This is a genomic window from Dyella sp., from assembly GCF_036746095.1.
Classification (GTDB): domain Bacteria; phylum Pseudomonadota; class Gammaproteobacteria; order Xanthomonadales; family Rhodanobacteraceae; genus Dyella_B.
In genome coordinates this window covers 1-57,671 of the sequence record NZ_DAIOEU010000024.1, presented here as the reverse complement: position 1 = coordinate 57,671, position 57,671 = coordinate 1, and the positions used below count along the sequence as shown (strand labels likewise).

Below are 57,671 nucleotides of genomic sequence, written 5' to 3'. Positions count from 1 at the left end.
GGGCGATTACTGGGTCGACGAAAAGCAAAAGCAGGTGCATCTCTCGGAAGAGGGTATGCAGCACGCCGAAGAACTGCTGCAACAGGCGAAGGTAATCGATCCGGAAAGCAGCCTGTATGACGCACGCAACCTCGCCGTCGTGCACCACCTCAATGCCGCGCTGCGCGCCAATGCGATCTACCAGCGCGACGTGGACTACATCGTGCGCGATGGCGAGGTGATCATCGTCGACGAATTCACCGGCCGCACGCTGGCTGGCCGCCGCTGGTCCGATGGCCTGCACCAGGCGGTGGAAGCGAAGGAAGGCGTGCCGATCCAGCGCGAGAACCAGACGCTGGCCACGGTCACCTTCCAGAACCTGTTTCGCATGTACAAGAAGCTGGCCGGCATGACCGGTACGGCCGACACCGAAGCGTACGAGTTCCAGACGATCTACGGCCTGGAAGTGGTGGTGATCCCCACCCACAAGCCGATGATCCGCAAAGACAACCCGGACATGGTGTTCCTCGGCCAGGACGTGAAATACAAGGCGGTGATCGAGGACATTCGCGATTGCCACCGCCGCGGCCAGCCGGTACTGGTCGGCACCGCCTCGATCGACGTGTCCGAGTTACTGGCCGACCTGCTGCGCAAGGAAAAGATTCCGCACGAAGTGCTCAACGCCAAGCAGCATGAACGCGAAGCGCACATCGTGGCGCAGGCCGGCATGCCCGGCGCCGTGACCATCGCCACCAACATGGCCGGCCGCGGTACCGACATCGTGCTTGGCGGCAGCCTGGAAGCGGCGTTGCAGGCGCTGGGCGAGGACGCCACCGACGCGGACCGCGCACGCGTCAAGTCGGAATGGCAAAAACGCCACGAACAAGTCATCAACGCCGGGGGGTTGCACATCGTCGGCACCGAGCGTCACGAATCCCGCCGTATCGACAACCAGCTGCGTGGCCGTTCCGGTCGCCAGGGTGACCCGGGTTCCTCGCGCTTCTATCTGTCGTTGCAGGACAACCTGCTGCGCATCTTCGGCGGCGAAGGTCTTGTCCGCTGGATGAAGCGCTTCGGCATGAAGGAAGACGAGGCGCTGGAAGATCGCATGATCAGCCGGCAGATCGAGAAGGCGCAACGCAAAGTCGAACAGCACAACTTCGACATCCGCAAAAACCTGCTCGAATACGATGACGTTGCCAACGACCAGCGCAAGGTGATCTACCGCCAGCGCGACGAACTGCTGGAAGAAGAAGACGTTTCCGCCACCATTGCCGATATCCGCGAAGACGTGGTCACCGATCTGGTGCGCCGATATGTACCGGCTGAAAGTATCGACGAGCAGTGGGATATCGCAGGCCTGGAGCGCGAACTGGAAAGCGACTTCGGCATCTCGGCCCAACTCAAGGCGTGGCTGGAGCAGCAGTCGGAAGCCGATTCCGATACGGTGCTGGAGCATGTGCGCGACCTGATCAATATGATGTTCCAGGTGAAGGAACAGCAGATCGGTTCGGAAACCATGCGGCAGCTCGAAAAGCACATCATGCTGAGCGTGCTGGATAACGCCTGGAAAGAACATCTTGCCAGCATGGATTACATGCGCCAGGGCATCTATCTGCGCGGTTATGCGCAGCAGGATCCCAAGCAGGCGTTCAAGAGCGAGTCCTTCCAACTGTTCTCGCAGATGCTGGCGCGTATCAAGACCGAGGTCACCCAGATGCTCGCGCGCATCCGCATCCGCAGCGAGGAAGAAGTCGCTGCCATGGAAGCCGAGCAGCAGCGCCTTGCCGAACGCATGGCGCGCCAGATGCAGGCCAGCGGCGGCGGCGCGCCAGCGGGCGGCGCGTTGGGCATGGACGCACCGGCGTCCCAGCAGGATGCCGCGACGCTGGAGCCGGTCGTCACGGGCCCGAAAGTGGGCCGCAACGATCCATGCCCGTGCGGGTCGGGCAAGAAGTACAAGCACTGCCACGGGCAGTTGAGCTGATTCGCGGGGGCGGGGTGCAAACCCCACCTTCAGGACCTCGAAAACATGGTGGCGGCGGGGTTGGCACCCCAACCGAGGCTGGTCGTCAGTCCTCGCCCGGCGTCCGCTTCCGATGCGGCTCGGCGTCCACCGTGATGTACTGCGGCTCCTCGCCATCCAGCTGCAGCGCAGTGAGCTTGCCTCCCCACACGCAGCCGGTATCGATGCCGTAAACGCCCATGCCGGCGAAGCGGCCAAGTGCTGACCAATGTCCGCACACGATACGCGTTTCGCGCCTGCGTATGCCGGGCACTTCAAACCACGGATACATGCCCGGTTTTTGCGTGCCCGGGGCGCCTTTGCCTTCGAAGTCGATACGGCCGTTCACATCGCAGAAACGCATGCGGGTCAGCGTATTGATCGAGGCGCGCATGCGCTCGATTCCCTGCAGGCGGCTTGCCCACGCAGCCGGTCGATTGCCGAACAGGTTCTTGAGCAATCGCGGATGTCGCGGGCTGGCCAGTTCGCGTTCGATTTCCAATGCGCAGCGTTGCGCCTGCTTCAGCGTCCAGCTCGGTGCAAGCCCTGCATGCACCATCGTCCAGCCGATGGTTTCGTCGTGATGCAGCAGTTTTTGGATGCGCAGCCAATCGAGCAGGATGGGTGCATCTTCGGCGAACAGCACTTCGCGCAGCTCGGGATTCACGCGCGCCTGCGCATCTTGCTTGCGTTGTGCGATGGCCAGCAGGCTGAGATCGTGATTGCCGAGCGTCACCACCGCGTTGTCACGCAGCGAATGCACCAGGCGCAGCGTATCGAGTGATTGCCCGCCGCGATTGACCAGATCGCCACAGAACCACAGCTGGTCCGCCGCGGGATCGAAGCGCAACTTTTCCAGCAAGCGCTGCAATTCCGGATAGCAGCCCTGGACGTCGCCGATTGCGTAGATAGCCATCAGCGATTCACCTTTGAAATCTGCCGCGCGCGTGTCATGGACGTATCCTTGCAATCAATGCAGCGTGCGGGGAATGGACAGGGTGAAGGTCGGAATCGGTGCCTCGAAACGCGTGCCGTCGTCAGCCATCATCTGATAGCTGCCTTGCATCGTGCCAACGGCAGTTTCCAACACGGCGCCCGAGGTGTATTCGTAATCGTCGCCCGGACGCATCCACGGTTGTTCACCCACGACGCCTTCCCCGAACACTTCCTCTACCTTGCCATTGGCATCCGTGATCACCCAGTGGCGAGTGAGCAGGCGCGCCGCCAAGCCCCCGGCGTTGCGCAGCCTGATCGTATAGGCAAAGACATAGCGGTTTTCGTCGGGGGCGGACTGGTCAGGGACAAAACGGGTTTGCACCTGCACGTCGATCGTGTAGGGGGATTTGTCTTTCATGCATCGCATTGTAGCGGGACTCGGGATGCCACGTAGGCTGGATGGGACGCGGCCAAATCGCGGCTTGAGCCCAACCCTCGGGCTTCAAGTCGGCGGGATTTTGGCGAGCCTTACGAAATCGTCAGGCGCGAGGGTTTCGGCGCGCGCCTTGGGATCGACATCTGCCTGTCGAATCGTGTCGGCATCCATCAATTGCCGCAGTGCGTTGGAAAGTGTCTTGCGCCGCTGCGCAAAGGCCGCTTTCACGACCGCATGCAGGCGCGCCGGATTGGCATCGTGGCGCTCCTCCAGCGGAATCGGCAGCAGGCGCACGACTGACGAATCCACTTTCGGCGGTGGACGAAACGCGCCAGGCGGCACATCGAACAACGGCACGACGCGGCAGGCGAGTTGCAACATCACGGATAGCCGTCCGTACACTTTGCTGCCAGGTTCCGCCGCCATGCGGTCGACCACTTCTTTCTGCAACATGAAGTGCATGTCGGTGATCGCGTCAGCATGATCAACGCAATGGAACAGGATGGGGCTGGAGATGTAGTAGGGCAGGTTGCCGGCGATACGCAGCCGCGACACGCCTGCGCGCGCTGCCATCGCCGTGAAATCCACCTTCAATACATCGGCATGCACGATCGACAATTCGCCGATAGCTGCGGCTTGTTGTTGGAGACGCGGGATCAGGTCGGTATCGAGCTCGATCGCGGTGAGCTTGCGTGCTGCCGTGAGCAGCGGAAATGTGAGTGCGCCTTCGCCCGGGCCGATTTCCACCAGAAAATCATCCGGACGCGGCGAGATGGCTGCCACGATGCGCTCGATGTAACGGCGTTCGTGCAGAAAGTGCTGGCCGAAACTCTTTTTGGGACGGGCAGGTGCGTTCATGATGGTTTGCGGTGCGCAGCCAGTTCCATCGCCATGCGCGCCGCGGCAATCAGGCTGGAAGGATCGGCCTTGCCGGTGCCGGCAAGATCGAGGGCGGTGCCATGATCGACGGAGGTGCGGATAAAAGGAAGGCCGAGCGTGATGTTGACGGTGCGATCGAACGCTTCGCTCTTGAGCACCGGTAAGGCTTGGTCGTGATACATCGCCAGCACGGCGTCGTAGCGTTCGCGCTGGGCAGGAACGAACGCCGTGTCAGCCGGCACCGGGCCGAGCAATTGCATGCCTTCCTGACGCAGCGTGTTCATCACCGGGATGATTGTTTCGATTTCCTCGTGGCCGATATGCCCGCCCTCGCCGGCATGTGGGTTGAGGCCGAGTACGGCGATGCGTGGATCGTCGAAACCGAACTTCGCGCGCAGCTCGCGATGCACGATGCGCAACGTCCGTTCCAGCGACGCGGCATCGATGGCGGCGGATACGGCGCGCAATGGCAAATGCGTGGTGACCAGTGCCACGCGCAATTGCGGGCTGGCCAGCATCATCACCACGTCGGCGTGGCTGTGTTCGGCAAAGAATTCGGTATGGCCGCTGAAGGGAATGCCGGCGTCATTGATCGAGGATTTCTGCAGTGGTGCCGTCACCACGGCGGCATAGCGGCCGCTCAGGCATCCATCGGCCGCTTCGCGTAACGTAGTCAATACGTGGCGGGCGTTACGCGGATCGGGATGGCCGGGCGCTTCCGGCTCGGCCAGCGGGACATGCTTGACGCGTAGCGTGCCGGATGGGCGCTGCTCGACGTCGGCACCGTCATCATCCAGCAGCTGGATCGCCGTGCCGCAGCGCTGGGCAGCGCGTTCCAGCAAGCCGCGATCGGTGATTGCAATGAAATTGGCCGCCAACGACGTGGCGGCCAATCGGATCAGCAGCTCGGGGCCGACACCCGCCGGCTCACCGGCGGTCAGCGCGAGCCGTGGCAGTGCGACACTGTTCACGGCTTACCCGCGCAACATCGCCATTACGACGATGCCTTGCCGTTGTCGGATGCGGGTTCTTCCAGTTCCGGCACGAGAATCTTCACGTACGAACTGGAGCGCAGGTCGCGCAGGAAATCTTCATAAGCCTGGTCGGCCTTGCGGTTGCCGATGGCCTGGCGCGCCTGATTGCGCGCGATCTCGCTGGTCATGTCGCTGTTGCGCGTGCCGAGGCGCTGCAAGATGTGCCAGCCGGCCTCGCTCTGGAACGGCGGCGCGATCTCGCCATCCTTCATGTCGGCCAGCTTCTGGCCGATCAGCGTGCCCCAATCGCCCTGCTGGAACCAGCCCATGTCGCCGCCGGCATTGGCGGTGGTGTCGTCGTTGGAGTTGTCCTTCGCCAGCTTGGCGAAGTCTTCGTGCTTGTTGACGATGCGGTTGTACAGGTCCTGCGCCTTCTGTTGCGCCTGCGTTTCCGACAGCAGCTCGCTCGGGCGGATCAGGATCTGGCGCGCATGGAACTCCGTCACCATCTGCTTGGACGGCGCGCGCTGGTCGATGAGCTGAAGGATGTGGAAGCCGGTGGGGCCATGCAGGATGCCGCTGACCTGACCGGGCTTGAGGCTGCTGATGGTATCGACGAAGGCCGAGGGCACTTCATCCAGGCGACGCCAGCCAAGGTCGCCGCCGTCTAGTGCGTCCGGCGCGTCGGAGAAGCGGATCGCCGCCGCCTTGAACGCCATGCCACCCTTGATCGCGGCGAGCGCCTGCTCGGCCTTGGCCTGCGCGGCCTGGATATCGGCAGCCGAGGCGCCGCCGGGAATGCTGACCTGGATATGGGCCAGATGCACTTCGCCAGCCTTGTAGTTCGGGCTGTTGAGCAGGTTGTTGATCTCGCTGTCGGTGACCGATACCGAGCTGCGCACGACGTTCTCGTGCAGTTTCTGCACCACCAGCTGATCGTGCAACTGCTGGCGGTAGGCGGCGTAGCTCATGCCGCTCTGCTCGACGGCGGCGCGCAGCTGGTCGGCTGTCATCTTGTTCTGCCCGGCCACTGCCTGCACGGCCTGGTCCACGTCCGAGTCGGAAACGCGAATGCCCTGGTCATCGGCACGCTGCAACTGCAGCTTCATCAGTACCAGGCGATCGAGCACCTGCCGGCGCAGCACGTCGATGGGCGGCAGCTGCCCGGGCTGGTTGGCGTATTGCTGCTGGATGGCGGCGACGGCATCGTTGAGCTCGCTCTGCAGGATCACCTCGTCTTCCACCACGGCGACGATGCGATCGATGGGGCCGTTGGTCGAGTCCTGCGGTTGCGGCGCCAGGAGCTGAGCCTGGGCCAGCGACGGGATCGCCATGACGATCGTCAGCAGGAACATCGCAAAAATCTGCTTCATCAGTGAACAGCCTTCTGTCGCCGGTGGCGAAGGGTTGGTAACGGTGTTGCTCAAGTAACGGCTCAAAAAACGGTTTGGGAGGGCCGCTTTTCCGAGGGCGCCCGAGCTGCCTCAGGCGCGCTTATTGATAGCCAAGGATATCACGCCGCAGCACGCTCTCCGTCTGGCCGCTGAAGGTGCCCAGGCCCTTGAATTCCAATTGGAACATGATGGCGGTATCGCTCCCCGGCGCAGTCTGGCCTGGCGGCAGGGCAGCGACCACGCCGTAGTAACCGGTCACGTAGTGGCGGGCCACCACGCTGACCTTCACGCAGCATCCTTCGTACTGCACGCCGGCCAGGGCTTCCACGGTGCGCTTGTCCAGTTCCGAGTAAGTCCATTCGCCGATCAGGCGCCAGCGCTCCGAGAGCGGATAGACCGCCGAGACGTCGTATTGTTCCACCAGGCCGCGACGGAAACGGTAGGAGAAGTTGAGGATGCCATCGAAGCCAAGGCGGCGCTGCAAGGTGAACGTGCCCAGGTCAGTGAGGCGCGTGTTCGGATTCCACAGGTATTCGGTGCTGGCCGTCCACTGGTCGTTGAGCTGGCTGCTGAGCTCGGCCACGTAGTCCGAGCCGCTCCAGTTGGTGGCGGGGGAGCATCCGTTGACGTTGTTGGTAGTGGTGTTGGTGAGCGTACAAGGCGTTTGCACGCGCTGCGGCGTGAAATAGCGGATCTGGCCGAACGTCGCCGAGATGCGCTCCACGCCGCCATCGTCGAGGAAACGGGTGGTAACGGCGGCAGTGAGGTTGTTCGCGTTCATCTGGCGGTCCGCGCCGGAGAACTGGTTCGGTGCGAACAGCATCCAGTCGTCGAATGCCATCGGTGCGGTATCGAACAGCGGCAGGTTGTTCTGGTTGCGGTACGGCACGTACAGGTAGTACAGCCGCGGCTCCAGCGTCTGCGTGTAATTGCTGCCGAACAACGAGGTGTTGCGTTCGAAGATCAGGCCTTGGTCCAGGCTCACGATCGGCAGCGCACGGCTGGGATTGCTTTCGGTGAACGGTGAAGTGCCGGCTGTCCCGACCTGACCGTAATAGTTGTAGCGCTGATAGCCGGAATCGAGCGAATAGTCCGTGTAGCGGTAGGCCAGCTTGGGCCGGATAAACCATGCCGGACCCTGGAAATCGGCATCGACGTAGGGATACAGGTCGATGCGTGAACCTTCCACCTGGTTGAACTTGTGGAACTTCACCGCTTCACTGTTCAGGCCGAAGTCGTACCAGCGTGCGAACGGAAGATCCATGTTGAACGTGGCGCGCGGCAGGCGCTTGTAGGGCTCCACGCTGTTCGCCTCGGAGGGGTCCACGTTCTGCCACACGTCGCCGCCGATCGACGCATTCCACCAGTTGCCGCCGCCATTGAGGTAGACGCTGGAGTACAGCAGCTCGGTAGACAGGGTGAACAGATCATTGCCGAAGTCGCGCAGATAATTCTGGTCGGAGGCTCGCATGATGTTGGTGTTGAGCGACCATCCTGGCCAGAGGCTGGTGTTGTTGACGAAACGGTATAGGTAGCGCTGCTGCCCCTGCGTGTTGATCGAGTTGGAGTCGAATTTCTGATCGTTGTAGTTGTCGTGCGGCAGAAACTCGATATCGAACTGGCCGCTGGTTTTCGGAAACATGTAGCGCACTTCGCCGGACAGCATCGCGCCGCGCAGGCTGTAGTAGCGCGGCGTCAGCGTGGCGTCGTAATTGGGTGCCAGGTTGAAGTAGTACGGAATGCGGAACTGGTAGCCGGCCCTGCTGGTGTGCTCGAAATACGGAAACAGGAAGCCGCTCTGGCGATCGTTGTTGAGCGGGAACGTCATCCACGGAAAATAGAAGAACGGCACGCCGTACATGCGCATGGTGGCGCCTTTCGCCACACCGCGAGCGGTAACGTCGTTGGTGTCGATCTGCTTGGCGCGGATTTCCCAGATGTGCCGGCCGATATCGCAGGTGGAATAGGTGGCCATGGTGTAGCGGTTGCGATCCGCATCCAGCATTTGCCCGCGCACGGCGGTGCCGTTGCCGTGCGAGTCCAGCATCTGGAAGCGCACGTTGCCGGTAGCCAGGCCGGTGCTGTCGTTGGTGTTGCCGGTAATGTGGTCGGCCGATACCAGGTGGGTAGCCTCCTGGTAGTTCACCTTGCCGCGCGCGTCGTAATCGGAAGTGTCGCTGTTGTAGTCGGCGAAATCGGCGTGCAGTTCCTGGTCGGCGCGGATGGTCTTTACGTTTCCGCTCAGGTGATAGATGACCTGGTCGGGACTCTCCACGTGATCGGCCCATACGTTCGTCTTGGCGTTGGCGCGCAGCGCTGAATCCTTGCTCAGGAACGGGTCGTAGAACTCCAGCATGCCGTTCGGGCGGCAGATGGCGAAGTTGTCCGGACGCGGCGGGCAGATGAAGGCGCCGAGGGGGCAGACCACTTCCTCGCCGGTGAGCGTGGCCTTGGGGTGTTTGGTTTGCGATGAAGCATGGGCGCCCTGGCTGCTGAACAGGGCAGCGGCAGCAGCGATTGCTAGCAGGCGGCGTGGAGGCAGAGAACGCGAGGGCGACAGGCTCTTGGGCTTCACGGAGGCGATCAATCGGCGACGAAGGGGCGTTAAGCTAACAGAAAGGCCCTGTGGACGGCACGCGTCTTCGACGAGGAGCAGTATGAACCAGCACAAGCCTTACAAGACCGATGAGCAATGGCGCAAAAGCCTGAATCCGCAGCAGTACGCAGTATGCCGTTGCTCGGCCACCGAGCCGCCTTTCAGTGGCAAGTGGTGCAAGCACAAGGAGGCCGGAACCTACACCTGCGTGGCGTGCCACGCGCCCCTGTTCGCCTCCGAAGCCAAATACGATTCCGGCTCCGGCTGGCCGAGCTTCTTCCAGCCGATCAAGCGCGCCGCGGTCAACCTCGCGGCAGACGAGAACCATGGCATGCATCGCACGGAAGTACGCTGCGCGGTATGTGACTCGCATGTGGGACACGTCTTTCCGGATGGCCCCAAGCCGACGGGCATGCGTTATTGCATCAATTCGGTGGCATTGGGTTTCGAGCCCGATACCAACGTGGGTTTCCGTGGCCCGTAGCTGGGATGAAATCCCGGCCTGCCTTGGCTTCCCGGTGCCGTGTTGCGGTCCGGCGCCTATCTGGCCCTAGTCCATCAGCACGCTGACATGGGCGCTGACACTGGCCGCCAGCGCCTGCAGGTCATAGCCGCCTTCCAGCGTCGACACCAGCCGGCCGCCGGCATGCGCGCGCGCCAGTTCCACCAGTTGCTGGGTGATCCAGGCGTAGTCTTCGGTCTGCAGCTGCAGGTTCGCCAGCGGATCGCGCTGATGCGCATCGAAGCCGGCCGATATCAGCACCAGTTGCGGCTTGAAGGCATGCAGCCTGGGTAGTAGCGCATCGTTCCATAGCGCGCGGAATTCGTAGGAGCCCTCGCCGGACGACAAGGGCGCATTGACGATATTGCCGATGCCTTGCTCATCCGGGTTGCCGGTGCCCGGATACAGCGGCTGTTGGTGCGAGGAAACAAACAGCACACGCGGCTCGCGCTGGAAAATATCCTGCGTACCGTTGCCATGATGCACATCGAAATCGGCGATCGCCACCCGCTTCAGGCCATGCACGGCCAGCGCATGCGCCGCACCCACGGCGACATTGTTGAACAGGCAGAAGCCCATCGCGGTGTCCGGCGTGGCGTGGTGGCCCGGTGGCCGCACCGCACAGAAAGCGTGCGTGGAAGGTCCCGTCATCACCGCATCCACGGCGGCGACCAGTGCACCGGCTGCGCGCAACCCGGCCTCGGCCGAAGCAGGCGACATCAGTGTGTCTTCGTCCAGGCGCACCGTGTCTGCTTGCGGCGTGGTTGCCAGGATCCGGTCCACATGCGCCGGAGCGTGCACGCGCAACAGCTGTTCGCGTGTGGCACGTGGCGCGTCGATGCGGTCCACCGTAGCGAAGCGATCCTGATCCAGCGCTTCCAGCACGGCGCGCAGGCGGGCCGGGGATTCCGGATGGCCAGGGCCGGGATCGTGCCGCAGGCAGATGGAATGGGTGTAGAGCTGCAGCATGTGCCACTCAGCCGGCTGGCTTGCGCCGCCGCTCGTGCTGCCACAGCACCTCGCCATGGCCGCTGCCGCGAGCCAGCACGCGGCACAGCACGAACAGCAGATCGGACAATCGGTTGAGATAACGCTGTGCCTGCGGCCGCACCGTCTCCAGGCGTGCCAGCGCAATCACTTCGCGCTCGGCGCGACGGCACACGGTGCGCGCCAGATGGCAGCAGGACGCCGCCATGCCGCCGCCTGGCAGGATGAAATCCTTCAGCGGCGGCAGCGGATCGTTGAAGCGATCCAGCACCTGTTCCAGGCGATCGATGTCGGCATCTTCGATCATTGCCATGCCCGGAATGCACAGCTCGCCACCCAGATCGAACAACTCGTGCTGGACCTGGGTCAGCGTTTCGCGCACGTCGGCATCGATGCCCTCGCACGCCAGCACCATGCCGATGGTGCTGTTGAGTTCGTCCACCGTGCCGTACGCATTGACGCGTGCGGAATCCTTCGCAACGCGCGAGCCATCGCCCAGGCCGGTGCTGCCGTCGTCACCGGTGCGCGTGTAGATTTTGGAAAGCCGATTGCCCACGCCAGACTCTTAGTGCTGCGCCTGGCCGCTGTGTTGCGACAGGCGAGCCAACTGCACCGCAAGCACGTGCAACACGGCGCCGAGCGCCACGTACACCGCCATGGTCTGCAGGAACGGCAGGTACCAGTCGCCCAGGTTCTCGAACCAGGCGGCAAAGGTCTTGGGCGCCGGCACATGGGCGCTCAGCCAGTAGAAGCTGCCGTTGGAAATCACGTAGCAGGCATTCTCGCTGACCAGCACCGCGGCCGCCGCCATGCCGAGGGTGGAAAGCCTGATGCCGCGCTGATGCTTGGCCAGCCAGCTGCCGCCGATCCACAACGAGCCATAGGCGGGGATCAGGAACCAGTAGCCGGCCGATACGCAGTAGTGATCCCAGAAGCTGATGCCCATGCGCGTGATGACCAGGTAGTCGACCAGCACCGCCTCGGCCATCAGTAACGGGAACGCCCAGCGGCCGGTGCCGCGCAGCCAGAACCCGGCCAGGAAGAACACGCCCCACGACGCGTCCCATACATCGTGATGAAACAGCGACAAGTGCACGCGAGTCGCCGCCATGACCAGGGCGAGCGCCGCGAAAATGCCAAGACGCTGGGTGGGTGTCGTAGCCATGAAGAACTCCCTAGGAAAGCAGACGGCTTATAGAGGATGGTGCGAAGACGGTGGAGTTTAGCCCAATGCGTAGGTACGCATGCACCGCGTATCATCCGGCCATGAACATCTCCCCCCCCTTTGCTCCCGACGGCAACGTGCTGGTGGTCGGCGGCGGTCTCGTCGGCGCCAGCCTGGCCATCGCGCTGGATGCGGCCGGATGCCGCGTCACCTTGGTCGAAGCCGCCGCACCGCGCGCGGATGCGCAGCCCAGCTATGACGAACGCAACCTCGCGCTTGCACGCGCCACGGTGAATGGGCTCGATGCCATCGGCGTGTGGCCGCTTGCCGCTGCGCAAGCCACGCCGATTCGTCGCATCCGCGTCAGCCGCGCAGGCGAATTCGGCAGCGCGCGGTTGGATGCCGCCAGGCACGGCGTCGATGCATTGGGTTGGACCTTGCCAGCGCGCGAACTCGGCACTTCGCTGCTGCGCCGGCTGGACGCCTGCCAGCGGCTGGTGCGCCTGGCTCCGGCCAGCCTTACCAGCCTTATCAAGCTTGCCGACGGGTGGCGTGCGCAGATCAAGACATCCGATGGCATCCAACATAGTGATGCCGCGTTGCTGGTCGGTGCGGACGGTACCGAATCGTTTGTGCGCGCGCAGCTCGGTATCGAAGCGGACGTGCACGACTACCAGCAGACCTTGTTTGTCTGCACCGTCACGCCAGAGCGGGAGCATGCGAATCGCGCGTGGGAACGCTTTTCCGACGAAGGCCCGATCGCCATGCTGCCATTGGCGGAGCGCCGCTGCGGTCTGGTGCTTACCGTGAGTTCGGATGTGGCGGCCGACGTAACGGCCATGAGCGACGCGGATTTCATCGCCCTGGCGCAGCGCCGCTTCGGCTGGCACCTGGGACGACTGAGCCGTCCCGGCAGGCGCCACCCTTATGCGATCAAACGCGTCGCTGCGCGTAATTTGACCGCGCCGCGCGCGGTGCTGGTGGGCAATGCGGCGCAGACCGTACACCCGATCGGCGCGCAAGGCTTCAACCTGGGCTTGCGCGACGCGCTGACGCTGGCCGAACTGGTTGCTGGCGCCGCCGATCCCGGCGCGCAGGAACTGCTGGAGCGCTACGCCGCACGCCGCGCACCGGATCGCACCGGCACCATGGCGATGAGCCACGACCTGGTGCGCTTCGCCTGCATGCCCGAGCCGTGGCTGGCGCCGTTCCGCTCGCTCGCCTTGCTGGCCTACGACCGCGTGCCGCCGCTGCAGAAGCTACTGGCCCGCCGCGGCATGGGTTTCCGCGGCCAGCCCCCGCGCGCGGTGCTGGAGCGCGTGCCATGAGAACGATTCCCGCCACACAGCGGCGCGCACCGGCATTGGACATCGCCGTGGTCGGTGGCGGCATGGTAGGTGCTGCCGCGGCGCTTGCACTGAGTCGTGCCGGTTTCAGTACAGCCTTGCTGGAAACACGCGAGCCGGCCGCATGGCAATCGCAGGACGACGTGGATTTGCGCGTCGTCGGCCTGGCGCCCTCGTCGATCAAGCTGCTTGACGAGTTGGACGTCTGGACGTCCATTCGCCAAGCGCGTGCCTGTGCCTACGCCCATATGCACGTGTGGGACGCGGGGAATGGCGCGGCCATCGATTTCGATGCCGCCGACGAAGGGCGCGATCAGCTTGGCTACATCGTCGAGAACAACCTGGTGCAGTGGAAGCTTTGGCAGGCACTGGATGCCGCCGGCATACGGCGACTGTGCCCGGCCACCGTCAAGGATTTCGGGGCGCGCTTCGACCGGGTGATACTGGAACTGGCCGATGGCGAAAGCGTGACGGTGCGACTGCTGGTGGCTGCCGATGGCGGCAGCTCGCCGCTGCGCGAACGCGCAGGTATCAAAACCCACGGTCGCGATTACACCCAGCGTGCTGTCGTCGCGCACGTCACCACCGAGCGCCCGCATGCGCATGCCTGCTGGCAGCGCTTTCTTCCCAGCGGTCCGCTGGCCCTGCTGCCGCTTGCCGATGGACGCAGTTCCATCGTCTGGTCACTGCCGGAACAGGAAGCACGGCGTGTGTTGTCGCTGGATGACGAGGCGTTCATGAAAGAGCTGGGCGTCGCCAGCGATTTTCGCCTTGGACGCGTGATGGCCGCTACGAAGCGCGCGGCCTTCCCGCTCAAGCTGCAGCTTGCCGATGCCTATCAATCGGAGCGCTTCGTGTTGCTCGGCGATGCGGCGCACGTCGTGCATCCGCTGGCCGGGCAGGGTGTGAACCTTGGGTTGCGCGATGTGGCTGAGCTGCGCGACGTGCTGTCCGCTGCGCGCGATGCAGGACGTGATTTCGCTTCGTCGCAGACGTTGCGCAGCTATGCGCGCCGACGTCGCAGCGCGGACACGCTCGATGCCTACGGATTCGATGCGCTAGCACGCATTTATGCTTGGCAAGGCGCGCCATGGGTGGCGGCGCGTGGATGGGGTGTTCGTCTCGTCGATCGCCTGTTGCCGTTGAAGCGGCGTTTGGCTGCGCACGCCGCTGGTCTTTAGCGACATCTTTTTTCGCCGGAGAGCTTTGAACAAATGGATGCCTGTGTCGTCATTCCAGCTTTTGCCGGGTGATGCGTTCCAGTGAAGTCTCCTTAAACCCTACAAAGGAAACACGTATGCGTTTCGTTCCAGCAGTCTGTCTTGCGTTACTTGCCAGCCTGAGCTTCGCCGCGCAGGCCAGGATGGTGCAGCGGCCGGTGGAGTGGACCTTGGATGGCACGCAATTCAAGAGCGTGCTGGTGTATGACGATGCCAGCCATGCCAAGCGCCCCGGCCTGGTGATGGTGCCGAACTGGTATGGCATCAACGGCACGGCGATCAAGAAAGCGGAAATGATTGCCGGCAAGGATTACGTGATCCTGCTCACCGACATGTACGGCGAGAACACCCGCCCGCAACCAGGTCATGCCGACCAGGCCAAGGCCGCCACTGCGCCGCTGTATACCAACCGTGCGGTCATGCGCAAGCGCATCGATGAAGCGCTTGCACAGTTGAAGGCGCAGGCGGCGAATGCACCGATCGATACCAGCAAGCTGGCGGCCATCGGTTTCTGCTTCGGTGGTACGGCGGTGCTGGATCTTGCACGCAGCGGCGCTGACGTTGCCGCGGTGGTGTCGTTCCATGGCGGCCTTGCCACGGACGATCCCGCGCTGGCCAAGAACATCAAGGCGCGCGTCCTGGCGATGAACGGCGCCGACGACAAAGGCACCATGCCCGATGCCGACAAGTTCATGGATGAAATGCGCGGCAGCTCGGCCGATTGGCAATTCGTGGTGCTGGGCAATGCCGTGCATTGCTTCACCGAGACGGAAGAGAATTCGCCCGGTTGCAAGTACGATCCGCGGGCGGCGGCGCGTAGCTATCGCCTGATGCACGACTGGTTGCATGCGGCGTTCAGCGGGACGCCGTAAGTAGTGCCTTAAGGCGTGGCTTTGGGTTAAGGCGTCATACGCATGGCCGTCATTCCCGCTTTCGCGGGAATGACGGCCATGCGGTTAAAGACTAAAACGTCCGCTGCACCGAATAATCCGCCAGTGTCGTCAGCGCATCCCGATAGGATGACGACGGCAATGAGGCCAACGCCTCACGCGCCGCACGCGCATGCCTCAATGCACATTCGCGCGTGCGCTCCAGCGCACCCGATTCGCGAATGGCCGTGACGATGTGATCCAGCGATCCCAAGCCGCCATGCTCAATCGCGTGGCGCATCTCTTTGGCTTGTTCCGGGCTGACGCGCTGCAACGCATAGATCAACGGCAAGGTCGGTTTGCCCTCGGCCAGGTCATCGCCGATGTTCTTGCCCAACGTGCGCGCGTCGCTGATGTAGTCGAGCAGGTCGTCGGCGATCTGGAAGGCGTAGCCAAGCTGCATGCCATAGCGGCGCAAGGCGACGACCTGTGCTTCCGGCAAGCCGCCCAGCAGGCCGCCAAGTTGCGTGGCAGCGGCAAACAGCACCGCCGTCTTGCGCTCGATCACCGCCAGGTAGGCCGCTTCGTCGACGTCGGCATTGCCGATGTTGAGCAGTTGCAGCACCTCGCCCTCGGCGATGGTGTTGGTGGTGTCGGCGAGGATGCGCATGATGCGCATGTCATCCAGTTCCACCATCAGCTGGAACGAGCGCGAATACAGGAAATCCCCCACCAGCACGCTGGCCGCGTTGCCCCACAGGGCATTGGCCGTCTTGCGGCCGCGGCGCAGGTCCGATTCGTCCACCACGTCGTCATGCAGCAGGGTCGAGGTGTGGATGAATTCGATCACCGCCGCCAGCTTGACGTGCTTGTCGCCGTTGTAGCCGGCCGCGCGCGCGGCCAGCGCATGCAGCATGGGGCGCAGGCGCTTGCCGCCGCCGGCAATGATGTGGTCGGCGATCTGGTTGATCAGCACCACGTCGGAGGCCAGCCGTTGGCGGACCAGGGCATCGATGCGCTGCATGTCACCTTCGGCGAGGGCGCGCACCCCGGCAAAATCACGAGCGGGGTCGATGGTCTGGAGAACGGAGGTGTTCATGCGGCTGGGGCTGGACATAGAACTTCGATTATAGAGGCGGAGGCCTCGCTACGTGCGACCCGGCCCGAAAGTTCTCCCGGCCTTGCCCAGGAGTTGAGGTATTTCGGCACCATCAAGCCGCTGCGTGCTCACGCTACCATGGCAGCCAGCGCGTCAACGGAAGCGATAGATGGGCGATGTGGCACTCAACCGCAGGCAGGAGCAACTCATGGCGCGCGTGCGCGAGGAGGGCTTTGCCACCGTGGAAGATCTGGCCGGTTACTTCGACGTCACCCAGCAGACCATCCGCCGCGATCTGGCGGCGCTCTGCGATGCAGGCTTGTTGCGCCGCTATCACGGCGGCGTAAGCCTGCCGTCCAGCGTCGAGAACCTCGCCTACGCCAAGCGCCAGCACCTGCTGCACGAGGAAAAGAGCCGCATCGCCGCCATGCTGGCCCAGCACATTCCCCACGACGCCTCGCTGTTCATCAACCTGGGTACCACCAATGAAGACGTGGCGCGCGCGCTGATGAACCACAAGGGCCTGCGCGTGATCACCAACAATCTCAACGTGGCGATCATGCTCAGCGAAAACCCCAGCTTCGAAGTGATCGTGGCCGGTGGCGTGGTGCGCGGACGCGATCATGGCGTGACCGGACAGCCGGCCATCGAGCTCATCCGCCAGTTCAAGGTGGACTTCGGCGTGATCGGCATTTCCGGCATCGATCTCGATGGCACCCTGCTCGATTTCGATCTGAACGAAGTGCGCGTGGCGCAGGCCATCATCGAGCATTCCCGACAGGTGTTCCTGGCGGCTGACCACAGCAAGATAGGACGCAATGCGCTGGTCCGCCTGGGGCCCATCTCCCTCGCCCATGCATGGTTTACCGACAGCGAGCCGCCCGCCGAGCTGGCGGCGGTGTTGGCCGAGGCTGGCACGCAGATGCATGTCGCCCATGCCTGAGGTGTCGCCGCATTGCAGCGTGCAATCTTCGAAAATGTTCGAATACGATCAATTGTCGAGAATAATTGAGCTTTACCATGCATTTTTGCTTTTAATTGATCGAAAACGAACATTTCTGATTTCGAAAGCAGTCCGGGACACCTCATGACCGAGCAGTTCGATCTACTGGTGGTAGGCGGCGGCATCAACGGCGCAGGCATTGCGCGGGATGCGGCTGGGCGCGGACTCTCGGTATGCCTGTGCGAGCGCGACGACCTGGCTGCGCACACCTCCAGCGCCAGCACCAAGCTGATCCACGGCGGCTTGCGCTACCTGGAGCAATACGAGTTCGCCCTGGTCGGCAAAGCCCTGGCCGAGCGCGAGGTGCTGCTGCGCGCCGCGCCCCACATCATCTGGCCGCTGCGTTTCGTGCTGCCACATCAATCGCATCTGCGGCCGGCGTGGATGATCCGGCTGGGCCTGTTCCTCTACGACCACCTCGGCCGCGGCCGGCGCAGCTTGCCGAAATCGCGGCGCGTATCCTTGAAGCGCCATAAATCAGGCGTGCCGCTGCGCGACGAATTCCATATCGGTTTCGTCTATTCCGACGCCTGGGTACAGGATGCGCGGCTGGTGGTGCTCAACGCGATGGATGCGATGGAACGCGGCGCCACCATCTTTACCCACACCCGCTGCGTGAGCGCCGAACGCGATCGGCAAGGCTGGACCGCGCAACTGCAATCGGCGCAGGGCGAAGCTTTCACCATTCGTGCCAAAGCGCTGGTCAATGCCACCGGTCCCTGGGCGGTGCAATTTCTCGACGACGTGGCCAAGGTCGGACACGACCACGCCTTGCGCCTGGTCAAGGGTAGCCACATCGTCGTGCCGCGCCTGTTCGAGCATCCCTATGCGTACATCTTCCAGCAACCCGATCGCCGTATCGTGTTCGCCATTCCCTACGAAACCGACTTCACCTTGATCGGCACCACCGACCTGGATTACCGCGACGATCCCTCTGCGCCGCATATCAGCGACGATGAAACGCGCTACCTGTGCGATGCGGCCAATCGCTATTTCAAGCGCAGCATCACGCCGGCCGAGGTGGTGTGGAGCTACAGCGGCGTGCGTCCGCTGCTGGACGATGAAGCCGGCAACGCGTCGGAAGTCACGCGCGACTACCTGCTCGAACTGGATCCGCATGCCGCGCCGCTGCTCAACGTCTTCGGCGGCAAGCTGACCACCTATCGCAAGCTGGCGGAGGAAGCCATGGATCGCCTGGCGCCGTTGTTTCCGCATGCATCGGAAGCGTGGACATCGCAGGGCCATCCACTGCCCGGCGGCGAACGCCGCGATGTAAGTGCCCTGCTGGGTGAGCTGCAGGCCGCGCACCCTTGGCTGCCGGCACCGATGGCGTGGCGCCTGGTGCACAGCTACGGCACGCGCGTTACGCGCATTCTCGGCCAGGCGCGTTCGTTGCCGGATCTGGGCGAGCACTTCGGCGCCGATCTTTACCAGGCCGAGGTGGACTATCTGCGCGCCTTGGAATGGGCTGTCGATGCGAACGATGTGCTCTGGCGTCGTAGCAAGCTTGGGCTGCGTCTTACTTCGGAACAAGTGAGGCGTCTTGCTGCTTATCTCGCCGACGCGTCGTCACGTCGTGCTTCGTTTGTTTAAGCCAAGAGCTATGTTTTTTCATGAAACCTCAATCCACCCGCCCGTCATTCCCGCTTTCGCGCGAAATGACGGCAATAGGATGAGGATAGTCAAAAGGAAGGATTACATGCCGTACCGCACGAATCGCTTGCCCATCACGCAACGCCCGGAGCCAACCCCATGACGCGCCAAAGCATCGGCGAACTGATTTCCGAAGCGATCGCCACCTTCATCATCATTGGTCTCGGCGACTCGGTGGCTTGCATGTACGTGCTGTATGACCCCAGCCCCTATGCGAACGCCTATTGGGGCGTATGCATCGCCTGGGGCCTGGCGGTGACGCTTGCCATCTACGTCACCGGCGCGGTCTCCGGCACGCATGCCAATCCCGCCGTGACGCTGGCGCTCGCGGTATTCCGCGGTTTTCCGTGGAAGAAGGTGATTCCCTACAGCATCGCGCAAGTGGTGGGTGCGTTTCTCGGCGCAGCCATTGTGTACGTGCTGTTTTCGCCGGTGATCGATCACTACCTCCAGACGCATCAGCTCACGCGCGAAGCAGGCGGCGCAGCCGCCGTGTTCTTTACGCACCCTGGCTTGGCTGTCACGCCGATGCACGCGCTGCTCGACCAGGTCATCCTCACCGCGTTCCTGCTGTTCGGCATCTTCGCCATCACCGAGCAGTACAACGAAATGGCGCCGGGTGCCAATTCCGGTGCGCTGATCATCGGCTTGCTGATTGCCACCATCGGTGCATCGATGGGTTATCTGGAAGCCTGGGCCATCAACCCGGCGCGCGACTTCGGTCCGCGCCTGTTCGCCTATTTTGCCGGTTGGGGTTCTTCCGCATTGCCGTCACCGGACAACTACTGGTGGATTCCCATCGTCGGCCCGCTGATTGGCGGCGTGATCGGTGGCGCTGCCTACCAATGGCTGGTGTATCCGTTCCTGCCGGCACGCCTGCGTGCATTGCAATCGCCGCAAGCGGCCAGTGGCGCGGATCGCGCCGTGGCCGACACCACTCGCTGATCAGGAGTCCTTGCATGGACAAGTCATACATCCTGGCGATCGACCAGGGCACCACCAGTTCACGCGCGATCCTGTTCGATCGCACCGGCGGCATCGTCGGCATGGCGCAGCGCGAATTCGGGCAGATTTTTCCGCAGCCGGGCTGGGTGGAACACAATCCGCGCGAAATCATGACCAGCGTGCTCACCACCGTCACCGAGGTGATGAACAACGCGCAAGTCGATCCGCGTTCGGTGGTCGGCATCGGCATCACCAACCAGCGCGAAACCGCGGTGGTGTGGGACAAGGCCACCGGCCAGCCGATCTACAACGCCATCGTGTGGCAATCGCGCCAGACGCGCGGGATCTGCGATCAACTGATCGCTGCCGGCCATAACGACATGGTGCGCGCCAAGACGGGCTTGCTGATCGATGCGTATTTCTCCGGCACCAAGGTGAAGTGGATACTCGACCGCGTCGACGGCGCGCGCGAACGCGCCAAGCGTGGCGAACTGCTGTTTGGCACCATCGATACCTGGCTGATCTGGAACCTCACCGGCGGCAAGGTTCACGTCACCGATTACACCAATGCCTCGCGCACACTGATGTACAACATCCACGAGCGCCACTGGGATGACGATTTGCTGGCCATGCTCGACGTGCCGCGCGCCATGCTGCCGGAAGTGCGTTCGTGCAGCGAAATCTACGGCAAGACGCTCGGCCAGCATTTCCTCGGCCAGGAAGTACCGATCGCCGGCGTGGCCGGTGATCAGCAAGCCGCATTGTTCGGCCAGGCGTGTTTCGAGCCCGGCATGGCGAAAAATACCTATGGCACCGGTTGCTTCATGCTGATGAATACCGGCGACAAAGCCGTGGCTTCCAACAACGGCCTGCTCACCACTATCGCCTGGGGCGTGGACGGCAAAGTGGAATACGCGCTGGAAGGCGCGATCTTCGTGGCCGGCTCGGTCATCCAATGGCTGCGCGATGGCCTGCGCATGCTCGGCCGCGCCGGCGACTCGGAGGAATACGCCGAGCGCGCCAAGACCAACGAAGGCGTGTACATGGTGCCGGCGTTCGTTGGGCTCGGTGCACCGTATTGGCGCAGCGACGTACGCGGCGCAGTGTTCGGTCTGTCGCGCGGAACCACCAAGGAACACTTCGTTCGCGCCGCCGTGGAGTCGATGGCATACCAAACACGCGACGTGCTTGCCGCGATGGAAAGCGATGCAGGCATCAAGCTGAAAGAATTGCGCGCGGATGGTGGCGCCATCGCCAACGGATTCCTCGGGCAATTCCAAAGCGACATTCTCAACGTGCCGGTACTGCGGCCCAGAGTGGCCGAAACAACGGCGCTTGGCGCGGCGTATCTCGCTGGCCTGGCGACCGGCTTCTGGCCCAGCCGCGAAGATATTGCGCGCCACTGGGCGATTGACCGCCGTTTCGAACCGGCGATGCCCGAGGCGCAACGCGAATCACTCTACGCGGGCTGGAAGCAGGCCGTGGAGGCGACGATGGCTTTCAAGATCTGACGTGGTTCGATAAGAGAAAGGCTTCCCATGCCCGGTGGTACCACGGCCAGCCACGGCGCCACAGTTGGTGCTGCGGTGGCCAGGTTCTGAATCGCGGACATGGGATCAGGGGGCGGGCGTGTATCATGGCGGGCCATGGGCCTATGCCCGATGGCGCCTGCGGGCGCTGGCTAGGCATCCAGGGAACGCCCTAAGCTCATGGGCACGGTTTGGAAAGCCCCTATCCTGATTCAGTTTTTCGAGGTCATTACATGGCACGCGGTATCAACAAAGTCATCCTGGTCGGTAATCTTGGTGCAGACCCCGAAGTGCGCTACACCGCTGGCGGCACCGCCATCGCCAGCCTCAGCGTGGCCACTTCCGAGCAGTGGACCGACAAGCAGAGCGGCCAGAAGCAGGAACGCACCGAATGGCATCGCGTGAAGTTGTTCGGGCGCCTCGCCGAGATCGCCGGCGAATACCTCAAGAAGGGTCGTCAGGTGTACGTCGAAGGTTCGCTGCGCACCGACAAATACACCGACAAGCAAGGCGTGGAACGCTATTCCACCGACATCATCGCCAGCGAGTTGCAGATGCTTGGCGGCATGGGTGGCGGTGAAGGTGGCGGCACGGGTGGCGGCGGCTATCGCGAACGCTCGCAAGGCGGTGGCGGTGGCGGTGGCGGCCAGCGCCAGCAGGGCCGCGATGACTACGGCAGTGCACCGCAGCGCCAGTCGGCACCGCCGCCGGAGATGGGTGGCGGCAACCAGTTCGACGATGACGATATTCCGTTCTGAAGCGCGCATCTCGAAGCCGGTATATAAGCTAAAGAAAAGGCCCCATCTGCAGGGCCTTTTCTTTTTAGCCCTTCAGCCTTGTTGCCGGACAAACGTTGCTGCGTCGCGCTGAAGGCAAAATCGAAAGACACATCCCAAAGGCATTGTGAATCATGGGCCGCTCGCAGAACTTCCGATGACGGTCACCACGGACGCATCAGGCCCACGCCAGGCAGGCGCCCCTTCATGCGTCAGTCGATGAGCGGCGTCACTCCAAGTCAGTTTGGTAAGCGAATAGTTGCCACGCTCGTAGCGGTAGGTCTTCCCGTCGTCCTGGAAGAGAGCGAAGTGGCCATCCGCTCCCGGGTACACCTTTACGGAGACGATTTTCTGCGTTTGCCCGGCGCTCCCGTCGTCCGGTCCCAACGGCACGATGCTGCCTGCCTTTACAAACAGCGGCAGTGTATCGATGGGCGCTTCCACGTCGATGGTCTGTCCGCCGTGCAGTCGCTGATTGGTCCAGTAGTTGTACCAGTCGCAACCTGCCGGCAGATAGACGGTGCGATGGGTGGCGCCTTGCTCCGTCACCGGCGCCACCAGGAACGCCGACCCGTACATGTATTCGTCGGGGATATCCGCCACCTTCGGATCGGACGGGAAATCCATGAACAGCGCGCGCATGTACGGCGCGCCGGTCTGGTAGCTGCGATAGGCAACGGAATACGTGTAGGGCAGCAGCTGATAGCGAAGCTTCAGGTATTTCGCCAGGATCGGTTCGGCTTGCTTGCCGTACGACCAAATTTCATTGTGATTCCTTTCGCCGTGCGCGCGCATGATCGGTTGAAAGACGCCCCATTCGAACCACCGTACGAAGAGTTCCGGGTAATCCTCATAGTTGCCAATGGTGCCGCGCACGTCGGATCCGTCGACCAAAGGCTTATGTGCCGCATGGTAATCGGCGGGAATCACCGGCGAAAAGAAACCGGCGATATCGGTATCCCAATACGGCAACCCTGTTGCCGTGAAATTCAAACCGGCGGGAATCGAGCGCTTGAGCATGTCCCAGGTCGATACGATGTCGCTCGACCAGAACACGGTGCCGTTGCGTTGTGCACCCAGATACGCCGCGCGCGCCAGGATAAAGACCCTGCGGCTATCGCCGAAATCGCGCCGGAATCCTTCGTATACGGAAGCCGTGTGGAACAGTGGGTACACGTTATAGAAGCGCGTGCCGGAGCCGATCCAGAACACATCCTTCGCCGGATCGACGTCCGGTTCGGTTTCATCCAGCCATAGATAATCGAAGCCGTACGGCTTGATGTAGCGGTCGCGGATTTTTTCCCAGAACCATTTTGCCGCTGCCGGATTGGTGGTGTCGATATTCGGCCCGATGACGGCCTTGTACCACCCCGAGTCCGGCTTGCCATCCGGTGTATGGACCAGCCAGCCTTTGCTCGCCAGCATGTCGTAGAACAGCGTTCCTTTCGAGAAATGCGGCCATACGCTCAGCAGCGTGTCGACGCCCATCGCATGCAGTTGGCGATTCATCGCGGCAGGATCCGGCCAGCGCGCCGGGTCCAGATCGAGATTGCCTTGCTCGGTCATGTTGAGAAAATCCACTACCATCACGCCCAGCGGCAGATGCTTCTTCTTGTACTCGTTGGCAACCGCCAACACCTGTGCCTGGGTCGGATAGATCGCCTTGCTCTGGATATAGCCATAGACCGTCCTGGGCAGCATGTGCGTCGCGCCCGTGAGCAGACGGTAACCGGTGTAAATCTCGTCCGTGTTGTCTCCCGCAATAATGAAATAGGAGATGCGGTCGCCTACCTCCGATGACCACACGTTCTGGCCATTGAAACCGAGGTCGATGGTCGTTTTCGATGGATTGTCCCAGACCAGGCCGTAGCCGAGACTCGATACCATGAAAGGAACGCAGACGTTTTCGCCGCCCACGGCGCCGTAGTCGTGCCAGCAGCGAATCTCGTGATCGCGTAGATCCATCCACCCTTTCTGCTGTTGCCCGAGCCCGTAGTAATGCTCGTTTGCCGGCGAATCGAACGTGGCTGCGACGCGGTAACCCGTGGCACCCGCATCCGCATGCGCAACGTCGGGTCGCTCCGGTGCCATCGTCCACGTACGCATATGCAGTAGCGTCTTGCCGTCGGCCGTGGTGACCTGCAATGCGTCGTCGTGGGGGCCTTCCTTATGGGGTCCCCCAAAGTATTTTTCACGCAGCTGGTTGTTGAGCACATCCAGCGGCATGCGCTGCGGCACCTGATCTTTCGCGAGTTCCGCCGGGCCTACGCGAACGATCATTTTCGCCGAGCGGAATATCTCCTCGCCCGTTACATCGCGCGTATACGACCAGCCTTGCTCCGATGGCTTCGCTACAAACCCGTATCCAGGCGCAGCGGTGGCGGCTGTGCGGTCGATACTTATCGTTACCCGCAAGATGTTCGGGGCATAAGGTTCCAGTGAAATGGTTCTGCCATGCCGTTGCAGCACCAGCGGGGCATTCTGGGCTATTGCCGCGCTGCTCAACGAGACCGCCAGCAGTAGCGCGGCAAGTCCGGAAGCCATCAGCCTGCGCATGCCGCGAAACCGCGTACCGGTTATCCGGTCGGAACCGTTCCGAACATTCACCATACGCGCGATCTGCATTTTTTCTCTCCCCGATGTGGCAGGCGTCTGTTGCCGAGCCAAATGACCGCATCGAAGATTGCATAAAAGCCGCTCAGGCAAAAAGTGAAAGACGGCCGCACTTTGTGCTTTAGCAATAGCGTTTGATAGAAAACATAACGCCCGCCTATTCGCCAAGAGATGCCTGTATGTCCCGTCATCCCAGCGAAAGCTTGGATCCCGCGACTTTCAAAGCGCCAAGGGCACTGGATCCCAGCTTTTGCTCACTGCTGTCCGGCAAGGAATTTGCGTAGCCTCATGTACGTCTGCGGTAACCCATACGGCCGTCATTCCCGCGAAAGCGGGAATCCATTTCAGGATGCACCAGAGCAAAATGGATTCCCGCTTTCGCGGGAATGACGGCCTTACGGGGATTTTTGAGTCTTGCCCTCGATAGAAAAGCACTAAATTGCGTCATATCCACATCTTGCTGCGGCTTTGCAAAACCCGCGCCGGACACCAGTGAGCTTTTGCTGGGCTGACGAATCAAATATTTAGTCCAGCGGACGCACCCAGATATTGCGAAAGCTGATGGGCGGGGATGGATCGCCATGCGCCTGCAGCTTGATCGGCGCCGTATCGTAGGGCTTGTATTTCGGCTTGCCGATGTAGAACGTCTCACCGGTGAGCTCGGTATGGTTCTGCACGAGTACGCCGTTGTGGAATACCGTGACGAAGGCAGGTGATTTGAGTGTTCCATCCGTGGCGAACACCGGTGCTGTCCAGACGATGTCGTAGATTTGCCATTCGCCCGGTGGACGCATCGCGTTCACCAGTGGAGGCGTCTGCTTGTAAATGCTGGCGGCTTGTCCGTTGACGTAGGTCTTGTTGTTGAAGGAATCCAGCACCTGGAGTTCATATCCTTCGTCGCCCGGTCCGGTCGATGCCAGGAACACGCCGCTGTTGCCACGCTTCTGGCCTTCGCCGGTGATGTTGGTGGGAACTTTCCATTCCAGATGCAGCTGGTAGTTCTTGAACTTCTGCCTGGTCTGGATGTTGCCGCTGGGCTTGTCGACCGTGACCACGCCGTCGTGGACTTTCCAGCGTGCAGGCGAATGATCCTTGGCGCTTTCCCATTGGCTGAGATCGTGTCCGTCGAACAGCACTATGGCATCCGAAGGCGGGGCGCTGTCCTGCTTGCCGGGGGTGATGATCTTCGGCACCGGCTGCCATTGCTCGGTGGCTTCGGGCGTCTGCGCGGCAGGGGTGGTCTGCGCCAAAGCCAGCGACGGGGCCATGGCCGCGAGCAAGACGGGAATAAGCGCGATTCGCTGTTTCATGAATAACCTCGTGAAAAGAATCAAACCGTGCATATCTTGAACGCCTCGGCGAACGAGGCGAATGGATCAGGCCGCGTCGGCATGAATTCGTGCGCGATGTAGCCTTGGAAATTCAGATCCGCAATCGCCTTGGCAATGGCGTGATAGTTGAGTTCCTGCGTGCCGTTAATCTCGTGCCGGCCCGGCACGCCGCCGGTATGGAAATGGCCGATCCACTGCATGTTGTCGCGGATGGTGCGGATCACATCGCCTTCCATGATCTGCATGTGATAGATGTCGTAGAGCAGTTTGACGTTGGGTGAGTTGATGCCTTTCATCACCGCCACGCCAAACGCAGTGTGGTCGCCTTGATAGCCGTGATGGTCGACTTTGCTGTTTAGCAGTTCCACACACAGCGTGATGCCGTTTTCGGCCGCAAGCGGGGCGATTTTCGAAAGGCCCGCGACACAGTTGTCGATCGCCTGGTTGTCGTCGATGCCGGGCTTTCGATTGCCGAACATCGTGATCACGTTCGTCACGCCAGCCTGTTTGGCGAGCGGGATGGTCGTCTCCAGCTCTTTCAGCAACGTGGCGTGATTGGCCGGGTCGTTGAAGCCCATGGTGATGAAATCATCGCGGCGTGCGGGATAGCCCATGGACACCTTCAAGCCGCTGTCGTTGACCACCGCCCATTCGTCGGCATACAGCAAATCGACAGCGACGAAGCCGATGGCCTTGAGGCGCTTACACAGTTCCGGTAGCGGCGCGTTGGAGGTCCAGCGGCTCAGCGATTGCTTGAGCCGGCCGTGAGCAGCCTTCTCGGTGGCGGCGAAGGCGCGTTCGGCGGGCGCCAGTGCTGCCGTGGCGCCGAATGCCGTTGCCGTGGCGATCAGGCCAAGTGCCTCGCGGCGGGTCATGCCTTGCGAATCGTCGGACATGGTTATTCAAGCCCCAGCAGTTGGCGATTGAAAGTGCGGTCGGCGCCGGTCGCGGCGAAATCGTCGAACGCGCGATCGGTAACCTTGATGATGTGCTCGCGGATAAAGGCTGCGCCTTCCTTGGCGCCTTGCTGGGGATCTTTCAGGCAGCACTCCCATTCGAGCACCGCCCAACCAGGATAGTCGTACTGCGCAAATTTGCTGAAGACGGCGCGGAAATCGATCTGCCCATCGCCGAGCGAGCGGAAACGTCCGGGGCGATCGATCCAGTTCTGGTAGCCGCCATACACGCCGGCGCGCCCGTTCGGACGGAACTCGGCATCTTTCACGTGAAACGCGCGGATGCGCTCGTGATAGATGTCGATGAACTCAAGATAGTCCAGCTGTTGCAACACCATGTGGCTGGGGTCGTACAGGATGTTGGCGCGCGGATGATGGTCGACGGCATCGAGGAAGCGCTCGAAGGTCACGCCATCGTGCAGGTCTTCGCCCGGATGCAATTCGTAGCAAACGTCCACACCCGCGTCGTCAAACGCATCCAGGATCGGGCGCCAGCGTTTGCCCAGTTCGGCAAAGGCTTCGTCGATCAAGCCGGCCGGGCGTTGCGGCCAGGGATAAAACAAATGCCATGCCAGTGCGCCGGAGAATGTCGCGTGCGCAGACAAACCGAAATGTTGGCTCGCCTTGGCCGCGAGCTTGAGCTGTTCCACCGCCCAGGCCTGGCGCGCTTGCACGTTGCCGCGCAGTGCAGGGGGCGCGAAGCCATCGAACAGGCGGTCGTAAGCCGGATGCGAGGCCACCAGTTGGCCTTGCAGATGCGTAGACAATTCGGTGACGGCGAGTCCGTGTTCGGCCAGCATGCCAGCGATGTCGTCGCAATAGGTTTTGCTGGCGGCGGCTTCTTCCAAATCGAACAGGCGCTTGTCGTTGGAGGGAATCTGCACGCCGACGAAACCCAGCGATGCCGCCCAGCGGGCAATGTCAGGGAGCGTGTTGAATGGCGGAGCGTTGCCGGCGTACTGGGCGAGGAAGATGCCTGGGCCCTTGAGGGTTTTCATGCGTGGTTACCCGCTATGTGCGATGGGCTCATGGATGAATGATGTTTGCTGGAGCGGAAAGCCGCTCCCTCCCCCGCGGCAGCAGGGGAGGGTCGAGGAGGGGTTGGTTGTGCTTTAGCGTGCAATCTCAATGCTTGCCGCAAGAGGCTTCCCTGCCCAACGTCATTCCGGCGAAGGCCGGAATCTATCGTGACTACAACCATGGATTCCGGCCTTCGCCGGAATGACGTTCCGCTTTGACCAGTCACTGCGAGCCTCATATCGTCAACTGCGTCTCAACCGCCCACGCCCTGCCATTACCCGCTTGCGACAGCGGAATATCGGCATGGTACGCACCCGGCACCGCAACGTATTGCAGCACCTGCGTGCATCCCGGCTGAGACATGAAGTAGCCCAGCATCGTCAGCTTCTTGGTCGTCATCACGAACGCAGCGGCCGAGACCGGATCAATCTCTTTGCTCTGGGCGAGTGCTTCCTGATGCAACTCGGTCACCAGCGCCTTGCGCTGCGCGGCATCCAGCTGCAAAAAAGCCTTGCCGCTTTTTTCTTCAAAGGCGGCGAGAGCGCGCGTGTAGTTCTGCTGTTCTTCCTTGGTGTAGACGTCCCGGAACATCAGGTCGATAAAACGCGGCACGCCTGCATCGACCGCGCCCGGCGTATCGGAACGCGGAATGATGATGTCGACCACGGCGGACATCAGGTCGCTTTGCGGCTTGCTGAAGAACGGCATGCCCGCATCGCCGTTCTGCGCAGCGGCGTGCGCATCGACCACAGCCAGCAGCGACGGTGCGGCCACGGCGCCGGCGGCCAGCATGGACATGCATTTCAACCATTCGCGACGGTTCATGGTTCTTCTTCTCCTCAGATATTGCCGCGCTTGAGTTCGTCCACCGCATGGCTGGCTGCGCGTGCGGTCAGCGCCATATAGGTGAGCGACGGGTTCTGGCAGGCGGATGACGCCATGCAGGAGCCATCCGTGATGAACACGTTCTTGCACGCATGCATCTGGTTGTGGGCGTTGAGCACGGAGGTCTTCGGATCGCGGCCCATGCGTGCGGTGCCCATTTCGTGGATGCCGGCGCCGACGTTGGCGGGAATCTCGAACGAATGCACGTCGCGATAACCGGCGGCGCTGAGCATTTCCATGGCGTCGCTGATGATCTCCTTCTTCATCATGATTTCGTTTTCCTGGTGCGCGGCATCGAAGTTGAGCAGCGGCAGGCCGTACTTGTCCTTGCGGTGGCGGTCCAGCGTGACGTAGTTGCGATGCGAGGGCAGCATTTCGCCGAAGCCCATCATCGATACCATCCAGGGGCCAGGTGTTTCGGCGGCGCGTTTCAGCTCGTCACCGATCGCCGGCGTGTCCACCAACCGTGTCCAGTCATCGCGGCTGGCCCCACCTTGGTAGCCGAAGCCGCGCAGGTATTTGCGCTTGTCCTTGCCGACGTTGCGGTAGCGCGGAATGTAGAAGCCGTTGGGCCGGCGGCCGCTGTAGTAGCGGTCCTCGTAGCCCTCAGCCAGTGCGCGCGCACCGTTGCCGAAGATGTGATCCATGATGTTGTGGCCCACCTCGCCACTGTCGTTGCCGAAACCATTGGGAAAGCGGCTGGAAGTGGAATTGAGCAGGATCTGCGCCGTACCGAAGGTAGAAGCGCAAAGGAATATCACGCGTGCGAAGTAGTCGGTCGGGTGGCCGGTCTCGGCATCCAGTACGCGCACGCCGGTCGCCTTGCCCTTGGTGTTGTCATAGATCAGCTCGTGCACCACCGCATTGGGCACCAGCGTCATGTTGCCGGTCTTCTCCGCCGCGGGCAGGGTAGAGGAATTGCTGCTGAAGTAGGCGCCGAAAGGACAGCCGCGCATGCACAGGTTGCGGTACTGGCACGGCGCGCGCTGCGGGCTTTTGTCGTGCCTGAGCGGTGCGGACAGGTTGGCGGTGCGCCCGATGATGAGCTTGCGGCCGAACTTGTCGGACAGCTTGTCGCGGAAATCCTTCTCCACGCAGGTGAGTTCCATCGGCGGCAGGAATTGCCCGTCCGGCAATTGCGGCAGGTGTTCGATCGACCCGCTTACGCCGATGAATTCCTCGACGTAGTCGTACCACGGCGCCAGGTCGGCGTAGCGGATCGGCCAGTCGACACCGATGCCTTCCTTTCCATTCGCTTCGAAATCCATTTCGCTGAAGCGATAGCTTTGCCGCCCCCACATCAGCGAACGGCCGCCGACGTGATAGCCGCGGAACCAGTCGAACGGCTTGGTTTCTTCATACGGGTTGTCGATGTCATCGACGAACCAGTGCTTGGTCGATTGCTTGATGCCGTAGAACGACGGACGCGTGTGGATCGGATGGCGTGCAATGTCCTCGCGCGTGGGCTCGTCGGCGTAAGGCAGCTCCCACGGCGCTTTCATCGCGGTGGGATAGTCGCCGTGCTTGACCATGGGGCCGCGCTCCAGCACCAGGGTCTTGAGGCCCTTCTCGGTCAGTTCCTTGGCAGCCCAGCCGCCGCTGACGCCGGTGCCGACGACGATCGCGTCATAGGTGTTGTTGTCCATGTGCTTCCCTTTCTCGCTCGGAGCTGCGCCGGTCAGCGCAGCGGACGGAGGTAGTCGTAGTCGACGCGCGCGGCATCGAGCTGGCTCATGCGGGTATATGGACCTTCCTGCTCGACGAAGCAGTGCTTCAATCCGGCCTGGTTTGCCGCGGCGAGTATCGGCTTGTAGTCGAGCGTGCCGCGTCCGAGTTCGGCGCCGGGATGTTCGTTGGCGGGGTGGGTGGGCAGGAAGTCCTTGGCGTGCATCAGCGGAATGCGGCCGGGATTGGCCTTGAAGATATCGACCGGCTTCTTGCCGCCGACGTGCACCCAGCCGCAATCGAGTTCGAACTTCACCAGGTCGTGATCGGTTTCCTTCAGCAGCACGTCGTAGAACGTCTGGCCCTGGCCGACGTGGGTAAATTCGCGATAGTGATTGTGGTAGGCGTACTGCAATCCTGCTTTCTTGGCTTTTTCGCCGATCTGGTTGGCGAATGCCGCGGTGCGCTTGGCCTCATCGAGGGAATAGGTAGGTTCGCCTTTGCTCTTGCCATCCATCTTCTGCATGAAGGCCGGCAGCATGCTGCTGACGAAATATTGCGTGCCCAGCACGTGCGCGGCTTCGAGTCCGGGCTCGATGCCGAGGCTGTCGAAATGCAGGCTGGGGCAGGCGAGGCCGGCTTCCTTCAATTGATCGCGCAGCGATTGCGCCGTGCTGGTCACGATCGCTTCGATCTCGCTGTAGCCGATCGACTTGAGCGTCTTGAGCGTGCCCATCGGATCGCTCTGGTACGCCTGCAGCACCATGTAGAGCTGGATGCCGAGCGGCCTGCCTTGCGTTCCGGCAGCCAGGAGCTTGCCGGAGGTGCTGCCGGCAAGCCACGCGGCAGTACCGCAAAGTAGGGAGTTGGATAGGAACTGCCGGCGAGTCATCGTCATAGGGGTTTCTCTTGGGCGGTGGGGATGCAACGTCAGTTGGCGACCGTGGCCGCATTGCCGACGCTGCTCTTGCGGTCCTTGAACATCAGCACGAACAGCACCAGCACGAACGCAGCGCAGGTGCCTGCCATCAACCAGATCGGGCGCCAGTCATGCCCGTTCGCCGTGGCGTGGGCATCGACCACCACCCCGGAAACCCAGGAGCCGACGAACATCCCTACGCCATAGGTGAGGAAGGTGATCAGGCCCTGCGTTGCAGCGCGCAGGGCGGGTGGCGCTTCGCGGTCGATGTAGATCTGGCCGACCACGAAGAAAAAGTCGAAGCAGATGCCATGCAGCACGATGCCGATCCATAGCATCCACATCAGGTCGCCGGGCGCGCCGAAGGCAAACATCGCATAGCGCAGCACCCAGGCCAGCATGCCGACGGCGAGCATGTATTTCACGCCGAGGTGGCGGAAGAACCAGGGGATAAGCAGCATGCAGAACAGTTCCGACATCTGCCCGCCGGTCATTTTTCCGGCCGCGTTGACCACGCCGATTTCGTTGAGAAAGAGGTTGGTGAATGCGTAATAGAACTGCAGCGGAATGCAGATCAGGAACGAGGCGAGCGCGAACACCGCCATCGAGCGGCCGCGTAGCAACCGGAGTGATTCGACGGGAAATGCGTGGCGCAGTTCGAAGCGCTGGTGGCGCGCCAGTGGCGGCGTTGCCGGCAGGGTGAGGCAATAGCAGGCCATCACCAGCGACAGCGCGGCGGCCAGATACAGCGGCGATGCCGTGGCTTCCACGCCCCATGCGCCGACGATCAAACCCACCACGATCCAGCCGATGGTGCCGAATACGCGGATGGCGCCGAATTCCTCGCCGGGATCGTCGATGTGCCGCATGGCGAGTGATGTGGTCAAGGCCAGCGTCGGCATGTAGCAGAGGCTGTAGACAAGCAGGACCGCATACAGCACCGGGAATGCACTCTGCCTGGCGGCGAAGGCGAGCAACACGGTACCGATGATGTGCAGCACCGCCAGTACGCGGCGCGTATCGAACAGGCGATCAGCCAGCAGGCCGACGAACAGCGGCGAGATGATCGCGCCGATCGCGGTGGTGCCGGCCACCGCGCCGATCTCCTGCCCACTGAAATGCAGTGTCTTGCCGAGCCACGTGCCAACGGTGACGTACCACGCGCCCCAGATCGCGTATTCGAACAGCATCATCAAGCGCAGGCGCCATTTCATCCACGTTTCCCCTTTTTCGATGATGTTGTTTCGCGAGGTGCTTCGACGTTCTGCCATACACCGCCAGCGGCGTTGCTGCGCAGCATGGCGTCGATCACCAGGCTGTTGCGGTAGCCATCGGCAAAGCTCGGCAATGCCGACGGTTTGCCATCCGGCTTGCCGCCTTTGCGAATCCACGTATACGCATCGGCGATCAGGTTGCGGAAGGCATCGGCCCATGCTTCAGGATGCCCGGCCGGCAGATGTGCATAAGGCCGTGCGGACGTATCCAGCAGAGCGGGATCTCGGCTGAGCAGTGTGTTGGCCTGCGCGTGATGGCCGATCCACAGTTCGTTGGGCTGTTCCTGTCGCCACGCGAGTGAAGCAAGCCGGCCATTGATTTCCAGGCGCAGATCGTTCTTGTGGCCGGGCAACACCTGTCCGACCAGCAGGCTGCCGCGTGCGCCGTTGTCGAAACGCAACAGCACGCTGGCCAGATCCTCGCTGGTGATGGCGACCTTGCGTCGCTGCGTGGATTTGGTCTGGTTGGCGAAGGCCTTGGCGGAAGTGGCTGGCGCCTGGCGCACCGGCACGGCCGTATGCAGATCCGCCAGCACCGCGGTGATTCGCGCCCCTGTCACGTGCTCGGCCAGGTCGCACCAATGCGAGCCGATATCGCCGAGCGCGGAACTGGCGCCGCCCAGTTTCGGATCGAGGCGCCAGGTATAGGTGCGCTCGTCGGTCAGCCAGTCTTGCAGATAGCAGCCATGCACCAGCACCGGCGCGCCGAGCTTGCCCTTGGCGACCATGGCGCGCGCCTGCTGCACCAGTGCATGCCCGCGATAGTTGAAGGTGACGACGTTGGCGACACCGGCGTTGCGTGCGGCGTCGAACAACTCGCGGCTTTCCTGCACGCTGCTGGCGAGCGGCTTGTCGGAAATCACGTGTTTGCCGGCGCGCAGCGCCGCGAGCGAAATTTCCTTGTGCAGATGATTGGGCGTGGTGTTGTGCACCACGTGTACGGCGGGGTCGGCCAGCAACGCCTGGTAGTTGGCATAAGCGCGCGCAACACCCAGGTCGCGTGCGCGTTGCTTGGCGGAGTCGAGACTGGAACCTGCGATCCCGATGATCTCCACGTCGCCCAGGCGGCGCACGGCGTCGATGTGATGCGCGGCAATGAACCCGGGGCCGACGAGGCCCATGCCGAGTTTCTTCATCGGGCCGTCTCCCAGTGCTCCGTACTCAAGGGCAACTTCAACACGTGGTCATTCCAGCGAAAGCTGGAATCCAGTGCCTTTGAGGCGAAAAGTCGCTGGATCCCAGCTTTCGCCGGGATGACAGGTGGTGAGTCCAAGCCGGAAAGGCGGAAGCGAAGTACAGGCGCGGCATTCGACGCGCACGGACTGCCGGTTGATCCAGGTACCGCCATTTCCTCTCCCCGTGCCGCGCTGCCGAGAAAATGTATTCGATTACATTTTCGGAGCGATGAGCTTCCGCATTCGAGCGAAAGCCGCGTGACGTGCTATGAAAAAGAAAGCCAAATAACTGGCGAAACATGTAACAGATACGTGTACGCTGTTGCAACGGTTTTATGTAATCCATTACATTGCACCGCACAAAGACGAGCCGGGCCGCTGGTGCAAACGCGCGCCGGAAGGCGAGTGGTATCGTCCTGAATGCAAAGGCGATGAGAGAGGTCGAACGAGTGAGCAGGGACGGATCCAAGCGCAAGCGGCAGCGCGGCAAAGATGACTCGGGCGCCGGGTCGCAGCCTGCCCGTGGCAAGACGGTCAAGGAGATCGCCGCCGCCGCCAACGTATCCGTCGCGACCGTATCGCGCGCCTTGCAGCGGCCCGAAGTCGTCAGCGAAGCAACGCGCCAGCACATCCACGAGGTGGTCAAGCGGCTGGGCTACACACCCAACGCGCAGGCGCGCAACTTGCGCACGGCGCGCACGCGATTGATCGTGGCGTTGCTGCCCGATATCGCCAATCCTTTTTTCTCCGAGGTGATTCGCGGCATCGAACAGGTCGCGCACGAAAGCGGCTATTCGGTGCTGCTGGGCGAAACGCAAAGCAGCCTCGTGCGCGAGCAGGCTTATGCCGACATGGTGGCTGCGCGCCAAGCCGACGGCATCATCACCATGTCTCCGCGTGTGCCGGCGATTCCGATTCAAGGACGCCTGCCAGTGGTCAATGCGTGCGAGTACGTCAAGGACAGCCAGATCTGCAGCGTCTACGTCGACAACGTCGCGGCTGCGGCAACGGCGGTCGACTATCTGGTGACTCTGGGCCATCGCGACATCGCCTTTGTTGCCGGACCGCCGACCAGCCCGATCTGCGTGGATCGCGAGCTGGGCTATCAACGCGCCTTGCAGCGCGCGGGTATCGCGATAAACCCCGTGCTGAGCGCGGTCGGCGACTTTTCGATCGAAGCGGGCGAGCGCGCCATCGAGTTGCTGCTTTCGCGCGGACCATCGTTCAGTGCGGTGTTCTGTTCCAACGACGAGATGGCCATTGGCGCCATGCGCGCACTGAGTTCGCACGGCTTGCGCGTGCCCGAAGATGTCTCGGTGGTCGGTTTCGACGACATCCGCTTTGCACGCTACACGTCGCCTGCGCTGACCACCATTGCGCAGCCGAAGAATGCGCTGGGGCGCGAAGCTACCAGCATGCTGATCGAGCTGCTCAATGATCCCGCGGTGCCGCCGCGCAAGCGCATCTTGTCGGCCGATCTGGTCGTGCGGGGTTCCACGGCGCCACTTCGCAGCCCGTAGGCTGGGGGGAATCCAGCATCACTGTGCGGAATTGCCATCCCAGTCTACGGAGAGGGTTTTGCACTACGGTTTTTCGTGCCAGTCGATGGCATAACCTTTGGTAACGAAGGTGTCGCCGCCGGTGCTTGCATTGATGATGTGAACTTCACTCGGCCATGTTTGATCGAGGCTGCCCGATACCGGCAGCGTCGCGCGATTGGCCAGGATCCGGGTGCCGTCCGGTGACCAGGCGACCGGTGTCCATCCTGTGTAGGCGGCGGGCGCCGTGGCGCTCGATGTGAGTTGCCGCAGGTTGGTGCCGTCCGTGTTGATCGTGAACAGATCGGCCTCCGAGTAGCCCATCGTCTGCAGCATGGTGAAGGCCGCCTTTGAGCCGTCGGCTGAAAGCACTATCTCGGGATACCAATAAGGTCTCCACCAGCCGTTGTAATCCCCTTGGTTGTTCCAGACCGTGGGTGCGAGTAGATCGGTCACCGTCCCCGTGGTCAGATCTTTGAAGCACAGGCTGTCCCCCAGTGCTTCCTGGTCTTCATCACCACATTGGGCGTAGTCGTACTGCTCGTAGATGACCTTGGTGCCGTCATAGGAGATGTCGCCCGATGGCGGATCGACGATATTGGCCGCGACTTCCACGCCAGTGCCGGTGGCGACATCGACGACAAACAGCGCGGACCATCCTGTATCACTTCCCTCAACGGGGCCAGTCGCCGTGTTGGTGGCGAACAGTTTCGATGTGGGGCGCGTCAAAAGGGAACGAGGAGAGGCCAACGCGGGCTTTCTCGGCAGTTCACCCAGCGGCGGTGGCTCGTAGGAGGCGTACACCATAAGCTTCTGGCCGTTGCCTGACCACCGAATGGATTCCACGGCTTGCAATGGCCAGGATGGATAATCCGGCAGCGATATATCCGCCGGCGCACACCACAATAGTTGCTGATGGGTGCCATCGGTGTGCATCAGGTACACGCAAGCAGGCGTCACCGGGTATTCGCTGGTCGAATTGGTATACGCCGCGATATTGCCGTTGGCCGGATCCCTGGCGAGATAGCCATATCCGGGCGCGGCGTTGTCATTGCTGCCGGCAAATAACGGATGGGTCGCGCCGGTGAGTACATTCTCTATGTAGTATTTCCCGCTGTATTGACCATCGGCGGGATCGGCAGACGGATTCTGGAAATACAGAATGCTTCGGCCATCCGGCGAAAAATTCTTGGTCAACCAGTAATCCACGCCGGTCGTATAGTTGTTGAATGCCACCCAGCTTGGCATGTAATACGCGCCGGGCAAGAGGGGTGTCAGCTGCCGCAAATGGTGGCCGTGATCGTCAACGGAAAAAAGCCCCGTGCCCATCGGTCCAAGCGTGCCGTTGGGAAAAACGCCATTGACGGGCCGAACCAATAAAATGTCGCCGCTCGCATAAGCGGACGCGCACGAACAAGCCATCGCCAGTGCGATGGCAGTGCAAAAGAAAGATCGCATATGACCCTCCACGCATCGTCATTGATGCAGACATTTGGTCAAACAAAATGCCCCTGCCACACCGCAGCTTGCTGCGGCATGTTGTGATGTAGCCGGTCACCCGAGCGAGAGAAATTACGTTGAGAAAGGTCTATGAGACGTGAGAAAGAAAAAACCCCGTGTTCGGGAACACGGGGCCTCTCACATCGATACTTAGTCAGTGTTGCCTTAACGCCTGGCTGGCTATTTAAAGACTGCTGATGCGATACATCACGGTCGCATGCGGTTGCAGTGTTGCCTTCAGCGTGCCATCGCCCTTGGCCTGCGTATGCGTCCATAGATCGCGCACGCTGTAGCTGCCACCCGCCTTCAGTCCAATCTCGGACGCCGAAACGGAAACGTCGTGCGGCGTATCGGTTTCGTTGAATACGGCCACGGCACGGCTCCCGTCCTTGAGCGGTTTGACGATCACGTGGATGCCGTCGGCATCGCGCACCTGCTTGCCTTGTATGCCAAGCGGATCCTGGTCCACCGCAATCACGTCCTTGTTGAGCAGGATCTTCAGTGCATCCGGCTTGATCGTGCGCAGGTCGGTACCGATCAGCAGCGGCGCAGCCATGATCGACCACAAGCTGAAATGGCTCTGGTATTCGACATCGGTCATGCCGCCGTTGCCGACTTCGAGCATGTCCGGATCGTTGTAGTGGCCGGGCGTGGCATAGCGATCAAGCACCACGTTCTGCTTGAAATTCTTCAGCATCGAGGCGTAGCTGTCGCTGATGTCGCCGGTAGTGCGCCAGGAGCCAGCATCCACTGGCGGCTTGCCGGCCCACAACCAGGGTTTGTTTTCGCCCCATTCGCACACGCTGAAGAAGATCGGCCGGCCGGTGGCGCGCAGCGCTTCGGCCATCGCGGTGTAGCGCTTGAGGGCATCGACCTTCTGGTTGTTGCAGTTGTCGTATTTCAGGTAATCCACATCCCATGATGCGAAGGTCGCCGCGTCCTGCTTTTCATGGCCCAGGCCACCGGGAAAGCCACGGTTTTCCTGCAGCGGCTCGCAGGTGGAGGTGCCGGCGCTGGAATACAGGCCGAACTTCAGGCCGTGCTGGTGGATGTACTCGGCCAGCGCCTTGATGCCGCTCGGAAAGCGCTTGGGATTGGGTTCGAGATTGCCGTTCTTGTCGCGCTGCCAGTTGGCCCAGCAATCGTCGATGTTGACGTACTTATAACCAGCATCACGCAGCCCCAGGCTGATGAACTTGTCGGCGATGCCGCGGATCATTTTCTCGTTGAACTCATCGCGGCAGTGCGTGGAGTTCCAGTTGTTGAAACCCATCTGCGGCGGCTGTGCCTGCGTATCCGGTGCAGGAGCTGCGCCAGCCGCGATGGCGACCACGAAGGTGAGTGAAGCGGCAGCGCGCCGCAGGGATGCAGGGGAAGCCATCATTGATTTTTTCTCCACCACTAGAAGATTGGAACTTGATGAGCGTCGAACTTGTTCTTGCTGCCCTCTCTTGCAACTACGCGAGGGAAAGTTGTCGTGGAAGTTGCCATTACCTCATGGCCGTCATTCCCGCGAAAGCGGGAATCCACCTTGCACTGGTACATCCTTGACAATGGATTCCCGCTTTCGCGGGAACGACGGCCATAAGGGGTAACTCTACTGCACGCAATGAAGGGCTGATGGGGATTTGTTAGACATCCGCATCACAACAGGCCTCATTTCGCTTGCTTCGGCGGCCCAAGCATCGGCTGCTTCAACGTACGCAGCGTAGGCTCGCCTTCCGTCAGCAGATCCAGCACCACCAGTTGATTGCCACTGGGCTTCAACCACGCACCAGGTACATACAGCGTGCGCTGCGGACCGATGTTCCAGAAGCGGCCCAGCGGATGGCCATTGAGCCATACCACGCCTTTGCCCAGGCCCTTGGTATCCAGGAAGGTGTCGGCATCGGCGGTGCCCGATACCGGCGCATTGAAGGTGGCGTGGTAGATGCATGGTGCATGATGGCATGCACCATGGGTGACCTTGACGTTCTCGTTGGCGGCGAAGGGCAAGGCGTAGATCTGCCAGTCGAGCAGCGTTTGTCCTTGCAGCGTCACTGAGCCCACGATGCCCTTGCGCTCGTTGACCATCTTCTCGCCGAAGTTGATGCGGCCATCGTTCTGCACCAGCAGATCGAGGGTGTCGCCTTTGGCGAGCTTCACCTTGAGCGAATCCTGCTTCAGGCGACGATCGAGCGTGCCCACGCGCTTGCCGTTGACGTATACCAGCGCGTAGTCGTGCAGGCCATCGATATGCAAGCTGCCCGATGCATCGGCATCGATGCGCTTGCGATAAAGAATGTCGCCGTAGGACTCCCCAAGCTCTTCCATGGTCTTGAGCTCATGCGACGCCGTGGAAGCGGGCAATGCGTCCCACAGCGATTGCGATTGATCCAGCCTGATGTTGTCGATGGCTTGCGTCGCGGGCGTTGCGGGCACCGGCGGCAGCGTGCTGCCGGTGGTTTTGGCAATCACGTCGCGCAATGCGTAGTACTTCGGCGTGGGGCGGCCGCTTTCGTCCAGCGGACTGTCGTAGTCGTAGCTGGTGACATCCGGCTGGTAGCTGTCGTCGTCCCAGTTGGCGCCGCTCATCCAGCCGAACGAGGTGCCGCCATGGAACATGTACATGCTTACCGAGTAACCCTGTTTCAACATGCCGGACAACTCGTTCGCAACCTTGGTGGCGTTGATCACGTAGTGCGGGCCGCCCCAGTGATCGAACCAGCCGACCCAGTATTCGCCGACCATGTACGGGCCACCGGGTTGCCAGGCGTGCAGTTTGGCGAGCTTTTCCGGGGCATGGCCGACACCGAAGTTGATCACCTTGGGCAGGTCCGGCAGCGAGCCGTATGCGGGTGCGCTGTCGGAGGTGTATAGCAGCGAGGCATCAAAGCCGCTGTCGACGATGTCCTTGCGGATCTGCTGCAGATACGGATCGTTGTCCTTGCCGAAGCTGCCGTATTCGTTTTCCACTTGCACGGCGATGATGTTGCCGCCGCGGTTGTATTGCAGTGGCGCCAGTTCCTGGCCCAGCCGATGCAGCCAGCGTTGCGCCGGCTGCATGAACTTCGGATCGGTAGTGCGGATGTGTGCGTCGCGATCCTTTAGTAGCCATGCCGGCAGCCCGCCCAGATCCCACTCCGAACACACATAGGGGCCGGGACGCAGGATCACGTACAGGCCTTCCTGCTGTGCTTCGCGGACGAACTCGGCCACGTCGTTCTGGCCGCTGAAGTCGTAGTGACCGGGCGTCAGTTCATGCGCGTTCCAGAACACATAGGTGGTGATCGTGTTCAGGCCCATCGCCTTGGCCATCTTCAGGCGCGCCCGCCAATACTCGCGGGGAACACGCGTGTAGTGCATGTCCCCGGCGATGATGCGGAACGGTTTGCCGTTGAGCATGAACTGGCCGTGTTCGATGGCCAGCCCATGCGTGGCGTCAGCCGGTGCGGCGAACGCATGGCTCGATAGCATTAGACCAAGCCCGATACCCATCGACACGCTTTTCAATACCTTCATTGAAGCCCCTTGCCCTGCACTTGGATCATTCAAACGACATCGGCCGAACCGCGTAGGCGGGAATGAAATCCCAACCTACGCGTGCGGCCTCAGAACGTGCCGCGCACGCCCACGGTATAGACCGTGCCATCCGCCTCGGCGTAGAGGAAGCGATTGGGATACACGGAGTAATCGTAGAGATGCGATTGCGTCAGGTTGGTGCCGGAGACGAATACTGACACGTGCTTGTTGACCTGGTAGCTCGCGCTCAGATCCAACTGGCCATAGCTGGTTCGCGTGGCGGGTTGGGCGCCTGAGCCGTAGGAAAGGCTCTCCAGGTAGGAGCCGCGCCAGTTGTATGCCAGGCGTACTTGCCAGGGACCTTTTTCGTAGTACCCGCTGAGGTTGGCCGAATCGCCAATACCGGGCACGGCAAACTTGCCGGAGGCCGCGATCGTGCCGGGGCTGAGGTTGGCGCTGCTTTGTACGTGGGTGTAGTTGAACGCCATGCCCAGGCCATCGAACGGCGCCGGCAGCACATTCTTGAACTGATAGTTGAAGGTCAGTTCTTCGCCGTAGATCCGCGCCGAATTCAGGTTGATCGGCTCGCTCAGCGACCAGGTGTGGCCAAGGAACTGCACCGGCGTGCTGACGATCGTGCTGAAGTTGCTGACATGCTTGTAAAAGGTTTCGATCGCCAAATAGCTGGCGTCGTCGATGTACCACTCAAGGCCCGTGTCGAAGTTGGTCGACGTGTATGGCTGCAGATTGGGATTGCCGCGGGTGATCGTCAACGATTCCGGGCGAGTGCCGAAGGCGTTGTTGTAATACAGGTTGCTCAGCTGGGGCGGCGTGAGGGACTTGGACGCGGAGAAGCGGTAAATCAGGTTGTCGAGCAGGTTGAGCTTGAAGTTCAACGCCGGCAGCCATTTGTGATAGCCACCCGTGGCCGATTGCGGCTGCAGTGGTCCATAGGCGACCTGGCTTGCGCTGGTGTCGTTCGGATCCACGTAGTAGCTGATCGGCTCCTGGAAAATCGCCTGGGATTCGGAGCTGACGTCCAAGTAGCGTACACCGACATCCAAGGCCCACGGTTTTTCCCACATGGTGCCTTCGAACACCGCTTTGGCGAACGCCGCCTTTTCCGTTTCGCGCACTTCGTTGAAGCTGCCGGGGTTCACCTTCGCGCCGAAGCTGCCGTACTGGGCAAGGGCGGCAAGCAGGGCGGCGCGCTTGTCAGCCGTCAATTGGTTGTAGGCCGCGGGTGTGGTCAGCCAGTTGTAGTACGCCGGTACGTTGTACTGAATCCATTGCTTCGGCACCCCCGGCTGCGAAACGCCGCTGATGGGCGCCGGTGGCGTATAGAGGTATGCACCGACGACATCCGCGGGCACATGTACGGCATAGCCGCAGTACGCGTTGCACAGGATGCCGTCCGGTGTGGTCACTGACACCGATTTGTTGTAGTCGCGGTTTTCCTGGACGCCGAATTCAAGGTTGGACAGGACGCCGCTCTCGAAGCTCTTGGAGAAATTCAGCTGATACTGGGTGATGCCTTCGGTGACGTTGTTCGACTGGCCGCCCATGTTGCAGCAGTGCGCATACAAGTCGGTGAAATCGGTGGTGGGCAGAATGTTGGTGTAGCTCGGCGGCTGGCTGCTGCCGTTGTTGGTCCAGGTCGGATTGACGCCGATATTGCGTGTGCCGATCACCGCGAAATAGCCATAGGGGCTTTGCTTGTTCCAGGCCTTGGAGTTGGAGATGTCCAGGCTGATGGTGCTCGAAGGATCGATGTTGAAGGCCAGGTTCAATCCGTTCTGCATCATTTTTTCATTGCTAGGGTTGTAGGCGACGACGTAGTCGTTCGACATCACCCCCGCGGGCTTGCGCACGTAGTTCAGCACGGTGCCGTTGCCATCGGTGGTCAGCGACTGGAGGTCGCTGGCGTTGCCGTATTCGCCAAATTCGTGTTCGAACGGTTTGACGTCATAACCCGCATACAAGGTGTCGAACTTGACCGTCAATTGATCGATCGGAATCCAGTCGATCGCGGCGGTGAAGTTCTTGCGCGTGCGTTCCTCGGTAAGCACGTTGTTCGCCAGCGTTTCAGGGATGGCGACGTTGGTGTAATTCGGATTGCTGAGCCCGGACAGCTTGGAAATATTCTGGTTCGCGTACCAGGAGTTGGCCTGCGTATTGATCTGGGTATCGTCGCGCTTGTAGTACTGCACGGACGCCAGCACGCCGAAGGTATGCGTTGCATTGGTCCAGCCGGCCAGGCCCGATACTTTGGGCGTGGTCTTGCCGGCCCAGCTGCCGGTGAGGTTGCTGTTGACGCCGGCGGCGGAGCCGGTCGCGTGGAAGCCGGTGAAATCCAGCGGGCGCGCGGTTTGAACATCGACGACACCGCCGATGTCGACTTCGGGAATGTCGGCCGACGAGGTCTTGTTGACCTGAGCGAGGCTGATGATGTCGGCAGGCAGCACGTCGAAATCGAATGCGCGCGTACCGGACGCCGTCGCCATCTGGCGGCCGTTGACCGTCACGGCCACGAAGTCGGGGCCGAAACCGCGGATGGCGATCTGACTGGATTCGCCGCCACTGCGGTTCACCGATACGCCGGGCACGCGCTGCAAGGCGTCGGCCACGTTCGGGTCAGGAAACTTGCCGTTCTCTTCCGCAGAAATCGAGTCAACGACGTTGACCGCGTTCTGCTTGATCGATTCCGCACGCTGGATGGCGGCGAGCTGGCCGGTGACCGTGATCGCGGTGAGATTGGTGGTTTTTTTCTTGTTGTCGGTCTTGTTCGTACCGTTGCCGTCATCCGTGCTGCCGGTGCCGGACGGCGCAGCTGCGGTGGTGGACGCAGTCGGCGCGCTGGTTTGCGCGTGTGCTTGTACGTTATAGCCGGCCAGACTGGCGATACCCATCGCCGCCAGTGCCAGACGCACCGAGTGCGCCATTGGATTGCGTTGCATCGATTTACCCCTCCCGTTGGAACTACGTTGCCAACCACGAATAACGAATGCGATGTCGCTTGAAGCGGTGCTGCACTTATGCCGGCATGTTTCGTGTCGACGTCGCACTCTCCCAGACTGGAAAACGTCATGGCCCGGAGACCACCCCTTCAACGTTCGCCAGCCACGGTGCAAAACAAGGCTTGGTGCAAATTTCCCCGAAAAAGACAGGCCGTGTCCTGGACCGATTTCATTTGTCGTATTTTAAGATAATAAGATTGATTGACGGTCTACAAGTTGCGCCGCAACATTTTTTTAAGGCGGTAAAAAGGGCCATGTTTTGCGGGGCTTTTTAGGTGACGTCGCTGAAAAAAGTAGCCATGGCAGGCAAACGGAGGGGTAGGGATCCGGCCGAAAAGCGTGGAATCAGGCACCGGGATATGAAACTTGATATGGCGTTGCGTCTTTTTGTTATTTCGGCAGGAACCGCTATACGCGCAGTGCTAGTCGTCAATCCGGCGAAAGCCGAGGCGCTTCACAACAGCGAAGCTGGTCAATCCAGTTTTTTTGAGTACATCGCTGATCGAAGCACAAAAAAACAAAAGCCCCGAACAGGGGCTTTTGTATCGCGCAAAAAAAGCCGAAAGAGACTTACGGCGTGCCACCGTGGCGAATCAACGCCATCACTTCATAGCAAGCGCCCATGGTGTGGTAATCCACCTTGCCGGCCGGGCTCTTCTCGTCGCTGTATTTCCTGTTGTCCTGCGTGAGGATGCGGTACCACGCGCCGTACTGGTGGTCGATGAAGTGCTCCCACGAGTACGTCCACAACTTGGCGTACCACTCGTCGTATTTCCTGTCGGCCGTGCGTGCGTGCAGCAATGCGGCAGCAGCCAGCGATTCGGCCTGCACCCAGAAGTATTTGTCGCCGTCGCAGACGCTGCCGTCCGGGGCGAAGCCGTAGCAAATGCCGCCGTGTACCGGATCCCATGCGCGTGCCAAGGCGGTATCGAACAGGTGCTGCGCGGTAGGGACGAGCCATGCCTCGTTCTGGCCGCGTTCCTGCAGCAGCGGTTCCATGATCATCAAGAGCTTCGCCCACTCGGTCTGGTGGCCGGGCTGGAAACCCCATGGGCGGAACAGGTGCTTGGGATCATCGCGATGGTAATCCCAGTCGACGCTCCAATCCTGGTGATAGTGCTCCCACACCAGACCGTCGGCGAGCTTGGCCTGGCGTTGCGTCATGGTGCGCGCAAGTGTGAGTGCGCGGTCGAGGTAATGCGGCTCGTTGCTGGCCTGGTAGGCGGCAAGCATCGCCTCGCACATGTGCATGTTGGCGTTCTGGCCGCGGTAGGTGCTGAACTGCCATTGCGGATCGGCTTCGTCGCGATAGAGGCTCGCGTCGGCATCCCAGAAATGCTTTTCCAGCAATTGCCAGGTTTCATCCATCCATGCGGTGGTTTCGGTGACCCCAGCCTTCAGCGCGGTGGAGTAGGCAAGCAGCACGAAGGCCACGCCATAGCAGTGGTTGGTGCGATCTTCCGGCTTGCCATCGCGCAGCGTCCATGCATAACCGCCGGTGCTGGCATCGCGGTGCACCTCGCGCAGATAACGCAGGCCATGGCGCACGGCGTCGAGGTATTCCGGCTTGCCGAATTCGATCGCCGCCATCGCGTAGTTGAAGACGAAGCGCGTGCTGCTCACCAGGTGGCGATGGCTGGCGTCATAGACGGTGCCGTCATCGCGGAAGTAGTGAAAGAAGCCGCCGTTCGGATCGATGGCGCGCGGATGATAGAACGCCATGGTTTGCGCGATGTGCTCGCGCAGGAAGCTTTCGGAACGGAAATCCGGTTGGGCCGGCATAGTCATGCGTAAGTCTCCATGAATTGTACGACCTCGGTGGCGTGCGGCATGGCGGAGAAGGAGCCATGCCGCGTCACCGCCACGGCGCCGCAGGCGCTGGCAAAGCGCAGCGCGGCGTGCAGGCGCGGCAGCGTTGCAACCCAGGCATCGAGGTTGGTGGCTTTGATATTCATCTCGGCGAACTGGTACAGCAGCCCGCCGACGAAAGCGTCGCCGGCGCCGGTGCTGTCGACCATCGGCACGTCGTAGCAAGGCAATTCGCCCTGTGCATCCGGATGGAACCAGCGCAGCGGGTTGGAGCCATCGGTCACGATCAGCAGGCGCGCGTTGCCGGTCCACAGGCGTTCGAGCATGGCCTCTTCGCCTTCGTTCGCCAGCCAGTCGAATTCCTCGGCACTGAGCTTCACCACGTCGGCCAGCAGCAGCGCAGGCCACACGTGCGGACGCGCTTCGACACCCATCGGCCACAGCGCGGGGCGCAGGTTCAGGTCGAAGCTCACCAGCGCGCCGGCTTCCCGCGCGCGGCGCATGCCGGTGAGGGTGACGTCGGCGAGATCCGGATCGGTCATGCTGTTGGAGCAGACGTGGAACACGTCCGTGTCCTGGAACGTCTGTGGACGGAAGTGTTCGGCGCGGAACAACAGGTCGGCGGAGGGCGGGCGATAGAACGCGAAGCTGCGTTCGCCGCGACTGTCCAGCGTCACGAACGCCAGCGCGGTATTGGCTTCGCCGGTACGCACGACGTCGGCGGTATCCACACCGGCCTGCTGCAAGCTGTGCAGCAGGAAATCACCGAAGCGATCCATGCCCAGCATGCCGGCAAAGCGCGCATGGCTGCCGAGCTTGGCTACCGCCACCGCGACATTGGCGGGCGCACCGCCGGCGAAGGGAATGAAGTGGCGTGCAAAGCCGTGGCCATCGCTGCCTTCGCCGTGCATGTCGATCAAAGCCTCGCCGAAGCAGAGGATGGAACGTTTCATCAAAGGACCCCAAGGTGTAATGCAAAGCTGTTGTTAGAAAGATGCGCGGTGCTCGACACGTTTGTTCTCTCCAGCCGGCGGAGCCATGTATCGATCGGGCCGGGAGAGCGGGTGAGGCGTATGTGCGAGAAAGTCGCAAGCCAGTACTCACCTGATTGCGCCCCTAGCAAGCAGGGGCGCAATCCCATCACGGCGAGGCGGATGCAACCGGTGCGTTGCGAATGATCGAGCCTTTTATTCCGTAGAACACGATGTATCCGTAGCACAGCGCCGGCAGTACGAAGGCATGCTGGATGCCGATGCTGTCCGCCAGCGCGCCTTGCAGGAACGGCACCAGCGCCCCGCCGACGATCGCCATGATCAGCAAGCTCGACGCCTTGCCGGTGAGCGGCCCCATGCGCTCGATGCCGAGCGAGAAGATGGTCGGGAACATGATCGAATTGAACAGGCCGATCGCCACGATGCTGTACATCGCCGTGCTGCCGCTGGTGCTGATGGTGACGATCAGAAGCAGTACGTTGATGGCGGAGAACACGGTCAGCAGCTTGCGCGGCGACAGCTTGGCCAGCAGCACTGATCCGATGAAGCGCCCGACCATCGCGCCGCCCCAGTAGAGCGATACGTAGTGCGCGGCCTCCTGCTCGCTCATGTGGCCGATGTTCGGTTCGGCGATGTAGTTGACCAGGAAGCTGCCGATCGACACTTCCGCACCCACGTAGAAGAAGATGCCCAGCACGCCGAACAGCACGTGCGGATAGCGCAGCGCATCGAGCAGGGTGTGATGGCCGGTGTCGGCCTTGGTGGTGCTTTCTTCCAGGGCCGGCAGGCGGAACAGCCATACAAACAGCGCCAGCAGCACCAGCACCACGGCCAGGCCCAGGTAAGGCATCTGCACCGACTGCGCTTCCTGGGTGCGGTAGAGCAGCTGTTCGCTGGCCGAAAGGCTGGCGATGTCGGCTGAACTTTTTACCTGCGTGGAAAGGATCAGCAAGCTGCCGAACACGGGGGCGATGGTGGTGCCGAACGAATTCAACGCCTGCGCCAGCGTGAGGCGGCTGGAACTGGTTTTTTCAGGCCCGAGCAGCGCGACGTAAGGATTGGCGGCAACCTGCAGCAGCGTGATGCCGGTGGCGAGCACGAACAAGGCGCCAAGGAATGCCGGATACCAGCGCAAACCGGCCGCCGGCCAGAAACCCACCGCGCCGATGCCCGCGACGATGAGTCCGGCGACGATGCTTTTTTTGTAGCCGAGCCGTCCCACTACCCAGCCTGCCGGCAGCGACATCAGGAAATACGCGCCGAAGAAGGTGAACTGCACCAGCATCGCCTGCGCGTAGTTCAGTTCGAACACTGCCTTCAGATGCGGAATCAGGATGTCGTTGAGGCAGGTGAGAAAGCCCCACATGAAAAACACCGTCGTGATGACGGTGAGCGCCATGGGGTAGTACGTGTAGCGGTTGTCGGTGGAAGCCGTCGACGATCCAGGGGACGGCGGAGTTACTGCGGTAAAAGCCATGATGGAATCCGTAATCAGGCGGCCGGCGGGCAACTGCTTGCGCGTATCAGCAGCTGCACCGGAGCAATGGTTTGACGTGGAGGGGGAGCGGGATCCTTGACGCGCTGCAGGATCAGTTCCGCGGCTTGCCGGCCACGGTCGCGTGGCGTTACCGCCAGTGTGGTCAGCGGCGGTGCGCTGACCGCGGCTTCGGCGATGTCGTCGAAGCCGGTAAGGGCGAAATCGCGGCCCGGCTGCAGGCCGCGTTGATGCAGGCCGAGCATCAGGCCCAGCGCCACCGCATCGTTGTAGCAGACGGCCGCCGTGGGCGCGCTCTTGCCGCTGAACAGGTGTTCGCTTTGCGCCACCGCATCCAGGCGGTTGGGAATGCATTCCACCATCCAGCGCGGCTCGACGGTCAGGCCGGCGGCCTTCATCGCTTCCATGTAGCCCGCGCGGCGCTGGCGGCAGGAGCTTGAACCCAGGTGGCCGCCATAGAACGCAATGTGCTGGTGCCCCTGCGAAATCAGGTGTTCGGTGGCCAGCCGCGCGCCGCGCTGGTTGTCCAGGAACAGGCGGTCCCAGTGATCGCACGCCGCCACGTCGCCGCTGACTTCGCGGTTGAACAGCAGCAGCGGCGTCACCGCGCCCACGGCGGACAGGATCTGCTGCGCATCGCTGCCCTCGGCGGGCGACAGGATGATGCCGGCGGGGCCGTGCTCCATCAGCGAACCGAGCACCGCCAGCTCGCGCTCGGTGGATTCGCCGGTGCTGCCCAGCAGGGTCACGTAGCCGGTGTCGCCCAGGATCTCGTCCACGCCCGCGGCGAATTCCGCAAAGAACGGGTTGGCCAGGTCATTGAGGACCAGCGCTATGCTCGATGACGTGCGCCGCCGCAGGTTCGCCGCGGCGCGGTTGTACACGTAGCCCTGGCGTCGCAGTTCTTCCTCGACGCGCGCGCGCGTGTGTTTGTTGACCAGCGGGCTACCCCGCAGGACCAGCGAAACGGTAGCGCGGGAGACGTCGCAGCCCGCGGCAATATCGCTCAGGGTGACCTTGCGGCCGACCGGCGGTGTGTTCCCCATTTATGCCAGAACCTCGCCTTTATAACGATCCAAATGTACCCGAACCCGCGAAGTTGTGATCCTGCAATGCAGCATGCCAAGCCTCCGCCCCCAGTGTTAGCGTCGCGAGCTTTGGAACGATCCAAAGCGTCAATCCCACCTTTGGCCCTGTCCTGACAGGGGCAAAATCCGCAGGATGGGGTTTTGCAGACTCCCCCCGCCTGCTTTAACCGAGCACATTAACAGGCCCCCCTTCAATGAACCATCGCCTGCTTCGTTCCGGTCTTTCCCTGTTGGTCCTTGCCGCGCTGGCCGCCGCACCCCTTGCCTGGGCGGCCGGGCCGCATGCGGGCGAGGTCGATCCCCGCATCGGCACCGGTGGCGATGGCCACGTGTTCCCCGGCGCCACGGTGCCGTTCGGCATGATCCAGTTGTCGCCGGATACCGCCATGCCGGATTTCAAGCACGCCTACAAATGGGCGGCGGGCTATCAGTACAACGATCCCACCATCATGGGTTTCTCGCACACACATTTCTCCGGTTCCGGCCATTCGGACCTGGGCGACGTGCTGGTGATGCCGATCGCCGGCGAGGTGAAGCTCGATCCGGGCGATGAGAAGGTACCGGGCAGCGGCTATCGCTCGCGCTTCGACCATGCCACCGAAGTGGAGCAGCCCGGCTACTACGCGGTGACCCTGGCCGACTACGGCGTGCGCGCCGAACTCACCGCCAACCGTCGCGTGGGCTGGCATCGCTACACCTTCCCTGCAGGTAAGCCAGCGCACTTGCTGCTCGATCTGCGCCCCAGCATCTACGACTACCCCGGCAAAGTGCTGTGGTCGAACCTGCAAGTGCGTGCAGATGGCATCGTCACCGGTTGCCGCACCACGCGCGGCTGGGCGCCGGGACGCGAACTGTGCTTCGCCATGCGCTTCAACCAGCCGATGGCTTCGCACGAGCTTTACAACCGCGAAACCGACCTGGTCTACAAGGGCTTCAAGGGGCCGGGCTATCAGCCGCAGGACGCGAATGCACAGCACGGTCGCGCACTCGAAGGCGTGTTCGATTTCGGCGAGCTCAAGCAACCGCTGCTGGTGAAAGTGGCGGTGTCGTCGGTAAGCGAAGCGAACGCCCTCGCCAATCTGGACCAGGACGGCAAGGGCTGGGACTTCGACGCACAGCGTCACGATGCGCTGGAAGCCTGGAACAAGGCGCTTGCGCCGATCGACGTGGACGGTTCGAAGACGCTGCGCACGCAGTTCTACACCGCGCTGTATCACTCGTTGATGTCGCCCAGCCTGAGCATGGACGTGAATGGCGAGTTCCGCGGTCCGGACTATCAGGTGCATCACGCCGACGGTTTCGATTTCTATTCGAGCTGGTCGGTGTGGGACGTATACCGCGCGCAGCAGCCATTGATGATCCTGCTGCATCCGGATCGCACCGTGGATTTCGTGCGCTCGTTGCTTGCCGCACAGCAGGCCAGTCCATTCCACATGCTGCCGGTGTGGGCCTACCAGGGGCTGGAAACCTGGTGCATGACCGGCTATCACGCCGTGGCGATCATCGCCGATGCCTACATCAAGGGCATCCGCGGCTACGACGCGGACAAGGCCATGAAGGCGATGGTATCCACCGCCACCTACGGCGACTACGGTGATCTCGCCGATTACATGAGGCTCGGCTACGTGCCCATCGACAAGGAAGTGGAAGGCGGTTCCAAAACGCAGGAATACGCGTATGACGACTGGGCCATCGCACAGATGGCCAAGGCGATGGGCAAGCACGACATCTACGATACCTTCGAGAAACGCGCCGCGAACTGGCGCAACGTGTGGGATCCAAAAACAGGCTTCATGCGCGCGCGTTTGTCCAACGGCAAATTCCGCGAACCGTTCGACCCGACCAGCGCCGGCTACGGCGATGACTACACCGAAGCCAACGCCTGGCAATACTCCTGGTACGTGCCGCAGGACGTGGCCGGCCTGATTACCGCGATGGGTGGCGACCAGGCGTTCACGCACAAGCTGGACGAATTGTTCGACGCCAAGGTCGATCCGAGCATCTTCAAGAACGTGGAAGACATCACTGGCCTGATCGGCTGGTACGCGCACGGCAACGAACCCAGCCATCACATCGCCTACCTGTATGACTACGCCGGCGAGCCGTGGAAGACGCAGGCCAGGCTGAAGCAGATCATGGACAACGAATACGGTCCGGGTCCCGCCGGCCTGATCGGCAACGACGATCTCGGCCAGATGTCCGCCTGGTACATCTTTACCGCGCTGGGCTTCTATCCGGTCACGCCGGCCAGCGACGAATACGCCATCGGCCGGCCGTTCGTGCCGCGTGCGGCCATGCACCTGAGCAACGGCCGCACCTTCACCATTACCGCCGAGCCGTTCGATGATGCGCATCCCTATGTCGGCCAGGTCACGCTCAACGGCAAACCGCTGGACCGCGTGTACTTGAAGCACGCGGACATCCTCGCCGGCGGCGAACTGCATTTCACGATGCAGGCGCAGCCGAACAAGGAGTGGGGGAAGGACATGTCGGCGCGGCCCGCTTCGATAAGTCCTTACCGGTAAGCCGCAGACTGGAATGCCAATCGTCAGCGCGGCGATTGGCTCCCTTCCCTGCAGGCAGGGAAGGGAGTGCAATGCGGCAAGCATCAAGGCGCTGCCCCGACCTGCGAATACCGATGGGTGGGGTTTGCGGATGCTCTTCCGTCTGTTTCTTTTGATGGCCGCTCTGCGGCATTCCAAAAAGAACGGTGCTGAATAAACCAAGGCCTGCGGCAGTCACCTTCATGTAAGTGAAAGGCGTTCGTACTAGTCAGTGGCCGCAAAACATGCGCAGAATGCATGCATCATGCCGATGCGAAGGACCAAGGGCAGTCCATGATTCCGGGGGGAGGGCGACAAGTAGCGATGCCTTGGCGCACCGGTGGCCTGCTGCTTGCCGTCCTTGTCATCGTCGCCCTGCCGTACCTGATCATGCGCGGCAGCTCCAAGGAATCGCTGCGGGCCGGTGAACTGGTCACCCGCTCGTCGGAAGTGCAGGCGCTGGTCTATCGCATTGCCGATCAAACGCATTCCGCCGAATCGGCCATCCAGCATCTGCTGGCGGATGATCCTGCCAGCCACGCCGAAACCGCAGCGTTGGGCGCGGAAGACGACATTCCCGGCTTGCTGGACCAGCTGCGCCGCGTCACCGGCGACAACCCGGCGCAACAACTCCTGGTGGAGCAACTCAACGCGGTGGAAAACGGCCGCCTGGCGCTTTTGCACCAGGCTTTGCAGCGTTTTCAGCACAACGATCGTGCCGGCGCGGAACAGGCACTGCGCGACGCCGACGCGTTGTTCCACGTCGACACCGTGGCGGACAAGGTCGTCGCCGAGGCGGAACATGCCTTGCAGGAGCGCCGCGATGCCGCGCGCAAGCAGTCGGAAAACAGCAGCCTGGTGCTGGCGCTGACGGCGGCAGCCCAGCTGTTGATGTTGATGATCGTGGTGATCGTCTCTGAGCGGCAGATCGGCCGCCGGTTGCAGGCCGAAGTGCGCGAGCGGCAGGCGGTGCAGCGTTCGCAGATGATCCTGCAGGCCGTGCGTGAGCCGATCGCACTGCTCGACCACAATCTGCGCAGCTTGCTGGTGAATGCGGCTTTCAGCGAGCTCTACGGCGTCTCTGAGGAAAGCCGCGCCGATTACCTGGAAGACATCGGGCAGGGCGCCTGGGCCGACGAAGTGCTGCTGCAGCGCTTGCGCGACGTGCTGCTGCGCGATCGCGAGCTGTGGGATTTCGAACTCATCCAGCGCACCGTCGACGACGTGGAGCGGCACGTGGTGATCAATGCGCGCCGGCTGCAGCAGGAAGACAGCACCAGCCCGGTGCTGCTGCTGACGGTCAGCGACGTCACGGCGCGTGCCCTGGTCGAGCAGCAAGTGAAGGAGCTCAATCACCAGCTGGAAAACAAGGTGGCGCAGATTTCCGACGTCAATCGCGAGCTGGAGGCCTTCAGCTACTCCGTGTCGCATGACTTGCGCGCGCCGCTGCGGCACATCACCGCCTTTGCGCAGAAGCTCGAAGATCATCTCGGCGAACAGCTCGACAACACCAGTCGCCATTATCTGGGCGTGGTGCGCGATGCGTCGCATCGCATGGCGCAGCTGATCGAAGACCTCCTGGTGTTCTCGCGCCTGGGCCGCGGCGCCTTGCGCCTGCAAGCAGTAGACATGCAGGCGCTGGTGGGCGAGACCTGCGCGCTGACCGAATCGGAAGCGTCCAACCGCCGTATCGTCTGGCGGATCGACCCGCTGCCGACGGTGGTCGGCGACGAAAACATGCTGCGCACGGTATGGCAGAACCTGATCGGCAATGCCGTCAAATACTCCAGCCAGCGCGAGATCGCCCACGTCGACATTTCCGTACGGCAAGACGAAACCGGCGACTACGAATTTACCGTCGCCGACGATGGCGCCGGCTTCGATATGCGCTACGTCGACAAACTTTTTGGTGTATTCCAACGGCTGCACAAGGCCAGCGAGTTTCCGGGCAACGGCATCGGGCTGGCGAACGTGCGGCGCATCGTGATGCGCCACGGCGGCCGCGTTTGGGCCGAAGGGGAGCCGGGCCACGGTGCCCGTTTCCACTTCACTTTGTCGGCTATCGAGCCGCCGTCCCAATCGCCATGACACACACCGCCCTACGCCCCATCCTGCTGGTCGAAGACAGTCCCGTTGATGCCGAGATGACCATGGACGCCTTGCGCCAGGCGCATCTGGCCAACCCGGTGGTCCACGTGGAGGACGGGGTCGATTGCCTGGATTGGCTGTACGCCCGCGGCGCGTTCGCCGGCCGCGCGGAGGACGATCCGGTGGTGGTGCTGCTGGACATCAAGATGCCGCGCATGAACGGGCTGGACGTGCTCACGCAGATGCGCGCGGACGAACACTTCCGCCACATGCCGGTGGTGATCCTGTCATCCTCGCGCGAGGAGAGCGATCTGGCGCGCAGCTGGGATCTTGGGGTGAACGGTTATGTCATCAAGCCTGTGGACGTGGGGCAGTTTTTCCAGGCTGTACGCACGCTCGGCCAGTTCTGGGCGGTGCTGAACCAGGCGCCCGGGGGGCGGGAATAGGGAGTGGGGCAGGTTCGGCAGGAGCGACCGGGCGGGCGAGCGCCTGTTCGTGGCGATTCCATGCGTCGTGCTCTCATTTCACCGGTTGCCGATTGAAATATGATGTTCAGGACCACTTGGAACGCAGAAGGAATGCCTGACAAGTCCAGCCAGCAACGTTCGCTGCCCCGCATACGGGTACTGCAGGTCGAGGACAGCACGCTCGATGCGGAGCTGGTGCTGACCGAACTGCAGGCCGATGGCATCGACTACGACGTGCGCCTGGTCGACGACGAATCCGCCTACGTGCGGACGCTGCAGGAATTCAAGCCGCAGATCATCCTGTCCGACCTCAGCATGCCCGGCTTCTCCGGACAGCGCGCACTGGAACTGCTGCGCGACCACAGCGAGGACATCCCCTTCATCTATGTTTCGGCCACGCTGGGCGAGGAGGCGGCGATCGCCGCGCTGCGCGAAGGCGCTACCGATTACATCCTCAAGCAGAATCCCGCGCGATTGGCGAGCGCCGTGCGCCGCGCACTGCGCGAGGCGGAGGAGCAACGCGCGCGTGCGCGGGCCGAAGCGGAGCTGATCCGCATTCAGCGCTTCGAAAGCCTGGCGATGCTGGCCGGCGGCTTGAGCCATGACTTGCGCAACCTGTTGCAGCCGTTGCTGCTTGCCGGCGACAGCCTGCAGGACTACCAGGATGACCCGCGCCTGGCGCGGCTCGGTGCGCTGGTGCGCGATTGCGGGCGGCGCGGGCTGGAAATGGTGCAATCCATGCTGTCGTTCGCACGCGGGGCACGCCGCGCCGAACAGGTGAAAGTGCAGGCGCTGATCGACGCGCTGTCGCTGCTGCTGCAAGGCAGCGTGCCGCGCACGGTGACGCTGGATGTCGACGTGGCCGATCCGCAGCTAACCTTCGAGGGCAATCACACCGAGCTGCAGCAATGCCTGCTCAATCTTTCTCTCAACGCGATCCAGGCGATGCCCAACGGCGGCATCCTGCGCGTCACCACCCGCAAAGCGAAACTGGACCAGCGCTTTTTCCTGGAACAGGAAGACGCGCAGCCCGGCGACTATGTATGCCTGTCGGTCAGCGATACCGGCATCGGCATGACCGATGACGTGCGCAAGCGGCTGTTCGAACCGTTTTTCACCACCAAGGAAGGCGGCACCGGCCTCGGTTTGCTGTCATGCCGCCGCATCGTCTACAGCCATGGCGGCGTCATGCGCATGGACAGCGTGGTCGGCGAAGGCAGTTGCTTCGATCTCTACATACCGCTGCGGCGCGCGACCAGCGATGCGACGGATCTGGACCTGGTCGAAAACGACGCCAGCCTGCACGGCAATGCCGAACACGTGCTGCTGGTAGTGGAGGAAGCCGGCCAGCTCACGCTGCTGAGCGATACGCTCGATGCGTGGGGCTATGAAGTGCACGCCAGCCAGAGCGGCACCGCCGCGCTGCAATGGATCGAAGCCTGCGGCCTGCCTGACCTGGTGGTGATGGACGCCGACATGAGCCTGTTCACCAGCGAGCGTACGCTGGCTGCATTGAGCCAATACGGTTATCGCCGCGGCGTGCTGGTTCTATGCCGTGCCGAGGATTCATCTGATTCGCCGAAACTGTGCATGCCGGACGGTAGCCGCGTGCAACGCTTGAATAAGCCGGTAGGGACACGAGCCTTGCTGCGTGCGGTGCACCAGGCCTTAAGTGGCGGCAAAGAAAAATCTCGACATTGAGGATGCTCTGATCTATTCCACGTGCCCGGCATGACGTCCAGAAGGCCCGCAGGGTGTGCTGCGTGGCGCAGGGAAGACTGGCCGTCTTGGCAAGCCACGCGGCACGGCCTGCGGGCCTTCTGGACGTCACCCCATCATTCACATTCAAAAGGTTGGGGTCGCACGGTATGCGCGCCTCGCTTCGCCCCGCCGTCTCGACATCCGCGGTAAAACGCTTCTTCACGTCCAATCCCTATCAGTTGGGATTGGATTCCTAATCGGTGCGCCACTCAAAATCGGTGCGTCGCCACAAATGCGGGGTAGGTCACTGGGCAAACTAGCTTTCGAGTTTACTGAGCCGATTTTCAGCATCCGAAAGCTTAGTCTTGGCTTGCTGCAAAGCAGTGGCTTTCTCATCCTTGTCTTTCTTGGTTATACGAGCGCTATCCTGCGCATTGTTCAACTCCTTTTCAGCAACCTGGCGGTGCTGCTGGAGGCTGGATAGGTTATCAGCGGTTTTTTCTATCGCGTTTGTCATTTTCGCCCTTGACTGTGGGTCCGTGGGCATGCCTGGATACCAAGGTAACGCGCGCTTATATGCCAATGCATTTTCGGTGTCCGCTATTACCCTTGAAACATTTTCAACCTTGTTTTCAGCGGTTTTAACTGCGGCTTCTGAATTTTTATGCTTTTCATAGGCGTCGTCATACGCACGCTTAGCGTTCTCGACCGCCTTTTTGTGGTGTGCAACCGCGTCTTCCGTCATCTGTTTGACGAAGACAGGAGGCTTCCCTCCCTTCATATTCACCCTGGTCAACACTTCTGCTCCCCCTTTGCCATCCAGTTTGATCGGCACGCTTTTGCTGAAGTCGTTGGGTTTATCGGGATCCACCTTTTTCCAGCCCAGCAACTGTCGATCGAAGATTGCTGGATGGGGTTCGCCGAGGATATCTACTAGATTATTGCCCTTGCCATCCGGGAAAGTTCCGTCCGCGCTGACACCGTTGGCTTTGATGTCCTCCCATTGCGCATGATTGAACTTGGCGGGCGGTGGCGGAGCAGGGGCGTTCGCTGGCTTGGCGGCATCCGTATCGTTCACGACCTTCCAGCCTCCCTGCTGATCGGCTATTGCTCGCTCAGTCGTTAGCACAGGCGCCCCCGTTTCGCTGTCACGCTTGTAAACCGGCCGGCTGCCATTCGCATCCGCGACGTCCGTCGTCTTGATCACGTACTCCCCGTCCGTATTGGACCACGTGACCTTTTGCAGCGTGGACTTCATGGGCGCGCTGCTGGTGGGGAGTCCGCTGGCGGACGGCTTGAACGGGTCAGGCTGTGGGCTGACCCGCGGACCGAGTGAGCCCTCCTCTTTGGGGCGGGGCTTCCCTTCTGACGGATGGGACGAACTGACCTCGTGGATGCCATGACCGCTCAGATGAGAAGATATATGAAAAAGCATAATCGAACTCCTATTTAAAACACGCAATAAACCTCATGAATACAATTAATGCAGCAAAGCGGATATTTAGTAAATAATCATGCGAAGGGCATCTGCCCGTAACTAATACAAAAAATATCCATGACACGGTTCCATGCTATCCAGCGCAGCAGCTTGACCATAAGCAAATGGCTGACGCCACGCGTGGTATCCCCCTATGGAAGCTCGCTCTGCCGAAGGGCGCTTGGAAGCATCCTCGCTAATTCTTCTAAATGGAGCGGTGTGAATCGAGGGTTCCACGCACCGTTCTGCGAGGACTCAGGGCGAAATTCCCTAGGGCGTGTTAACACTACCATCTGAGTCCATCGACGATGAGCGCGAAATGGA

43 protein-coding genes (1 of these 43 running past the window's edge) are annotated in these 57,671 nt (G+C 61.8%); 15 read left to right on the top strand and 28 right to left on the bottom strand.

What is annotated here, in order from left to right; all coding sequences use genetic code 11:
* On the top strand, positions 1–1,966 hold the 3' portion of the coding sequence (secA, locus tag V7M64_RS11740; RefSeq protein WP_333679331.1) for a preprotein translocase subunit SecA. The gene continues 764 nt to the left of window position 1, outside the view; 1,966 of the gene's 2,730 nt are visible here — the last part of the coding sequence; its start codon lies beyond the left edge, outside the window; its stop codon occupies positions 1,964–1,966.
* A gap of 85 nt (positions 1,967–2,051) precedes the next feature.
* Here the strand turns inward: secA and V7M64_RS11735 are convergent, their stop codons facing one another.
* From V7M64_RS11735 to lptD, 6 genes are all read right to left on the bottom strand, one after another.
* Complete coding sequence (locus V7M64_RS11735) at positions 2,052–2,900, bottom strand: symmetrical bis(5'-nucleosyl)-tetraphosphatase (RefSeq protein ID WP_333679330.1); 849 nt, start codon at positions 2,898–2,900, stop codon at positions 2,052–2,054.
* 54 nt (positions 2,901–2,954) lie between these two features.
* Positions 2,955–3,338, bottom strand: a complete 384-nt coding sequence (apaG, locus tag V7M64_RS11730; RefSeq protein WP_333679329.1) for a Co2+/Mg2+ efflux protein ApaG — start codon at positions 3,336–3,338, stop codon at positions 2,955–2,957.
* A gap of 84 nt (positions 3,339–3,422) precedes the next feature.
* A complete protein-coding gene (rsmA, locus tag V7M64_RS11725) occupies positions 3,423–4,214 on the bottom strand; it encodes a 16S rRNA (adenine(1518)-N(6)/adenine(1519)-N(6))-dimethyltransferase RsmA (protein ID WP_333679328.1) in 792 nt (263 codons plus the stop codon).
* Positions 4,211–5,206, bottom strand: a complete 996-nt coding sequence (gene pdxA, locus V7M64_RS11720) for a 4-hydroxythreonine-4-phosphate dehydrogenase PdxA (protein ID WP_333679327.1) — start codon at positions 5,204–5,206, stop codon at positions 4,211–4,213. Before pdxA ends, rsmA begins: the two co-directional genes overlap by 4 nt.
* A 23-nt stretch (positions 5,207–5,229) precedes the next feature.
* Complete coding sequence (locus V7M64_RS11715; protein ID WP_333679326.1) at positions 5,230–6,582, bottom strand: peptidylprolyl isomerase; 1,353 nt, start codon at positions 6,580–6,582, stop codon at positions 5,230–5,232.
* Between the two features lie 121 nt (positions 6,583–6,703).
* Entirely contained in the window at positions 6,704–9,178 is a 2,475-nt protein-coding gene (lptD, locus tag V7M64_RS11710; protein ID WP_333679325.1) for an LPS assembly protein LptD, read from the bottom strand.
* An 82-nt stretch (positions 9,179–9,260) separates the two neighbouring features.
* On the opposite strand from lptD, the gene msrB reads away from it, so the two are divergent.
* The gene (gene msrB / locus V7M64_RS11705; protein ID WP_333679324.1) at positions 9,261–9,683 is read left to right on the top strand and encodes a peptide-methionine (R)-S-oxide reductase MsrB; all 423 of its coding nucleotides are present in this window, start codon (positions 9,261–9,263) and stop codon (positions 9,681–9,683) included.
* Positions 9,684–9,749: 66 nt separating this feature from the next.
* On the opposite strand, the gene V7M64_RS11700 is transcribed toward msrB, so the two are convergent.
* The 3 genes from V7M64_RS11700 to V7M64_RS11690 are packed head-to-tail and all read right to left on the bottom strand — an operon-like array spanning position 9,750 to position 11,853.
* Positions 9,750–10,670 (bottom strand): histone deacetylase family protein, encoded by a 921-nt coding sequence (locus V7M64_RS11700; protein ID WP_333679323.1) that lies wholly within the window; start codon positions 10,668–10,670, stop codon positions 9,750–9,752.
* Between the two features lie 7 nt (positions 10,671–10,677).
* Entirely contained in the window at positions 10,678–11,244 is a 567-nt protein-coding gene (locus V7M64_RS11695) for a cob(I)yrinic acid a,c-diamide adenosyltransferase (protein WP_333679322.1), read from the bottom strand.
* Positions 11,245–11,253: 9 nt separating this feature from the next.
* Positions 11,254–11,853 carry a hypothetical protein gene (locus V7M64_RS11690; protein WP_333679321.1) on the bottom strand — a complete coding sequence of 200 codons (600 nt, stop codon included), beginning with the start codon at positions 11,851–11,853 and terminating at the stop codon, positions 11,254–11,256.
* Positions 11,854–11,954: 101 nt separating this feature from the next.
* Between V7M64_RS11690 and ubiH the strand changes: the two genes are divergently transcribed.
* The 3 genes from ubiH to V7M64_RS11675 all read left to right on the top strand — a co-directional run bounded on the left by ubiH (position 11,955) and on the right by V7M64_RS11675 (position 15,291).
* Positions 11,955–13,181: a 2-octaprenyl-6-methoxyphenyl hydroxylase gene (gene ubiH, locus V7M64_RS11685; RefSeq protein ID WP_333679320.1), complete on the top strand. Its 1,227-nt coding sequence runs from the start codon at positions 11,955–11,957 to the stop codon at positions 13,179–13,181.
* The gene (locus tag V7M64_RS11680; protein WP_333679319.1) at positions 13,178–14,380 is read left to right on the top strand and encodes a UbiH/UbiF/VisC/COQ6 family ubiquinone biosynthesis hydroxylase; all 1,203 of its coding nucleotides are present in this window, start codon (positions 13,178–13,180) and stop codon (positions 14,378–14,380) included. Before ubiH ends, V7M64_RS11680 begins: the two co-directional genes overlap by 4 nt.
* A gap of 116 nt (positions 14,381–14,496) precedes the next feature.
* A complete protein-coding gene (locus V7M64_RS11675) occupies positions 14,497–15,291 on the top strand; it encodes a dienelactone hydrolase family protein (RefSeq protein WP_333679318.1) in 795 nt (264 codons plus the stop codon).
* A gap of 91 nt (positions 15,292–15,382) precedes the next feature.
* Here V7M64_RS11675 and V7M64_RS11670 read toward each other — a convergent pair whose 3' ends face one another.
* On the bottom strand, positions 15,383–16,387 hold the full coding sequence (locus V7M64_RS11670; RefSeq protein WP_333679337.1) for a polyprenyl synthetase family protein: 1,005 nt from the start codon (positions 16,385–16,387) through the stop codon (positions 15,383–15,385).
* Between the two features lie 169 nt (positions 16,388–16,556).
* Here V7M64_RS11670 and V7M64_RS11665 point away from each other — a divergent pair, with 169 nt between their 5' ends.
* From V7M64_RS11665 to ssb, 5 genes are all read left to right on the top strand, one after another.
* Positions 16,557–17,330 (top strand): DeoR/GlpR family DNA-binding transcription regulator, encoded by a 774-nt coding sequence (locus tag V7M64_RS11665; RefSeq protein ID WP_333679317.1) that lies wholly within the window; start codon positions 16,557–16,559, stop codon positions 17,328–17,330.
* 144 nt (positions 17,331–17,474) lie between these two features.
* Complete coding sequence (gene glpD / locus V7M64_RS11660; RefSeq protein WP_333679316.1) at positions 17,475–18,983, top strand: glycerol-3-phosphate dehydrogenase; 1,509 nt, start codon at positions 17,475–17,477, stop codon at positions 18,981–18,983.
* A gap of 159 nt (positions 18,984–19,142) precedes the next feature.
* Positions 19,143–19,988: an MIP/aquaporin family protein gene (locus V7M64_RS11655; protein ID WP_333679315.1), complete on the top strand. Its 846-nt coding sequence runs from the start codon at positions 19,143–19,145 to the stop codon at positions 19,986–19,988.
* A gap of 14 nt (positions 19,989–20,002) precedes the next feature.
* Entirely contained in the window at positions 20,003–21,499 is a 1,497-nt protein-coding gene (gene glpK, locus V7M64_RS11650) for a glycerol kinase GlpK (protein ID WP_333679314.1), read from the top strand.
* A 251-nt stretch (positions 21,500–21,750) separates the two neighbouring features.
* A complete protein-coding gene (gene ssb, locus V7M64_RS11645; protein WP_333679313.1) occupies positions 21,751–22,275 on the top strand; it encodes a single-stranded DNA-binding protein in 525 nt (174 codons plus the stop codon).
* A 150-nt stretch (positions 22,276–22,425) separates the two neighbouring features.
* Here the strand turns inward: ssb and V7M64_RS11640 are convergent, their stop codons facing one another.
* From V7M64_RS11640 to V7M64_RS11600, 9 genes are all read right to left on the bottom strand, one after another.
* Entirely contained in the window at positions 22,426–24,918 is a 2,493-nt protein-coding gene (locus tag V7M64_RS11640; RefSeq protein ID WP_333679312.1) for a TIM-barrel domain-containing protein, read from the bottom strand.
* A 512-nt stretch (positions 24,919–25,430) separates the two neighbouring features.
* Positions 25,431–26,216: a DUF1080 domain-containing protein gene (locus V7M64_RS11635; protein ID WP_333679311.1), complete on the bottom strand. Its 786-nt coding sequence runs from the start codon at positions 26,214–26,216 to the stop codon at positions 25,431–25,433.
* Positions 26,217–26,236: 20 nt separating this feature from the next.
* Positions 26,237–27,133, bottom strand: a complete 897-nt coding sequence (locus tag V7M64_RS11630; protein ID WP_333679310.1) for a TIM barrel protein — start codon at positions 27,131–27,133, stop codon at positions 26,237–26,239.
* A 2-nt stretch (positions 27,134–27,135) separates the two neighbouring features.
* Complete coding sequence (locus tag V7M64_RS11625; protein ID WP_333679309.1) at positions 27,136–28,191, bottom strand: sugar phosphate isomerase/epimerase; 1,056 nt, start codon at positions 28,189–28,191, stop codon at positions 27,136–27,138.
* Positions 28,192–28,447: 256 nt separating this feature from the next.
* Positions 28,448–29,038 carry a gluconate 2-dehydrogenase subunit 3 family protein gene (locus V7M64_RS11620; RefSeq protein ID WP_333679308.1) on the bottom strand — a complete coding sequence of 197 codons (591 nt, stop codon included), beginning with the start codon at positions 29,036–29,038 and terminating at the stop codon, positions 28,448–28,450.
* A 14-nt stretch (positions 29,039–29,052) separates the two neighbouring features.
* Positions 29,053–30,744 (bottom strand): GMC family oxidoreductase, encoded by a 1,692-nt coding sequence (locus V7M64_RS11615; protein WP_333679307.1) that lies wholly within the window; start codon positions 30,742–30,744, stop codon positions 29,053–29,055.
* Between the two features lie 32 nt (positions 30,745–30,776).
* Positions 30,777–31,661, bottom strand: coding sequence for a sugar phosphate isomerase/epimerase (locus tag V7M64_RS11610; protein ID WP_333679306.1), 885 nt, complete (start codon positions 31,659–31,661; stop codon positions 30,777–30,779).
* 32 nt (positions 31,662–31,693) lie between these two features.
* Entirely contained in the window at positions 31,694–32,896 is a 1,203-nt protein-coding gene (locus V7M64_RS11605; RefSeq protein WP_333679305.1) for a nucleoside permease, read from the bottom strand.
* Positions 32,893–34,092: a Gfo/Idh/MocA family oxidoreductase gene (locus V7M64_RS11600; protein ID WP_333679304.1), complete on the bottom strand. Its 1,200-nt coding sequence runs from the start codon at positions 34,090–34,092 to the stop codon at positions 32,893–32,895. Before V7M64_RS11600 ends, V7M64_RS11605 begins: the two co-directional genes overlap by 4 nt.
* Before the next feature lie 488 nt (positions 34,093–34,580).
* Between V7M64_RS11600 and V7M64_RS11595 the strand changes: the two genes are divergently transcribed.
* Positions 34,581–35,651 (top strand): LacI family DNA-binding transcriptional regulator, encoded by a 1,071-nt coding sequence (locus tag V7M64_RS11595; protein ID WP_333679303.1) that lies wholly within the window; start codon positions 34,581–34,583, stop codon positions 35,649–35,651.
* A 63-nt stretch (positions 35,652–35,714) separates the two neighbouring features.
* Here the strand turns inward: V7M64_RS11595 and V7M64_RS11590 are convergent, their stop codons facing one another.
* The 8 genes from V7M64_RS11590 to V7M64_RS11555 form a co-directional block, all read right to left on the bottom strand.
* A complete protein-coding gene (locus V7M64_RS11590) occupies positions 35,715–37,127 on the bottom strand; it encodes a hypothetical protein (RefSeq protein WP_333679302.1) in 1,413 nt (470 codons plus the stop codon).
* Positions 37,128–37,353: 226 nt separating this feature from the next.
* Positions 37,354–38,553, bottom strand: coding sequence for a glycoside hydrolase family 27 protein (locus V7M64_RS11585; RefSeq protein WP_333679301.1), 1,200 nt, complete (start codon positions 38,551–38,553; stop codon positions 37,354–37,356).
* Positions 38,554–38,825: 272 nt separating this feature from the next.
* Positions 38,826–40,670, bottom strand: coding sequence for a beta-galactosidase family protein (locus V7M64_RS11580; RefSeq protein WP_333679300.1), 1,845 nt, complete (start codon positions 40,668–40,670; stop codon positions 38,826–38,828).
* 89 nt (positions 40,671–40,759) lie between these two features.
* Entirely contained in the window at positions 40,760–43,627 is a 2,868-nt protein-coding gene (locus V7M64_RS11575; RefSeq protein ID WP_333679299.1) for a TonB-dependent receptor, read from the bottom strand.
* A gap of 630 nt (positions 43,628–44,257) precedes the next feature.
* A complete protein-coding gene (locus V7M64_RS11570; protein WP_333679336.1) occupies positions 44,258–45,469 on the bottom strand; it encodes an AGE family epimerase/isomerase in 1,212 nt (403 codons plus the stop codon).
* A gap of 2 nt (positions 45,470–45,471) precedes the next feature.
* On the bottom strand, positions 45,472–46,449 hold the full coding sequence (locus V7M64_RS11565) for a carbohydrate kinase (RefSeq protein ID WP_333679298.1): 978 nt from the start codon (positions 46,447–46,449) through the stop codon (positions 45,472–45,474).
* Positions 46,450–46,636: 187 nt separating this feature from the next.
* Positions 46,637–47,887: an L-fucose:H+ symporter permease gene (fucP, locus tag V7M64_RS11560; RefSeq protein ID WP_333679335.1), complete on the bottom strand. Its 1,251-nt coding sequence runs from the start codon at positions 47,885–47,887 to the stop codon at positions 46,637–46,639.
* Positions 47,888–47,979: 92 nt separating this feature from the next.
* Positions 47,980–49,029: a LacI family DNA-binding transcriptional regulator gene (locus V7M64_RS11555; RefSeq protein WP_333679297.1), complete on the bottom strand. Its 1,050-nt coding sequence runs from the start codon at positions 49,027–49,029 to the stop codon at positions 47,980–47,982.
* Between the two features lie 236 nt (positions 49,030–49,265).
* Between V7M64_RS11555 and V7M64_RS11550 the strand changes: the two genes are divergently transcribed.
* The 4 genes from V7M64_RS11550 to V7M64_RS11535 all read left to right on the top strand — a co-directional run bounded on the left by V7M64_RS11550 (position 49,266) and on the right by V7M64_RS11535 (position 55,870).
* On the top strand, positions 49,266–51,596 hold the full coding sequence (locus tag V7M64_RS11550) for a GH92 family glycosyl hydrolase (RefSeq protein WP_333679296.1): 2,331 nt from the start codon (positions 49,266–49,268) through the stop codon (positions 51,594–51,596).
* A 342-nt stretch (positions 51,597–51,938) separates the two neighbouring features.
* Entirely contained in the window at positions 51,939–53,702 is a 1,764-nt protein-coding gene (locus V7M64_RS11545) for an ATP-binding protein (protein WP_333679295.1), read from the top strand.
* Positions 53,699–54,148: a response regulator gene (locus V7M64_RS11540; RefSeq protein WP_333679294.1), complete on the top strand. Its 450-nt coding sequence runs from the start codon at positions 53,699–53,701 to the stop codon at positions 54,146–54,148. Before V7M64_RS11545 ends, V7M64_RS11540 begins: the two co-directional genes overlap by 4 nt.
* Positions 54,149–54,280: 132 nt before the next feature.
* Entirely contained in the window at positions 54,281–55,870 is a 1,590-nt protein-coding gene (locus V7M64_RS11535; protein ID WP_333679293.1) for a response regulator, read from the top strand.
* Between the two features lie 316 nt (positions 55,871–56,186).
* Here the strand turns inward: V7M64_RS11535 and V7M64_RS11530 are convergent, their stop codons facing one another.
* A complete protein-coding gene (locus V7M64_RS11530; RefSeq protein WP_333679292.1) occupies positions 56,187–57,128 on the bottom strand; it encodes a hypothetical protein in 942 nt (313 codons plus the stop codon).
* Between the last annotated feature and the right edge of the window lie 543 nt (positions 57,129–57,671).

Excerpts from the sequence above, each read along its gene's own strand:
- V7M64_RS11735 (WP_333679330.1), bottom strand. The coding sequence starts at position 2,900 with ATGGCTATCTACGCAATCGGCGACGTCCAGGGCTGCTATCCGGAATTG.
- apaG (WP_333679329.1), bottom strand. The coding sequence starts at position 3,338 with ATGAAAGACAAATCCCCCTACACGATCGACGTGCAGGTGCAAACCCGT.
- rsmA (WP_333679328.1), bottom strand. The coding sequence starts at position 4,214 with ATGAACGCACCTGCCCGTCCCAAAAAGAGTTTCGGCCAGCACTTTCTG.
- V7M64_RS11715 (WP_333679326.1), bottom strand. The coding sequence starts at position 6,582 with ATGAAGCAGATTTTTGCGATGTTCCTGCTGACGATCGTCATGGCGATC.
- msrB (WP_333679324.1), top strand. The coding sequence starts at position 9,261 with ATGAACCAGCACAAGCCTTACAAGACCGATGAGCAATGGCGCAAAAGC.
- V7M64_RS11700 (WP_333679323.1), bottom strand. The coding sequence starts at position 10,670 with ATGCTGCAGCTCTACACCCATTCCATCTGCCTGCGGCACGATCCCGGC.
- V7M64_RS11690 (WP_333679321.1), bottom strand. The coding sequence starts at position 11,853 with ATGGCTACGACACCCACCCAGCGTCTTGGCATTTTCGCGGCGCTCGCC.
- ubiH (WP_333679320.1), top strand. The coding sequence starts at position 11,955 with ATGAACATCTCCCCCCCCTTTGCTCCCGACGGCAACGTGCTGGTGGTC.
- V7M64_RS11680 (WP_333679319.1), top strand. The coding sequence starts at position 13,178 with ATGAGAACGATTCCCGCCACACAGCGGCGCGCACCGGCATTGGACATC.
- V7M64_RS11675 (WP_333679318.1), top strand. The coding sequence starts at position 14,497 with ATGCGTTTCGTTCCAGCAGTCTGTCTTGCGTTACTTGCCAGCCTGAGC.
- V7M64_RS11670 (WP_333679337.1), bottom strand. The coding sequence starts at position 16,387 with ATGAACACCTCCGTTCTCCAGACCATCGACCCCGCTCGTGATTTTGCC.
- V7M64_RS11665 (WP_333679317.1), top strand. The coding sequence starts at position 16,557 with ATGGGCGATGTGGCACTCAACCGCAGGCAGGAGCAACTCATGGCGCGC.
- glpD (WP_333679316.1), top strand. The coding sequence starts at position 17,475 with ATGACCGAGCAGTTCGATCTACTGGTGGTAGGCGGCGGCATCAACGGC.
- V7M64_RS11655 (WP_333679315.1), top strand. The coding sequence starts at position 19,143 with ATGACGCGCCAAAGCATCGGCGAACTGATTTCCGAAGCGATCGCCACC.
- glpK (WP_333679314.1), top strand. The coding sequence starts at position 20,003 with ATGGACAAGTCATACATCCTGGCGATCGACCAGGGCACCACCAGTTCA.
- ssb (WP_333679313.1), top strand. The coding sequence starts at position 21,751 with ATGGCACGCGGTATCAACAAAGTCATCCTGGTCGGTAATCTTGGTGCA.
- V7M64_RS11640 (WP_333679312.1), bottom strand. The coding sequence starts at position 24,918 with ATGCAGATCGCGCGTATGGTGAATGTTCGGAACGGTTCCGACCGGATA.
- V7M64_RS11635 (WP_333679311.1), bottom strand. The coding sequence starts at position 26,216 with ATGAAACAGCGAATCGCGCTTATTCCCGTCTTGCTCGCGGCCATGGCC.
- V7M64_RS11630 (WP_333679310.1), bottom strand. The coding sequence starts at position 27,133 with ATGTCCGACGATTCGCAAGGCATGACCCGCCGCGAGGCACTTGGCCTG.
- V7M64_RS11625 (WP_333679309.1), bottom strand. The coding sequence starts at position 28,191 with ATGAAAACCCTCAAGGGCCCAGGCATCTTCCTCGCCCAGTACGCCGGC.
- V7M64_RS11620 (WP_333679308.1), bottom strand. The coding sequence starts at position 29,038 with ATGAACCGTCGCGAATGGTTGAAATGCATGTCCATGCTGGCCGCCGGC.
- V7M64_RS11615 (WP_333679307.1), bottom strand. The coding sequence starts at position 30,744 with ATGGACAACAACACCTATGACGCGATCGTCGTCGGCACCGGCGTCAGC.
- V7M64_RS11610 (WP_333679306.1), bottom strand. The coding sequence starts at position 31,661 with ATGACGATGACTCGCCGGCAGTTCCTATCCAACTCCCTACTTTGCGGT.
- V7M64_RS11605 (WP_333679305.1), bottom strand. The coding sequence starts at position 32,896 with ATGAAATGGCGCCTGCGCTTGATGATGCTGTTCGAATACGCGATCTGG.
- V7M64_RS11600 (WP_333679304.1), bottom strand. The coding sequence starts at position 34,092 with ATGAAGAAACTCGGCATGGGCCTCGTCGGCCCCGGGTTCATTGCCGCG.
- V7M64_RS11590 (WP_333679302.1), bottom strand. The coding sequence starts at position 37,127 with ATGCGATCTTTCTTTTGCACTGCCATCGCACTGGCGATGGCTTGTTCG.
- V7M64_RS11585 (WP_333679301.1), bottom strand. The coding sequence starts at position 38,553 with ATGATGGCTTCCCCTGCATCCCTGCGGCGCGCTGCCGCTTCACTCACC.
- V7M64_RS11580 (WP_333679300.1), bottom strand. The coding sequence starts at position 40,670 with ATGAAGGTATTGAAAAGCGTGTCGATGGGTATCGGGCTTGGTCTAATG.
- V7M64_RS11575 (WP_333679299.1), bottom strand. The coding sequence starts at position 43,627 with ATGCAACGCAATCCAATGGCGCACTCGGTGCGTCTGGCACTGGCGGCG.
- V7M64_RS11570 (WP_333679336.1), bottom strand. The coding sequence starts at position 45,469 with ATGCCGGCCCAACCGGATTTCCGTTCCGAAAGCTTCCTGCGCGAGCAC.
- V7M64_RS11565 (WP_333679298.1), bottom strand. The coding sequence starts at position 46,449 with ATGAAACGTTCCATCCTCTGCTTCGGCGAGGCTTTGATCGACATGCAC.
- fucP (WP_333679335.1), bottom strand. The coding sequence starts at position 47,887 with ATGGCGCTCACCGTCATCACGACGGTGTTTTTCATGTGGGGCTTTCTC.
- V7M64_RS11555 (WP_333679297.1), bottom strand. The coding sequence starts at position 49,029 with ATGGGGAACACACCGCCGGTCGGCCGCAAGGTCACCCTGAGCGATATT.
- V7M64_RS11550 (WP_333679296.1), top strand. The coding sequence starts at position 49,266 with ATGAACCATCGCCTGCTTCGTTCCGGTCTTTCCCTGTTGGTCCTTGCC.
- V7M64_RS11545 (WP_333679295.1), top strand. The coding sequence starts at position 51,939 with ATGCCTTGGCGCACCGGTGGCCTGCTGCTTGCCGTCCTTGTCATCGTC.
- V7M64_RS11540 (WP_333679294.1), top strand. The coding sequence starts at position 53,699 with ATGACACACACCGCCCTACGCCCCATCCTGCTGGTCGAAGACAGTCCC.
- V7M64_RS11535 (WP_333679293.1), top strand. The coding sequence starts at position 54,281 with ATGCCTGACAAGTCCAGCCAGCAACGTTCGCTGCCCCGCATACGGGTA.
- V7M64_RS11530 (WP_333679292.1), bottom strand. The coding sequence starts at position 57,128 with ATGAAGTCCACGCTGCAAAAGGTCACGTGGTCCAATACGGACGGGGAG.